Genomic DNA, 56,753 nt, shown 5'->3' with positions numbered 1-56,753 from the left:
GACCGTTCGCGTCGTTGACCGGTCCCTCGACCACGCGACCGTCCCCGCGATTGAGCCGGCAGACGTAGTCGCAGCGGGCTTCGACCAGTTCGTTGAACACCACGGCCGAGCGATAGCCCCGGTCCAGAATATAAAGGTCTCCCGGCGCACCGGCGGGTTGCGGTTCGCGGGCCTGGATCTGCTGGAGCGTGACGGCGCGCTCGGAGTGCGGCCCTTTGGCCGGCTCCTCGGTGAGGGTCGAGGCCACGACCCTCTGGTCGTGAATGCGAAGCTGGGTGTGCAGCCGCCACTGGCCTTGAGAACCGCGTCCCAGCCGGGCGGCGATCTGCGGCAAGGCCGACAGCACGGTCCCGTCGACGGCGACGAGACGTTCGACGATCGGGTTGGGAAGGCGTCCCAGCCGACCGCTGCGGCTCACGCGGAACTGATGCCGGGCGAACTGGCGGCGGAGTTCGTGAACGAGTCCTTCCAGGAGCGAGGGATCGAAGACGGACGAGGCCTCGGAGAAGGCCCCGGCCGAGACCTTTTGCCCGCCGGCGAGCTGTTGGACCTTTTTCAGTCCCGAGGCTGCGACGAGCGCCCGGGCGGACTTGAGAACGGGGTTGAAGAAGCCGATCAGGAGGAGCGCGGCATACTGGCTGTAGAACAGCTGCCGGTTGCGAGCGGTGTCGCGTTCTGTCCCGCAGGGAGCCAATCGTTGCAGCAGCGGAAAGATGCGCCGCAGCAGGACGGTCCCGGCCAAAGGACCAATCAGCTCCCGCCGCTCCTCCTCCGTCAGCCCCTTCTCCGCCATCGCCACTCCCTCCGCAGGGAGAAAGACTACAATCTCAATCGGCCTGCGCAAAAAGCGTGCCGAACGAGAGTGGGCCCTGCCACTCGTTCTACGCCAACAGCCGCAGCACGCGTTGCCGGCCCGTCTGCAGCACCTGGCAGGGGATTCGCACCGGCCGGTTCACGAACGTGCGGAACTCGCATGTCTGCAGCGTCCGCCGCTCAGCCTGGCCGGCTCTGGCGCCAACCACGAATTTCGGCACCAACGGTGATCCACGGATGCAGGGACTGATTCCCGCCGACTACGAGGCTTTCGCCCAGTCCTTTTTCGCCAAGATGGCGAACTATCCGACCGCTTACTGCACCGAAGCGGAAGCGGCTGCGGCCACGTTCGCGGCGGCGACCGAAGAGGGCCGCAGGCTCCGTTGTCCCACCGGCGCAGACTCGCAGCTCACCTCGACGCTCCGTTGGACAACTTCGGAGGACTACTATCTGTCGAAGATGCGAGAACTGTTTGGGCCAGGACTTGTCCCGACAGCGCCTTGAAGCGGTGGGCGTTCTGGAAGGTGGATTGCTTTGCGCTGGTCTGTTGCGAGAAGATGTGAATCATTCCGTTGCTGCCGACGATTGCCGTTCCTGATACTGTTGAATGTGCCGACTGACCGTTTGGCCGGACAAGCCCACGGCCGCCGCGATCTGCCCCGTGAAGAACCCTTGTTCGTGAAGCGTGATGATCCGCTCGATGACGGATCGTTTTGTGTACGCCTGTGTCTGTGGTGAAAAAGGGGATGTGCCCGCTTCTGCGAACACCGGGCCGAGATACGTCTCCACAGCGCGGATCGCGCGGAACACTTTGCCGAAGGGGCGGTTCGTGTAAGCATCTGACAGCGAGTCCGTCTTGACTGGCTCGCCGTGGCAATCAAACACGCCCGCGATTTCACCGTCCGAGTGCCGCTTGATCAGGTCGCTGGCGGTTTTACGAAGTTTTCCGAAGGACAGCATGCGAATCGTTTGTCCGTCATCGCGGATGCGTTTAATGAGCCTCGCGAAATGGTTTGGGATCGCCTGATTGGCGTTGCTACCCTTGGTTTGCTGGTCAAGCGGCGTTCCCTTTTCATTGAGGATGAGACGGGCCGTTTGATCGAAGTCGGGGAATTTCTTTCGCCGTTCGAGAGCCCATTCCAGCGCTCGGACCGTCAGGGGAAAGAGGATGTGTTCGCCATACACGCCACTCTTACGACGAATCCGCTTGATGAAACTGTCGTCGTTAGTGGTGGCGAATCCGAGGATCTCTTGCTCGCGGGGCGTGTGTCCTCTGCGGAGATGGACTTCACCGACCAACAGCGAAGCGATCTCAGCTCGTCCGAAGCCACAATTGAGCCCGAGCAGCAATAACAACCGGTCCAATGGTTGGCCGTACCGCATCAGCAGCCGTAACTCATCCAGTGAGAACGTGTCGACCTGTTCCAGACTTCGCTTGACGTGATCGCTCGGGAGTCGACGAATACGACGATCGAAATCGTTGAAGGCGTGGGGCTTCGTCCATTCAAACTCGCTGGTGCTGTGCAGCCACGTCAGAAACCGGATCAAAGTGCCGAGGTAATGGCTGGCGGCTTTGGCGCTGATCGGCGCGGTGCTTCCGAGTTTACAGGGACGCCGACGCCAGTACCCGATCAATTCCCCAACGGCCGTTGCATCAAGTTTGCTCAAGAGCATATCGGCATGGTGCCGTTGCAGATTCTTGATCTGACGAACCTGGATGCGGCCCCACGGGGAGATATGCCCCGTTTCTTGACGGAAGAATTCCGTGTTCAAGTAGACTTGATAGCGATTGAAGGCGTGGTGCAGAGTCGCTGAGGGCGACTTCACTGCGAGGGTTGCGGGGGTTGAGACACCGGTTTTTGGCGTCGTCTTCATGGAGAGCGGCTGCGCGTTGCCGGGGGAGCGGACCGCCGCCGGATCACCGGGCTTGAGAATCCCCAGATCGTGGAGGGGACTTCGAGAATCTTTCCGCAGGGCAGGGGCGATTTCGAGTGCCGGATCAACCGCGATGCCTGCCTCACGTGCCAGATGCTGAATTTGTTCCCGTGCCAGCACTTGGTCGTCCGTCAGCGGTTCGACCTTGAAGTCCGGAACGGTGATCGGGACGGCCTCAAACAGTTCGAGCGCGGCCTGTCCGATCTCGTAAGCGTGCTGGTCTTCGGGGATAAAACAAATCACCGGATACTTGGCCTGCATCCGCTGAAGCCGGGCGGCGTATTGGTGCTGCATTTCACGCGGCGCGCGGGGGACCGGAATATCGGGGATTCCTTTAGCGATCCTCGCGGCAATTTCCAGCAGCGCAACCGGCCAGAGTGGGCGGGGCTCTGCGCAGGACTTTTCAAACTGGTCCCAAAGCTCCCGGAGTTTTCGTTCCCGGATCTCGGCCTGCTTGCGGTCCGTCCCGAGGAGGAACTTGTGTTGCTGGAGCTTGCCCGACTTGCTGCGTTCCCAACCAATCTGGCGAGTGTAATATCCGCGTGAGTCCGGAGCCCAATTGAGGCGGCTGCGAGTGGCCATTGCACCTGAATCCTGACTCGCCTTATCGGAACATTGCGTCCGAAAACGAGCCCTTATCGGAACATTTATCGGAAATCCGGGAGGTCGACAGGAATGATGCTGCTGGCCGAAGCCCCAGAAAACACGATATTTCCAATAAAAATAGCCGCTTGCGAACAAAACGCAAGCGGCTTTCAGATGGAGGCGGCGGGAATTGAACCCGCGTCCTGTGATTACTCAGCCATAGCCTCTACGTGTGTAGTCCGCTGATTAATCTCGTCGCGGCAGGCTCAACGAACGAAGCCTGCCAACGACCAGAGCCCCACAAATCTTGTTGCCGGCGTAGGTCTCATTGACCGGCAACCAGTCGGAATTGGCGAGTGACTTTTGGACGCCTCCGACGGGGCTTCCGCAGTCACGGCTCCTTAACTAGGCAGCCAGAGCGAAGTTGCCAGTGTTGGCAGTTGTTTTTTGATCGGCTTTTTACGTGGCCTGCTGATCAACCACGACACGCCACCATGACCTGCGACAACCCAGTCGAATCCGGTCGCCCCCGGTCCCGCACGATTCCCTCCGCCCGACCTCGCCGTGCCGTGCTTCGAGAATCGACATTCATCATCTTAGCCGACCCTGTCGCCCGGTCAAGCCCCCCCTCGCGCCGCGACTGTCGACATTGGGGGGGGCGCCCGAGCAGGGGAGGGGGGCCGGTTGCGAACCGGACAGGTCAACGAAATCGGCCCGGCTGCTAGTCCGCAGCCGGGCCGGCTCGAATTCTGCCTCGACCGGAATCCGCTATTCGCCCCGCCCGCGTCGCGCATCCGGCTTTGTCTCGGGCTTATAAGGATGGCTCCGCTTGCGCGTCACCGTCGCCGATTCAATCGCGTCGCCCACCTGCATCGCCGCCACAACGTCCATTCCTTCGACCACTCGCCCAAAGACGGTATGGCCGCGCTCTTCTTCGGCGCTGGCGTTCAGGTGGGCCGTCGGCAGGTGCGTCAGGAAGAACTGCGAGCCCCCGGTGTCCTTGCCGGCGTGCGCCATGCTCAGGCTTCCGCGAAAGTGCTTTCGCGCGTCTTCACGGTAGCACTCGCAGGCAATCGTGTACCCGGGACCGCCTTGACCGTCGTTTTCGAGATTGGCGTCGAGCGTATTCGGATCGCCCCCCTGGGCCATGAAGCCAGGGATCACACGATGGAATTTGACGCCGTTGTACTTCTTCCCCTCCACCAGACTGATGAAGTTCGCCACCGTGTTCGGAGCTTCATTCTCGAACAGCTCCAGCACGATCAGCCCCCGGCTGGTCTTGAACTCGACGCGGGGAAGCTGTTCGTCCCCTTCGGCCTTGGTCTCCTGCTCTCGAATGATCAGCTCGGCCTTCCAGAGATCGGCGTAGTCGTCGCACTGCTCGAGGTAGCGGCCTCCCAGTTGCGGGATGAGCAGCCCTTCAGTCTCCGCCTGTTGCAGCAGGGCCTTGGACTTGCCGAAATCCTGCAGGCCGAAATACGCCACTCCCGTGATATTCAGCGTCAGCGCCGACTTGCGCCCTGCGGCAATGAGCTGCTCGCCCGTCTTGACCGCGTCCTCGTACCGATTGGCCTGGTAGGCCGCCTCCAGCACCAGTTCGCCGGCATCGAAATTCTGCGGATCGTCTGCGTAGACTTTCGGAGCGAGCGTCGTCAGCCGCGGGTAGATCGTCTTCTGAAATTCGTCGGCGAGCTTGAAGACCTCTTCGCGAATCTTGAGCTGCTCGGCCTCTTGCGCCCCGCGAAAACGGACTTTCAGGTCGTCGACTTTCTTGATCAGTTCGTCTCGCCGTGCGGTGAGCGTTTTCCATTCCGTCGCGGCGTCCTTGGCCGCGGGAGGGGCCGCGGCGGCAATGGTGACGACGCCGGGCCACGGCAACGCAAGCAGCGCACCGGCAAGACTCAGACGGGCCATGAGAAAGCGCATCGGCGGAAAACTCCGGGGCAGGGGGGGCTCGGATCGTTCCGGAAGCAACGTCTCCCCCGATACGATCCCAGCGCTGCTGGCAGGTCGTTCAATATAATCGCTTGACACTGCCACGGAAAGACGCGGCCCCCGGCAATCCGGTCTCTGCGGCAGGAACCAGGTTTGCGGCGGCGGCAGAGTCTGAATTTCCGCGATCACCGGAGCCTGGCGGTCCGCCGCGTTTCAGTTTTGCAACACGCGCCGGATGCAGATGCCGCCGGCAGTCAGCAGCAGCGCATTCGCCGACCACACTGCCCAGGTGGGATCGACCATCCCGGTCTTCGACAGATTCTGGCTCATCATGGCAACGGGGTAGTAGATCACCAGAATCGGCAGGAAGCAGAACAGGAAGCTGGTCAAAAACTGCTTGCGGGCCATCAATATGGCGAACGGACTGCCGACCAGCACAAAGAAAAAGCAGCTCGTCGCCATCGCAAATCGAGTGTTGACCTCGGTTCTCATCCGGCGGATCTGTCCGGCGCCTTCTTGGTGTTCGTAGGACCGCATCACAAACGAATTGCCGCCGAGCCGCTCGAAATCCCCGGTCGCCAGAGCAAACGCGGCTTCAATCGCGTCCGCATCCCGCAGTCGTTCGCTCGAAAGCTCCGACGTTCGCAGCTTTCCCTGAATGTCCAGGATTCTCATGGTCTGGACCTGCAGCCCGGCCCGGTCGATCGGCAACGGGAATCGGTCTTCGTGGTTCTCGAACCAGCCCGAGATCCGCCCCGGAGCATTGATGCGCGCATTCTTCATCTGCACGACCACTTCCTGCCGGTTCAGGTCAAAACTCAACCGGGCCTCTTCCGCCTGGGCGGTGAAGGTCTCCTTGCCGCTGGGCGAGTAGCGGAAGGTCGGCATGATCAGCACGCGATTTCGCACGTCGAGCACGGTGATTGCAATTCCGAGCTTGCGATTATTGACCTGCGACTGGGTCCTCAGCTTGTCGAGGAAAAGGTTCTCCATCGCCAGCCGGACGACCCGCCCGATGTTCCCCATCGACCACGGAATGATCTGGTCGGTCATAAACAGGGTGCCGACGCTCAGAACGGCGCCCAGAAAATAGGATGGCCAGATCAGCGAAATGACGTGCACGCCGGCCGACTTCGCGGCGATGATTTCCCGGTCGGCCGACATTCGACCGTAGACCACGCAGACCGTCAGCAGCATCGTCGCGGGAATGGTGTAGGGCAGCAGGCTCGGCGGAATGTACGGCAGGATCTGGATGATCTCACCCAGTCCCAGGCCGTGCTGCCGCGCCTGCGCGACCACGCCGACGAAGACGAGCAGCACCGTGAAAATCGTGACCAGCACGCTGAAAACGCGTACCAGCTCCCACAGGATATACCGCTCAAGCAGCCGCATTGCGTGACGCACCGTCCCTGGTGACCGGACCGTTTCCCCGGCGTGAAACCGGTTGATTTACGCCAACCGGCCCGCCGGGTCAATCCCGTCCCGCAGCCGGCATGCATCGGTTCAGTGGTCTGAGGCCAGGCATCCGCCGGGGCAGGGGACGGGGCCGCGCTGCGGCCCGACGACCGAGTCTCGCTGCTTTCATCCGGCAGCGCCCGTTGACAATCTCGGGAAACAGGTCGTACCGTACACGCTGGTTTTAGGGAATAGGCCATGACGGCGGTCGCCGTTCGACTCTCCAATTCGAAAATCACCAGTCGAGGCTCGACATGATTGGCATGCGGTGGTGCAAACCGGCTTTGGCGGCGGGATTCTTAGGATCGGTGGTGGCCGGGAGCCCGGTGCTGGCTCAAGCCCCCCAGACTCCCGCTGCACCGGGCACAAAGGCGGCTGCGCCTGTGGCCGTGGCCGGCGATCAGGTCGTCGTCAAACGGGAGACGCCCAGAATCCTCCCGCCGCAGGACTATCGGGTTCCTCTGATTCTCGAACCCTACACGTTATTCACGCTCACAGCGCCCCATGACGGCCTGGTCCGCCAGGTGAGCGCCAAGGCTGGACAGAAGCTGATTTCCCAGGCCGACCTGGTCCGTTTCGACAATACGGAAGCGCGCCTTCGCCACCAGCGGGCCGCCGCGTTGCACAAAGCCGCGACCCTGGAACAGAAGCTCGCCCCCAAGGATGAAACTCAGGCCGAACTGGCCAAGGCCCGCGTCGAAGCGGCCAAGGCCGATCTCGATCTGGCGCAGTACCATCTGGACCAGACCGCGATTCGCGCTCCGCAGGCCGGTGAGGTGCTGCGAGTTCTGGTGGCGGAAGGTCAATTTGTCCGGGCGGGAGACCCTCTCGTTCAGTTTGGCGACCTGGCTCGCATGAAAGTCGAAGTTCCCGCCAGCCGGAGCGAGGTGCAAGTCGATCAGCCGCTGAAAATCAACATCGACTCCGCCGAAGTCGATGCCAAAGTCGAGTCGATTCTCCCGCTGGCGGAACGGTTTAATCCGCTCCGCGACCTGTTCGACTCCATCGCTTCGGCGGTCCTGGTCGTCGAGAATCCGGGCGGAAAGCTGCAGCCGGGGCAATCCGTCTTCGTGCCGATGATCCCTCGCCAGCCGGTCATTCAGGTGGCCTCAACCGCGATCGGAAATCTGCCGGATGGTCAGCGAAAAGTGCAAATCGTCCGTGCTTCGACCGTCCGCGACATTCCGGTCCAGTTGCTGGGAGGGCAGGGGCCGACACGGACGTTCGTCAGCGGCCCGTTCCTCGAAGGCGACGAAATCATCTACGAATCATCGCATCTCCTGGCAGACGGCTTCCAACTGAAGCCGGCTGGCGTCGCCGCGACGGCAGGCGCTGCGGGAGGTACTGCGCCGGGGACCACACCTCAACCGTCGAATCCCGCCCGAAATACCAGCGGTTTTTGACGCCGTCCCGCGCAGTCGGAATCTGACGTTTCGGCAGGCGGCGGCTGCGGACCGCTCGTCGGCGAGATGGCGAGAGCCTGCAGACTCAAAGCCCTCCCCCCCCCCGACCCACGATCTCTCCGCCCTGCGTTCCTTCCGATTCAGCGGCGCGACCCCGGTTCGCGATCACCAGCGCATGCCGCGTCGAGATCGGCCGGCCGGTGACTCGCGGCCGCGTTGACGATCCCTCTCATCCGGCAAATTCCGGAAATCAACGTTCCGGGAGCCGGCCTCTGCAGGACCGGTCTGACCGCTGAAATCCTCTGAGTTTTCCTGACGACATCCAGGCCGTTTCTCCGCTATACTCGGTAAGGTCGGTCTCCGGTTCCGGGAGGCCCGAAGCTCTGTGGAGAGAATCCGGTGTCGGAAGACGATCTGACAATTGATGGCTTTCAATTGACGACCTGCGTCGGCAGCGGCGGCACCAGTCAGGTCTGGGAAGTGGCGGAGCAGGGGACCAATCGCCACCTGGCCATGAAGATCGTCTACTCCAAAGTCCCCGATTACAAAGAGTGCAAGGCGATTCTCAAGCACGAGGCCGCCGTCTTCAAGACGCTCGATCACCCGAATATCGTCAAGTTCGACCGCTACCAGTCCTCGCGCGACTGGACCTATCTGCTGATGGAGTATTTCCGCGCTCCGAACATCAAGCAGCAGATCAAAGTCGACATCATTCCGGTCCACGCCCGCGTCAAGCCGCTGATGGAGCAGGTCTGTCTCGCGCTGGCTCACATTCATCAGAAGGGCTGGATTCACCGCGATCTGAAACCGGACAACATTCTGATGAACCGCGCGGCAGAAGTTCGCCTGGTGGATTTCTCGCTGACGGTCCGCCAGATGAGCGGTCTCGGCAAGCTGATCGGTTCGAAGCAGTTCAGCACCATTCAGGGCACGCGCACCTACATCGCTCCGGAGACGATCCGCCGCAAGGCCCCGACTCCCGCGACGGACCTTTACAGCCTGGGAATTACGTTCTTCGAGATTCTCGTCGGCAAGACCCCCTTTCAGGGATCCACGCCGCAGGACGTGCTGCAGAAGCATCTGACGGCGCAGGCCCCTGCTCCCTCCGAGTTCAATCCCAATGTCACGGCGGAGATGGATCGCGTCGTGCTGAAGCTTCTCAGCAAGAAGCCCGACGCCCGTTACAAGGATGTGGGCGAACTGCTCGGCGAACTGCGCCGAATCCGCATTTTCAAAGAGGATGTCGAAGAGAAACGCGTCGTCGTGGAAGACAAGCCCGAGGACCTGATGGAACAGATGAAATCGGGGGGCGTCAACAGCCGTCTCGATGCCCAGCGCGAACGCCTGGTCCGGGAGAACCCCGAGTTCGCGGTCGAGCTTCAGGAGCAGAAAGCCGCACGGGAAAAACGTCGCGCCGCCGATCGGGCCAAGATCCTGAAGGCCAAGGAGCCTGCGCCGGCGGCCCCCGCACCCCAGCAGCAGTTTCCGCCGCAGCAATACCCGCAGCAGCCGATGCCGATGATGCCGCAGATGTATCCCGGCATGCCGCCGCAGGGTTACCCGCAACAGTATCCACCACAGCAGTATCCCCCGCAGGGTTTTCCGCAGCCAGGCTATCCGGGCGCTCCGGGAATGCCGCAGCCGGGAATGATGCCCCCCGGCTACCCTCCTGGCCCCCAGTTTGCGCCCCCTCCCGGACAAGCCCCGCAGGTTCCGCAGCCGCCAGCCGCTGCACGTCCCGCAGCGCCGCAGCAACCGCCACGACCGACGCCTCAACCGCAGCCTGCCCGCCCGGCCGCACCGGCGCCGCAGCGACAGGCCGCTCCACCGGCGCCTCCGCCCCGACCCGCAGCCCCCCCGAAACCGGCGCAACCGGCTGCCGCCCGGGAAACCCGCAAGCAGCCGCTCCCGGAGGACGAGGATCTGCCGTTTATGACCGAATTGCCGGATGTGCTGTGATCTGCGATAGTATCGCGAACCGCCGTTCGCCGTGGAGCCGCTCCGCGGAATCGGCTGACGGTTCGCATGCCACTCCAGGATTGCACTCGTCCGATGAAATCGCAGTACGTGTTGCCGTTTGAACGCCCCATTTACGAGCTCGAAGAGCAGCTCGCGAAGTTAGAGGCGCAGCCCAATCCCACTTCCAACACGCTGGACGCAATCCGCAACATGCGGACCGAAATCCAGCGGATGAAGCGGGAGATCTTCGACAATCTCGACGCCTGGCAGACGGTCCAGGTCGCCCGTCATCAGGAACGCCCGCAAACCTGCGACTACATCGACCTGATGTGCGACGAATTCGTCGAACTTCACGGCGACCGCGCGTTCGGCGACGACCGGGCGCTGATCACCGGGTTCGCCCGGCTCGACGATCGTAAAGTGCTTCTCGTCGGCCAGCAGAAAGGGCGGACGCTCAAAGAGCGGAGCGAGTGCTATTACGGCTGCGCTCATCCGGAGGGCTACCGCAAAGCGCTGCTGAAAATGGAGATGGCCGCCAAATACGGCGTCCCCATCGTCTGTCTGATCGACACGCCCGGCGCCTATCCCGGCATCGGGGCCGAAGAGCGCGGCCAGGCTTACACGATCGCGGTGAATCTCCGCGAGATGATGCTGCTGCCGACTCCCATCGTCTGCGTCGTCATCGGAGAAGGGGGGTCGGGAGGGGCGCTCGGCATCGGCATGGGCGATTCGGTCTCGATGCTTCAGTTCGCCTACTACTCGGTCATCAGCCCCGAAGGCTGCGCCGGCATTTTGTGGAAGAGCAGCAAGTTCGCCGACCAGGCCGCCAAGGCGCTGAAGTTCACCGGCAAAGATCTGCTGAAGTTCGGCGTTGTGGACGAAGTGATTCCGGAGCCGCTCGGGGGCGCCCATCGGGCTCCGCGCGTGATGGCCTCAACGCTCAAGTCGACGATCGTCCGCAACCTGCGCTCGCTGGCGTCGCTGCCGGAGCGGGAGCTGCTCGATCGCCGCTACCAGAAGTTCCGCCAGATCGGCGTCTTCGAAGAGCTCGGCGCCAGCGAAGTCGCGCCCGCATAGCTTTGCGAATGCGTTTCGAGCGTGTTTGCGAGAATGGAATCCAGGCAAGGCTCGGGGCCGAAGGGCGGCCCCGAGCCTTGCGGCATTTCCGCGATTCGATGCCGGTCGCCCCGTTTTGCCGCCGCTACGCAACGTCCGATAATGTCCGTTATGTTGTTTTCCGCATGCAGAATCCAACGGGAAAACCCGGTTTTTCGATTCTGAGGAGGGGTTGCGGCAACACAACAGACCGGGGCCTCCTTCCCCGGCTCGGAGTCGCGGTTCGCACCGCCAACGGCAGTTGCCCGCCGAAGTCGCACGCGGTTGAAACGGCTCGCGTAGGACACCACGAGCACACGCGACAAACGGATTGTCGCCGCGTGCCTGGGGCCTGTCCAGACGAAGGGATCGCGTTTTTCCCGGCTCAGTCGCCGTGGCCGGCGGCTGCCGGTTCGGAGCGGCCAGGCTGGTCCGCAGTGCGGTCGTGACTGCGGCCGCGGATCTCGCGCCGGAGCTCAGCGATTCGGCGCTGCATCTCGGCCCGCTGTTCGGCCGTCGTCGGGCCGCCGGCGGCGGTAGCCGGTTCGACGGCCAGCGGAGGGAGGTCGAGTTCCTCCGCCCGTCTGGCGATCTCCTGGTAGGCCGATTCGTCGATCACGAACCGGCGTTGGCTGACCTCCGTGCGATCGAGGCCCCAGATGTGGGCCAGGATGCGGCAGACGTCGGGCTCGCGCGGGAGCTGGTTCATGGCGAGTTCGCCGCGGGCGATTTCGGCGACGATGCGGCCGTTGGGTTTGTTGCCGGCGCGGGTGGCGACCAGGACGGCGCCGCGGAGCGTGCCGTGCAGTTCGAGGTACGCGGCGAACTGCGGGACGGCTCCGGGCGGGATGGCGAGGACGCCGATCGAGCCTTTGCCCTGGCTCCACAGGGCCAGGTAGCCTTCCCACCGCCTGGGCTGGCCGCGCTGGCAGCCGTCGCAGAGGTCGGAGGGGTCGGTGTGGGGGACCGAGCGGCCGCCGAAGTGGAGTTCGGCCCCCTGGATGTCGTGACTGAGGATCGTGCCGCGGATGGGGAAGCCTGGCTTCACCCGGAGGATGGGGATGTTGGAGTGCGGCAGCTCCGATGGTCGGTTCGACCACGTGAATTCTGGCATCGTCATGTCCTTGACGAGGGTTCGAGGCGGGGACCGCCGGACCGTCCGGGGTCCAGGTATGCCTGGTTGGACGGCGGGCGGGGGTGCGAACCCGCGCCTTCAGTCTTCCCAGACACCAGTCGGAAGATACAAGGCGGAAGGCGTAAGATGCAAGATGCCGATGTCTAGATGTCTGATGCCTTAAGGCACTAGGTGCCGCAGGCATCAGGAACCCAGGCGCCAAGGCACGGAGGGGCGGGCGGGGGAGGGATTCGGCGGGGCTGAACGCCTGGGAGACGCTCTGCCGCGTTGGTCCGGGAGGACGGGGGTTGGGTCGTGCGGAGCCCTTCCCGGCCGTCTGGCGCAATTCTGGGCGGCCGGCTTTCGGCCAGGGGCGGTTGCCATGGATCCGCGAGCGGCGGCCGGCGGGGAGCGGTCGGAGTTGCAGACGGGCCGGCTGGAGTGGCGATCGTGGTCGCCCTGGGCGGGCGTCGATCGCCGGCCGATCGGCCAGAGCGGGGCGTGCCTGGGCGGTTGGGCGCGCGGGATCCGGCGCGGGAGAGCGAGCCGGCGGAGCCGGCTGCGGGCCGTTCGCCGGCTGAGCCGGCGGCCGGCGGGAGCGTGGCGAACGAGGAGAACAGCCTGGCCGCCGGAGCGGCCAGGCTGCGGACGGCCGAGACGTCAATCGGCGTCGAACGGCGGTTCGATGCGAGCGCGGATCTCTTCCTCCGCTTCGCCGATGCGGTGCTCGATGCTCGTGACGATGTGCGACACCTCCTGCTTGCGTTCCCAGCCGACGATGAGTTCGCGAATCCGCTGCAGTTGCGTAAACGCGACGTCGAGCCGTTCGAGTGCCTTTTCCAACGAACCGATGTGCGTGCCGGCCATGAGAAAACCCTTTCGAACCGAGTGAAACCGCCCGCCGCCCTGTGCTGCGGACAGCGGCCGACGAGCGGAGCAACAAGGGGGAGCCTTTGGGCGCCCGCATCCGAATTCCGCGGCACGACGCCGCGGAATTCGGACGGCCGTCCGCGGCCGCCCGAAGGGTGCAAGCCCGAAGCAGCAGCGGGATGCGGCCCTTGTTGCGGAGCCTCCACAATGGAGGGCCCGCAGCAGTATTTTAGGTCACAATTCGCCAGTGGGTGGCCGGAAGCCGCCCGCTCAGTCGGCAGGAGGCCGCGAAGGGCAGGAGGCCCGTCCTTACGAAGCGGGCACGATGCCCGCCCCGCCCGTCAGGCGGGGTCTTGCGGGCCGGCTTTGCGGCCACGATGTACGGAGCCGGCTTTGCCGGCGTAGTGAGCCGCGCAGCGGAGCGGCCGCGGCAGTGCGGAGTTGATAACGGCCGCCAGGCCGGCCGGCAGGGAGGCCGGCCGGCGAGAAGACGCGAACCGCCCGGCGGCGTGGCCGCACGAAGCGGCCGCGACGCAGCGGCGGCCGGCGGACCGGCAGGAAGCCGGGCCGGTGGACGACGCCCGCCGCGCAGAGCGGCGCGGGGCGGGAGCCCTGGCGGCAGGAGGCCGCCCATACCGGCGAAGCAAGGATGCGCAGCTCCGTATGAGTGCAATGTGCGTGGCGGTCGTTGCAGCGTCGATCGTGGGATCGACCAGGGGAAGCGGCGGTTGTGCGGCGTCGCGGGCCCGGGCGGCGTCCCCTGCTCTGCGGCGTGGCGAGTGGGCGGCCAGTCTGTCGGGCGGGCGACGTGGGGCGGCGGGATCTCGAGTCGACGGCGAACGCGGAGCCTGGCTCGTGTGGATCGACGTCGGCGAGGGGCGAAGAGGCCTGCAGGTGGAAGCGGTCGGGGAGGAGGTGCAGAGGAGTTGCTTCGACGCCTGCAGGCGCGTCCGGGACGCGCATTGAGGAAGGCACTGGTGCGAGGGGATGTCAAGGTCGATCAGCGGTCGGCGTCGTGTGGGTGGTCGAGGCGTTCGATGGCGTCGCGGTCGGTGCGGGCGGCGGCCAGGGCGTCGAGGAGCTGGCGGTCGTCGATGGTGGCAAGTTGTCCGAGCGGTGGCGGTGCGAAGTGATCGAGCCAGGTCTTGATGGCGGGGACGCTGCCGCCTGCAGCGGTTTTGAAGAGGACTGCGACGATGTGGCGGGTAGCGGTGCGGTACTGCGCGGTCGTCAGCGGGTCTTCGGTGTGGAGCGTCCAGGCCTGGGCGGCCGCGGCGACGTGTTCGCGGGCGGGGTGTCCGGGTTCGAGGAGTTGGAGTGCCGCGTCGAGGTGCTTTTCGAGTGGGTTGAGGGGGTTGGTTTCGGACATGGCGAGGTCGCTTCAGAAGGGCGTTTCTTCGGGGCGACCTTCTTCCTGCTCGCCGCGGAACGTGGCGAGCTGGGCGGGTTTGATGAGTTCGCTTTGTCCGTCGTGGTACCAGATGCGGAGGGGGAGGCCTGCGGCGAGGAAGCAGGCGCCTTCGCTGGCGATGATGTGGTTGTCGGAACGCTGGTCGCCTGGGCGGTCGGTGCGGTAGCGGTCGAGGTCGAGTTCGACGACGGGATAGAAGCGGAGGTTACACCAGCGGTTGAGCATGGCAGGAGCTCCTGGAGCTCGTCGTCGGAATGGAGGTAAAGCTCCGTCGTTTCGGCCCGACGATGACCGAGGACGCGTTGCGCGGTGAGTGCTGAGGCTCCGGGCTGCGCGGCAACGAAGCGGGCACACGTGTGCCGGAGGTCATGGTAGCGGACTCGTTCGCCGGCGGCAGCGGGAGACCACTTCGCCCAGCGTCGGCGGAGGTTGCGTTGATCGAGCGGTTTGCCGGTCCGCGTGGTGAGGAGGGTGTCCCCTCCCCTGCTCTGCGACAGTTGGGCGGCCTGGTCGACCAGGCTCCAGGTGCGGGGATCGAGCTGCAGGACGCGGGGGCGTCCGCCTTTGAGGGTGCGGATGCGGATCCGGTGTCGGTTGCGGTCGATGTCGTCCAGGCGAATGGCGCAGGCCTCGGCGATGCGGAGACCGTTGAGGCCGAGGAGACAGGCGAGCGCGTCGCGTTGCGGGGCGTGCCGAGCCTGGGCGGCGGTGTTGTGGAGCCATGCGACGGCGAGTGGGACGCGAGAGTTGGGGATCGGTTTTGCCAATTGGGTGGGTCCTCCACCCTAATACGGCCAGGTTGCGCGGGGAAAAATAAACCCGGGTTTGGCGAAACTCGGGTCATTTGCGTGCAGGTAGTCGGGAGCTATGTTCAGGGTTGGAGGTGAGGCGGGTTGTTGCCGGCGAGGAGGTGGTTGATGGCTCAGCGGTATCGGCCAGGCTGCGTGACGGTGCGGTGGGGAGAGGCGAAGCTGGCGAGGGCGGCGGCGTGGCGGGAGCGACTGACGTTCCTGGAGTGTCGGAATCCGGGTTGCATGCGGCCGGTGAACCGGCGGGGACGGAGCGACCTGCGGTACTGCTCGGAGCGTTGCCGAAAGGCAGCATGGAGGTCCAGAAAAACGAGTGCGGCCGCTCCTGCGGAAGATGCGGGAGCGGCCGCGGAAAGTGGTCATTCCATGACCGACGAGGCGTGAGACGCCTGATCCACTTGGGCTGTCCGTTATGTTGTTTTTCTTCCTCAAAACCGGGCTGGAAACTGCGGTTTCTGCGTTTCGGGGTCCGGCGACCCTCCGCCTCTGCCCCTGACGAACACGCCGGAATTCCGACCGGGCCAGGCCGTTCCTGGCGGACTTTCAGAACGCCTTCCGGCTGTCGAGCAGCAGCGTCACCGGGCCGTCGTTGACCAGCTCGACGTCCATATGCGCTTGAAACTTTCCGGTCTCCACCGGGATGCCATGCTGCCGCACTTCGGCGACGAAGTGCTCGTAAAGTTGATTGGCAACTTCCGGTCGGGCCGCGGCGATGAAACTTGGCCGCCGGCCCTTCCGGCAATCGCCCAGCAGCGTGAACTGGCTGACGACGAGCATCGCGCCGCCGGTCTCGCCGAGCGACAGATTCATCTTGCCGTCGGGATCCTCGAAGACCCGCAGGCCGACGATTTTTTCCGCCAGCGTCTTCGCATCGGCCGCGCTGTCTCCCTCGGCCACGCCGAGCAGGATCAGAAATCCCGGACCGATCTCGCCAGTCACTTCTCCGGCGACCGTCACTTTCGCGTGGGAGACTCGTTGAACGACTGCACGCATCCCGACGTTCCTTCAAAGCGAGGCGATGGGCGAGGCGTCCGCGAGGCCCTTGCATTCGTCGGGCAGCGTCAACGGCTCGCCGAGCAGAAGCTGCCGCATCAGCACCGCGGTGATCGGAGACATCTCCAGCCCGTTCCGGTAGTGGCCGGCGGCGATGGACAGGTTCTGCCAGCCAGCGACGCGGCCGAGAAACGGCAGCCCGTCGGGAGCGTGCGGCCGAAGCCCTGCCCAGCTTTGCTCGACGCTGGCCGACGCCAGATCGGGAACCACGTCGCAGGCGAACTGAATCAGGCCAGCCACCGCCGAGGCGGTTGTCTGGCGGTTGAAGCCGACATCTTCTTCGGTGGCTCCGATCAGGACCCGCCCGTCCGGTCGCGGCACCAGGTAGCGATGCCCTTCCTGAATCACGCAGCGGAACGTCAGCGGCCGCTGTTGCAGCAGCACGATCTGGCCGCGGATCGGTTTGACCGGGACCGACAATCCGAGCGTCGCGAGCAGATTGCCGGTCCAGGCGCCGCCTGTCACGAGGTATTCCGCGGCAGAGAGCGGGCCGGCGATCGTACGAACTGCGGTGATCTTCCCGCCCTGATGCTCAAAACCGGAGACCGGGCAACCGGGCCGCAGTTCCACGCCGCGCTGTTCGCAGGCGATGAGGAGTGCTTTCATATGGCGCGGATTCCGGATCTGCCCCAGCTCCGGCTGAAAATAGGCCGACGTGACTCGCGGTCCCACTGCGGGAAAGCGACGTCGCAGATCGTCGGCATTGACCGGCTCCACTGCGACGCCTTCGTTGCGCCAGGCGGAGATTTCGGCCTCAAGAGAGTCGGGATTCCCGTCGCTCCGAACTTCGAGCGCGCCGCAGCGGACGTAGCCGTTATCGATGCCGGTTGTCTCACGAAGGCGAGCCGACCATTCCGGCCAGAGGCGGTGGCTGTGGGCCCGCAGCCGGGCCTCACGCGTGCGGGCCAGCTCGCAGTGGCCGGGGCGGAGCATGCCGGCTCCGGCCCAGGAGGCCTCCATGCCGAAGGCCCCCTGCTCCACGACGCAGACTTTGCGCCCGGCTCCGGCCAGCTCCCACGCGGTCGACAATCCGATCGCACCGCCGCCGATGATCAGCACATCCACCATGACTGCCCCGTGCGGCTCCCCCCGTCCGGGGGCCGCTCTGTTTCAGGATCGATCCGTTTCCTGGGTATTCTGACGGTTCGGGGCCGGGCTGTCAGCCGACGCGAGAACTACGGCGCGATCGCGAGCTCCGTTCGCGGTTCAAGCGCGAAGACGCGGAGCGGGCCGGCTGGCCCGCTCCGCGTCTCGATGGCTCGCACAATCCCTGTAGCAGCGTTATTTCTTGCCGCTTTTGCGCGAGCCTGAACCCAGCGTGCTGGCGTAGGCGGCGGCCAGTACGCGACTGTCACTCTTGTAGACGGTTTGAATTGCCGTCTCAACTTTGTCGCCGGCCTGCAGCCGGGCCACCAGCCGGCCGAAGTTTGCCGGGCCGCCCTGTTTGAGCAGGAAATCGACCAGCGTGAAGCCGATGGCGCCGACCTCGCCCGGAGCGAAGGTGCCGTTCTGGAACAGGTCTTCGGGCTTCGAGAGCATCGCTGTTCGCAGGATCGCTCCCGCTTCTCCCTGCAGGCCGCTGACATAGGCGCCTGCCGGACCGCTCTTGCCGCCCGACAGGGCCAGGCCCGCGCCGCGGATAATCCAGTCGGGAAGCGTTCCGCCCGATCGCTTGAGGAAAGCGCCGGTCACATGTTCGAGTACCGCTCCGTGCAGGCCGGGCGACTCGGCCGAGACTTCGTCGCCCACGTCCTGAACGGCGATGAAGGCCTCTTCGAGCCCCGGCGTGACCTCGGAATGCCCCGTCACTTCGCGCGGCACTTCCCGGCGATGAATCGTGTTATTGAACTCTTCGTAACCGAAGCGTTCTTTCAGCACGAAGATCGCCAGCTTGCCTTTGAAGAGGGGCTCGTCCTTGACGCCGAACATCTCGCGGAGCTTGCCGGCGTATTGCGTCGCCCAGCTTTCGACGTCCTTCAGCCGGGCTTCGGAGACATCGCCCAGGACGATGAACTCGGGCCCCTGCACCATGGTCGGCTCGGCGTTCTTGGAGAAGACCCGGCCCCATTGGTCCTTCGAGTCTTTTTCTCGCTTGGCGACCCACTCGGCGGGAGTCAACTTCGCCAGCAACTCAGCTTTAATCTGTTCTTCGCTGGGGATCATTTCCCGCAACGGCTTTTTGGCGTCTCCGCCATCAAATTTCGCACCTTCGGTGATCCACGTCCGCAGGTCGGCGTGCCACTTGCGGGTGATGCGGGCCTGCCCCTGCGGCATGACCGGCTCTTCGTCGGCGTTGACCATGCGCCACAGGCGGCTTCCTTCCAGGCTGCCGCCGACGATCACGCGTCCGCTGTCGCCCCCCTGCATGACTCTTTCGAATGTGGCCAGCGACAATCCGCCCGACTGCCGGCCTGCGCCGTGGCAGCCGCCGCAGGTATTCACGAGCGTGGGGGCGATGTCGCGAATGAAAGAAACCTTTTCGTCGCCGGTCGCCTTCATGATCTCCGGCGGCGGTCCCGCCGGCTTCTTCTTCCCCAGGTTGGCCAGCTCGGTCGCCTTGTCTTCGCCGTCAAACTTGGCTCCGGCCGCGACCCAGGCCGCAACTTTTTGAATCTCTTCGGGGGTCAGCGCTGCGGCGTTCTTCGGCATGCGCAGTTGCGGATTCGGCGTCATCACGCGGAATACGAGCTGACTGTTCTGCGGACGACCGGGAATGGCGAGCGGGCCGTTTTTCCCCCCCTTCTCCATGCCGGCGAACGTGTCCAGCCGCAGACCGCCGGAGGCGTCGTCGTCGTGGCAGGAGACGCACTTCGCAGCCAGAATCGGGGCGACGTCTTTGGCGAAGCTGATTTCGTCCGCCCCCCCTGCTCCGGACTTCTTCGCCAGGTTGGCTCGCTGGAGTTCGATGACTTTCCGGACCGGCGTCAGAGCCGGGTCAGTTTCCTCGAGCTGCGCCTCTTTGATGAGGGCGGCGAGGCGATCTTCGGCGTCTTTGAGGGCCTGCTCGGCCTCTTCGAATTTCTTCTTCGAGATCAGCGACGCGGCCTTGCCGGCATCGTTGCGGATGTCGGCAAGCTCTTTGCGCTGGGCCGGGGTGATGGCCGCAACGGCCACGCTCGATGCCACGACGATGGCCAGCATCAGAAATCCGGCCAGCCCGTTCTGGACCCGCGTCATGGGAAAATGCCCTTTCTGCAGCACGGAGATCGCCCTGCCCCGCCGCGAATTGCGACCGTCCTCCGGACGGACCTCCGGCGCGGGTTGGCGAAAAGCTCCTGGAATGTACCTCCTGTCAGTCTGGCAAATTCGTGCCAAAATGCCAGAGGAATCGGATTTTGCAGAGATCGACGGTTTGACCGGTGTTTTCGCCTGCGAAAGACTTTCCGGGTGGCCGCCTCGGCGGGGATCGGTCAGACTGGTAAAAAAATTCAAAGACTGGAGGGAACCACGAATGACACGAATGCCCACGAATTGAAGCCGAAGGGCAAAGGCCGGAGTCAAGATTGGCGCAAATAGCCACTCTGCATTTTGGCCGCAACGTAACTCTTTTCTGTGGTGTTATTTGTGGATATTCGTGTCATTCGTGGTTCCCGTCCGGATGCCCTTGTTTTCGTCCCCTGCTCCGAGCCTCTGTGATGACCGATTTGTCCCCGGAACTGACTGAGAAACGTGAACGTCTGCTTGCACTGCTGGCCGCGTGTCCGCGGGTGGTGGTCGCGTATTCGGGGGGCGTCGACAGCGCGGTGGTGACGATGGCGGCCCACCTGGCCTGCGGCGACCGGGCGGTGGCGGCGACCGCGGTCAGCTCCAGCCTGGCGGCGGGGGAGGCGGAGGGGGCTGCGGAGGTGGCCCGGCAAATCGGGATTGTCCACCAGACCGTGGCGACGGCGGAGTTCGAGAATCCGCAGTACCTGGCCAATCCGACGAACCGCTGCTTCTACTGCAAGACCGAGCTGTACCAGCGGCTGGAAACGTATCTGGCCGCCGATCCGGACGTGGTGATCGTCAACGGGGCGAACGTGGACGACCTGGGGGACCATCGGCCGGGGATGGTCGCGGCGAAAGAGCACCGGGTGCGGAGCCCGCTGGTCGAGGCGGGGATTTCGAAAGCGGAGGTCCGCGAACTGGCCCGGCACTGGAACCTGCAGGTGTGGGACAAGCCGGCGGCCCCGTGTCTGTCGAGCCGGATCGCGTATGGGGTGGCGGTGACGCCGGAACGGGTGCAGCGGATCGACGCGGCGGAGCAGTTCCTGCGGGAACGCTTCGGGCTGCGGGAGCTGCGAGTGCGGCTGGAGGCGAACGAGCTGGCGCGGATCGAGATCCCGCTGTCCGCCCTGCCCCGCCTGTGCGAGCCTGGCCTGCGGGACGAGCTGGTGGCCCGGTTCCGGGAGCTGGGGTTCCAGTATGTGACGCTGGATCTGGAAGGGTTCCGGTCGGGGAGTTTGAATGCGGTGCTGGTGGAGCTTCGGAGGTAGACGAAGAGGATTTACCGCGGAGACTCGGAGGACGCGGAGAAAATGAGGAGAAGACTCCGGAGAGTGAAAAGTGAGTATTGAGTAGTGATGAGTGCAAAGTGATCCTGGGGTGGTCGGTTGGCTGAGATCCTTCTGCTCTTCGCAGTCCGTTGAATGGATCCGGCTTGTGTCGATCTCGCCGGATGGCGGCTGCTGCGAGGAGAGATGCATTGCAAAATGAAAAATGGAAGAGAGGGCGCGCGGAGGTGCTTGGCGCGCAGCGCGAGCGCGGCCTGCGGGGAGGCTTTCTCAATAAGCGACCGGCTCGGACGCGGCGGAGCGGGTTGTTGAGATCCGCTCCACCGCATCCTTTGAGCTGGCGTTGATCAGGTGGCGGGTTTTGAGGCCCGCGTCGTCCGGGAAGGACTCTCGACGTCGAGCGCGCACGGGGTGCGCTCCCTCGGCCGGGCCTTGCGGCTCGACCGTGGTGGGCCCTGACCAGGCCCGCTGGCCGGCGGGGATTCGCTCGAGCGCTCCGGGTGGCCCCGTTGCGTGCATGCATGTCGTTTCCCACGCCGACGATTCGCACGTTCACTCTGGTACGGCGGGTTTGCAAGAGCAGATTGGCAGTTTTTTGCAAAAATGTGGAAATTTGTCCCCTGCGACTATGACGAGTGAGACGGAACCACGAATTTCACGAATCAACACGGGTGAGAAGACGAGGCGGAGCCTCGGAAGAAGCATTCCCAGGCGGAGCCTGGGAACGAGGCCAACTTGTGCACTGCGTTGAGGATGAGCGAGGCAGGACCACGGGTTTCACGAATCAACATGGGTGAGAAGACGAGGCGGAGCCTCGGAAGAGGGCGTTCCCAGGCGGAGCCCTGGGGACGAGGGTGAAAGTCAGAGCGCGGAAAAATGCTCGCTCGCAGAGGCTCGGAGGGAAGAGGAGGACGCGGAGAAGAAGGCGGGAGAGAGCGTCCCCTTGAGATGAGCTTCCCGCGAGGAGCAGGCCGAGCGGCGCAAGTTCTGGCGGGGTTGTTCCCGGTCGAGCACGATCGCGTCCTGCTCCCAGGAGATCTGCGTGACGCGGTCGCCCGCGATCCCGCAGGCGCGGTCCGACGGATCGGCGGACAGGCGGACTTCTGTCGCTGGAGGCTGCTTGACGTCATCTCCAATGACTGCCGCATGTCCGCTTCTTCGCCGCTCTCAGCACGCGTTTTCCGGATGAGCCGAAACAACCGCCGATGTGCAAATCTGTCGAACATGTTCCTGGAGAGACAGGAGCGTCTGCGCCGTCCCAACTTCATCGCGCTGCGCGGCGAGTTCTTCAAGGCGCCCCGCGGCCACGGAGAGGCGCGCGAATCCCGTCATGGCAGAGGTGCCCTTCAGCGTATGCGAACGCCGTTCCAGGGCGTCCCAGTCCCGCTCTTTCCAGACCGTCCTGAGCCGATCGAGATCGCATCCCAGGCGATCGACGAACTTATCGATGATCGCTCGTAACTCCGGATCGGCCAAATCCAACTCCGATGCCGGATGCATCGTCTCGGCGCCGTTGGAAATGCAGACAGTGGCGTTCATGGGACTCTCGGCACGCGAAGAGCCGGCGCGACACTTCGCATCGCGCCACCGCGCCAGCATCGCGATCAAGTCGTGCCGGTCAACGGGCTTCGTGAGGTACGCATCACAACCGACGGCGAGGCATTTCTGTTTCTCGCCCGACATTGCGTGGGCTGTCAGCGCAACAATTGGCGTCGTGATCCCGCGTTCGCGGAGTTTTCGAGTTGCGGAGTAGCCGTCCAGGACCGGCATCTGCATATCCATCAGAATTGCGTCGAAAGAGCCCGGTTCCGCCGCCTCGATAGCTGCCAGCCCGTGTTCCGCGGATTCGACGATTGCTCCCGCTCGCGTCAGAAACAGTTGCAGCAACTGCCGGTTGACCTCGCCGTCGTCGACGATCAGAACTTTGAGACCGTCGAGTCGCGCCAGCAATTCACCGCCTGTGGACCGGACCGTCGACAGCGCCTCCTGCGGAGGCGTGTCGAGCAGCGCGACGCCCGCCAGCGGACCGGTCGAGATCGTCGCTGTGAACGTACTGCCCTGCCCTTCTTCGCTTTGAACCGAAATGTCACCTCCCAGGGCGCGGGCGATATGACGGGAGATTGACAATCCCAGTCCGGTCCCGCCGAAACGTCGCGTCACCGACACGTCGGCCTGGGTGAAGGGGACGAACAGCGAATCGAGTTGCTTCTGAGAGATTCCGATTCCCGTATCGATGATTTCAATCTGCAATTGCTCTTTGGCGGAATTCAATCTCGCCAGAACCTGAACGCCGCCGTGTTCCGTGAACTTCAGCGCATTGCCGACGAGGTTCAGGAGCAGTTGGCGAAGACGGGCGGGATCGGTCACGATCGTTTCGGGAACACGTCCAAGCCATTTGGCGTCGAGGGTAACGCCCTTCTCGAGGGCGCGGACGCGCATGAAAGAAACCGTTTCAACGATGACCTGGTGAGGAGAACAGCGGATGCATTCATACTGCATCTGACCGGCCTCGATCTTCGAGAGGTCGAGGATGTCGTTGATGATCGTGAGGAGGTGCGTTCCGCCGTGGCGGACGGCGGTGAGATGCGAGCCGCGTTCCGAAGGGGGCAGTTCGGCGTCGCAGTCGAGCAGCAGATCGGTGAATCCCAGAATCGCGTTGAGCGGCGTGCGAATCTCGTGGCTCATATTCGCCAGGAACTGGCTCTTGGCCTGGTTGGCGGCTTCCGCAATTTCCTTGGCTTCCTTGAGGCTTTCTTCGGCCTTTCGACGATCGGAGATGTCTTGCGCGAACCCGCAGTACCTGGTGCGTCCGCTGCTGCCGGTCGAGGTGATCGCGAGCTCCATTGGAAACGTCGTGCCGTCCCGGCGGATGCCGCCGATCTGAATTCGCTGGTTGAGAATGGTCGACAGATTTCCGAGCAGATTCGAACTGGATCCGTCGCCATCCCGAAACGGATGATCGCAGTGGACGATCATTTCCGCGAAGTCTCGACCGAGAGCCTCCGCCTGCGTCCATCCGAAAATTCGGGACGCCTGCGAGTTCCAGCCGACGATCTGGCCGGAGCGGTCCATCTGGACAACGGCATCCAGCGCGCCTTCGACAATCGCCTCTCGCTCTCGAAGAGACTCTTCGAGAGCCTGAGTCTGACCTTCGAGGATCAGTTGGCTCTGTTCAAGCTCGGAACGATGGCGCGCGATTTCCTGGACCTCGTGGATGCCTTGACGGCAGCAGATCACGAGCCACAAGTCCTCGAACAACACCCAGCCGGCGTGCTCAAGCCAGCGCCAGTTGCTGGAGGTCAGTACGCCGAAGACGGACTCGGGCCAGAACAGACCGCGCAGCAGGTGATCCAGGGCCACGAACACCGTCGCCGGCACGAGCACGGTCCAATCGCGATAGGCGGCCAGAAACGCGAGCGAGCCGAAGACGTGAAAATGAGTTTCGAGGCGTCCGCCGGTCAGGTGGATCAGCAACGCCGAGAACCCGACCTGGCAGATTGCGATCAGATGGCGCGTGGTCCATCGACCGGGATAACGCAGCCCGACGATCATTGCGGGAACCGCCAGAAATCCGCCCAGCAGGACCGCCAGCAGGACATGCGGATGGGCAATTCGCCGAGTGCCCTCCCAGGTATATGGCGAAAGCCAGACCGCGATCAGCACCGAGAATGCCCATTGCACCGCCATCAACACGACGAACATGCGATCGATGCGCGTGTGCAATTTCAAGAAGTGATCATCGAACAGTTCTTGCGCACGGCTGAGACAGCGAGCATTGGATTCGAGCGGCGCGGTGGCTGCAGTAGCCATAACATCTCTTTTCGAGGAGTTCCGACGTCAGTTGCGATGCGTCAGCGTCGGCGATGATTGACTCACCGCAGCTCGGGCGTCGAGCATGCCCGGCGTCAGCGCACCGCCGGGGAGCGAACATCCAAAGACGGGGGCTTTGAATGGTTTGCGAGCAGCGCCGCGGAGCAGACTTTCGAGTTGCTGCTGCCCGACCGAATCGCCGAGGTGCCCGCGCCCCGCGGTCAGGCCGCCGTGGAACATCAGACGGCCAGTCCGGTCAAACGCGAAGACCTCGCCGGAGACCGTTGCACGAAACCGTCGCGAGATTTCGCCCGTCTGATCGAACTGCAACTCGACTCCCGGAAGTCGGCGTGCAAAGGCGACTCCGGGGCTGCCGCTGACGTCCGCCGGATTCAGTCCCGACGTCACAAACACGACGCGAATCGACGTGTCACCGGGCAGCCGTGTCAGAGATTCGTCGAGTTTGTGCAGAGTGGCGTGCGTGCACGGACAGCACGGATGGGCAAACACGACGATTCGAAAGTTCGCCGACGACGGCGCGGGGACTGCGCCAGTGGGCCAGTGTGGGGGAACGTCGGCGGTTGGGGCAGGCTGAAATGTGTGCTGAAGCAGAGCGCCCCACCCAAGCATTCCTGCTGCGAGCCAGATCGCGGCGAGCGCCGGCATGCAAAGCCAGCGCCAGATCGACCGCCGGTATTCCCAGACGCCTGCCCTGGGATTCTGGGTTAGTGTTGTCATATCCCGATCCCTGTATCGTCCGATGAGTGGCACTCCGTCGTTTTCCGCTACAACGGCACCCGCCTCGGATTGCCCGATGTTCCGGATCTGCTGTTCCTGCGAGGATGCCGTATTTTCCCCCCAACTATGGGTTGATTTCCGATCACCTGCAGTTTGAACAACGCTCTGAAACGAGATCCGCCAAGTCGATAACACAGTTGTGCCGGATTTGCCGGATTGCGGGGGATGCCGCCGTCACTGTCTGAGGCCGAATGCGAAATCGCGAACGAGCTGAGGTTCTGACGAATCGCTGGAGAAGACCAAGCTTCATGGCGTCCGCGGATTGATGGAAGTCGTCTGTGGCAACTGGCTACCGAGTTGTGCTCTGGTGGCCGCTGTCAATCCCCTCCGCGGCCCTGGTCTCGGCAGAGATTGTGAAGTCGCCGGGAGCGCGACTAAACTGCCATCGTCCCCTGAGTCATCCATGACTTGACCGATGAAGCGATGGATGTGAACTGCGATGCCTCTGGAACCATCCGGGATCGAATCGACGAACTTTACCGTTCCGAGTCCCGGCGGGTCTTCGCGTCCCTGGTCCGCCTGCTGAACGACTTCGATCTGGCGGACGACGCGATGCACGAAGCCTTCGCGGCGGCGGTTGAGACTTGGCCGCAACAGGGGACGCCGGACAATCCGCGGGCGTGGCTGATCTCCGCCGGAAGATTCAAAGCGATCGATGGGCTCCGTCGACAGGGACGATTCCAGGCGCACCGGATCGAGGTCATGTCGCGACTGGACGAGATCGCTGATGAGAATGCGGCCATGGCCGCCACGGAGATCGAAGACGATCGGCTCCGTCTGATTTTCACCTGTTGTCATCCGGCGATCGACCCGAAGCTGCAGATTCCGTTGACGCTTCGCGAAGTCTGCGGGCTGACCACCGAAGAGATCGCCCGCGCCTTCTTGATTTCGAAGTCGACGCTGGCGCAGCGGATTGTGCGCGGGAAAGCGAAGATCCGCGACGCGGGGGTTCCCTATGTCGTGCCGTCGCTGGCGGACCTGCCCGAGCGACTCGACGCCGTTCTCGCCGTCATCTATCTCGTGTTCAACGAAGGGTACTCGGCGTCGCAGGGGGCATCTCTGCTCCGGGTCGATCTCACCGCCGAGGCCATTCGACTGGGCCGGTTGCTCCTCGACCTGCTGCCCGATCCGGAGGTCAAAGGGCTGCTGGCGTTGATGCTGCTGCACGAATCCCGACGGGATTCGCGCGCTTCTCGCGATGGGGAAATTATTCTGCTGGAGGACCAGGACCGCTCCCGCTGGAACCGGTCGATGATTTCGGAGGGGACGAATCTCCTGGAGCAGGCACTCCGGTCGCGGAGGTTCGGGGCTTACACCCTCCAGGCCGCGATATCCGCCATCCATGCCGAGGCCGCCACTGCCGGGCAGACGGACTGGAATCAGATTGTCGTGCTGTATTCGATCCTGTTGCGAATCGAGCCATCGCCGATTGTCGAACTCAATCGAGCCGTCGCCGTCGCGATGCGGGACGGCCCGGCGGCGGGCTTGGAAATGCTGGACGGCATCCTCCGCGGAGGGGAGCTCGACAAATACCAGTTCGCCCACTCGGCGCGCGGCGAACTGCTGCGACGGGCGGGCAGAAGTTCAGAGGCTCTGGCGGCGTTTCAGCGGGCGCTGGAACTGGCCCGTCAGGAACCCGAGAAGCGGTTTTTACTGGCACGAATCCGGGATCTGACCGGCTCCGGCGAGACTTCGTAAAAAAAAATAGCCGGCGGCGTCGATTGCGGCCTGCCCCAACCGACTATTGGACGAGAACCCGGCGGTCGTCAGCGCCGGGCCAGTCCCGCCAGGCAGCCCTTCACGAGGTGTCGCATGAAATACGTCTGCTTAGGATTCATCGATGAGGCCAGGTTCGCGCAGCTTCCGCAGGAGGACGTGCTGAGAATGATGGACGAGTGCTTTGCCTACGATGACGAACTTCGGCGCGGTGGGCACTTTCTGGGGGGAGAGGCGCTCGATTCGATTCGCAACGCCGTCACGTTGAGGATGAAGAACGGCGAGGTCGAAGTCACCGACGGGCCGTTCGCGGAGACCAAGGAAACGCTCGGCGGAATCCTGCTGCTGGAGGCCCGCGACCTGAACCACGCGATTTCGCTGATGTCAAAGCATCCCGGCGTGAAGATGGGACCCTTCGAGATCCGACCTGCCGACGAATCGATCAACCAACTGATCGCCGAGCGAAATGCGTCGTTCTCCAGAAATGCCTGAACGAACGACGGCCCACCAGGCCCCCCGCCGAGCGGCGATGGCAGTCTCTGCGGGGGCTGGTGCGTCTTCTGTCACGGACGGGCGAAGGACGATTATTCACTTCCCATCGGCCACGATCCGGCATCGCCGGGCCGCCGGCTATTTCACCCGCACGAGCTTCATGATCCGTCCCGAGACGTTCCAGTCCTGCACATACAGGTTGCCGTCTTTGTCCCAGTAGGAGCCGTGCGTGCCGCTGAAGATGCCTTCTTTCCATTGATCCTGCGGGACGTTGTAGTTCACTCGCGTGGCGGGGTCGGCGTTGTACCCCAGGACGGCGACGATGACGTTGTCCTTGTTCAAAATCACCAGCCGTCCGTGAAGGTCCGGCACGGAGACGTAGTCCCCCTGAACGGCGGCCGAAGTCGGCATCCCCAGCCCGGTCACGACTTCCTCGATGTAATTCCCGTCGAGATCGTAGTGGACCAGCCGACCGTGCGGCGTGTGGTTGCGGTCGCAGACCAGCAGCCGCGGCGGATCGTAGCGCGTATCCAGCGTCATGCCGTGGGCGGTGTTGAACTCCTTCAGGCCGTTCCCTTTGACGCCGAAATGCTTCAGGTATTTGCCCGTCTTGTCGAACTTGAAGATGTGGTTGCTTGCATAGCCGTCCGACAGAAAAATGTCGCCGTTCGGGGCCACGGTGATCGCCGTCGGGCTCCACTTCTTCAGGTTCAGGCCGGACTCCTCGGGAATGCCCAGCTTCAGCACGATGTCGCCGGTCTCGGCGTGAAACTTGACCCCTTCGCCGGCGACGTTCCGGGCGCCGTAGATGAACTCGGCGTCCCCCTCGTCACGAATCTCCAGATCGTGCATGTTCGAATACGCGTCGCCGAGAAACCTCCGGACAACCTTGCCTTCGGGCGAGAAGACAAACACCCCCAGCGACGAGCTCGTGTAGATGTTGCCGGCCTTGTCGACCACCACGCCGCCGTGAGTCCCGCCCAGGACCGACTTGCCGTCTTCGCCCAGCCCCCAGCCGGGGACGGTGTCGAAGGTCATGATTCCGCTTCCCATCCGCACGGGCTGGGTCTTTTCGGCGGCGAAGCCGGGCAGCGCCAGGCCGAACGCAACGGCAAATACAACGGAGAGCAGACGACGCTTCATGATTGGAGTTCCCGGTGGTTCGTCGGCCGTTCAGGGATCATTGGACTTGCAGTGAGATCCGCAGAACGCAGTCCGGCCAGAAAGTTGCACGGTGAGAGGTTTCGCGAGTGACGGCAGTATCGGGAGAACAGTTCCGCAATTCAACCGGAGCGAGTCATCGGGCGCGCTCTGCAGGCGCCTCCCCTGCCCTCCTCCCCGCCGGCGGCAGGGGGAAACAGGGACCGAAAATTCTTACGACTGCGCCGCCTCGGCAGATCGCAGACGACCGGCCCGCCGGATCAGGCGCTCTTCGTCCGTCGATAGTCGTCGAGAACCATGTCGCACAATTCGTTGTCGCTGTCTTCGGTCGGAAAGCGGTGAGCGGCGCCCGGGCGGTTCTGGGCGAGGAACATTTGACGGATTTCTTCGAACTGCTCCGGCGTCATGCCCACAGCCAGCGCACATTAAATCCCCTCGATTTTATGGGGTTTCTGATATCGGGCTGGAGCAACAAGGCTCTCTTCTCCGTCGGAAAACCGCAAAGACCACCCAGAAAACAAGCAATTTAATGTGCGCTGGCCAGGGCTTGATGGGTTCCATGGCTCCACCTTGAATGAATCATCGACAACGAGCTGCGTGAACTGCCAGCTTCCGTTGCCGCCATACTTGTCGGGATCGGGTGTCGTGACGGCGGCAGTGAACGTGATACCCTGGCCGTAGACAGGTCCAGGCGGAATCAGAAGCCTAATGTCGTCGCCTCTCGCAATTACTTCGCCGATGCTGGTTGGTGCGGTGGTGGTCACGGCGGGCGCGTAGCAAGTAAAAGTACGTTTCACACTGCAAGAAGTGGTGATGTCGTCAATTGTGTGCTTAAAGCTGACGGAGACTGCCTTTGTTCCCGCCGTCACCCAGTAAAATACAAGTGCGGCTTGATTGAGGTCGGTCGCGGTCAGTTGAGTAACGGTTGCCGAATCGGTTGTCGGGCCGTCTACGACTGCGTAATTGGCAGCGGTCTTGATTGGTGTCGACCACTGGAGTTCCGTGAGAGTGGCCGATCGATCGCAGGTTAAAAGGAGCGACATCTGCTGGCCAATGAGCACGTCGCTTTCCGCGGCGGCCAAGTGCTTCGTGGGAGAGGCTCCCCGCCGTTCGGGATGGCGGACGACGCGAATCTGCGGAAACCGGCGTCGGGCTTCTTTCAGAGACCCGTCGCTCGACGCATCGTCCGCGACGAGGATTTCGTATTCCAGGTCCGAAATCGACGCCAGGCAGGCCCGAATCGTCTTCCAGAGGAGTTCCCCCTCGTTGTGGGCGGCGATCAGGAGACTGGCGCGCATCGCTGGAGTCTTTCGAATCGAGGTCTGCAATCGGGGAATCCAGAGCGTGCCTGTTCTGGCAGCCTACCTGAACACCGGCTGTTCGTCGAGAGGGGCGTGGACGGAAGATCCGGTTTGGGAAGCGGGTATCGGGTCTCGGGATTCGGGTATCGCAGAGGATTGCGGAAACGTTTTGAGTTCTTGATGCGGGGATTGTGGGGCGATTTCGTTTTTTTGCTTGACACTTCCTGTGTCGTTTCTATATTTAACCGCATGGTTATTTAACCGAGAGGTGAAATGGTCGCCGCCACCGATTCTTTGAGCGCTGTATTCGCTGCACTGGCCGATCCGACCCGTCGGGCCATCCTGGCCCGGGTGGCGGAAGGCGAGGCGTCGGTCACCGAGCTCGCCAAGCCCTTCAAGATGTCCCTCCCCGCCGTCTCCAAGCACCTCAAGGTGCTGGAGCGGGCGGGGCTCATCGCTCGCGGTCGCGAGGCTCAGTGGCGGCCGTGCCGGTTGGAAGCGAAGCCGCTGCAGGAAGTTGCAGACTGGGTCGGCCAGTACCGCCAGTTCTGGGAAGAACGCCTTGACCGGCTGGAGGACTATCTCCGCGAACTGCAGGCCAAAGATCCGCCCCAGGCTCCTTAACTCGTTCACTCTCACATAAGGACTCTCCTGTGCTCGAGAATCCCCACGTCACTCAGGCGACTCCACAGCCGGCGGCTGTGATCCGATTGACAATTCCCCGGGCAGAAATCCGCGAGGTCATGGGGCCGGGGCATGCCGAGCTGATGGCCGCAGTCACCGCGCAGGGCGTCGGTCCCGCCGGCCCGTGGTATTCGCACCATTTCCGGATGGACCCCGAGGTTTTTGATTTTGAGATCGGCATGCCCGTCACTGCGCCGGTTGCGCCGACCGGCCGGGTCACGGCTGGAGAGTTGCCGGCCGTTCGAGTCGCGCGGACCGTCTACTGCGGGTCCTACGAAAGGCTTGGGGAAGCCTGGGGAGAATTCGAGGCGTGGATCAAAGGGGCGGGCCATGCGACGGCGCCGAACCTGTGGGAGATCTACGCGAAGGGTCCCGAGTCGACGGATGACCCCGCCGAGTTTCGAACGGAGCTGAACTGGCCGCTCATTGGTTGACCGGAACGGCGTCTCCGCGATTCGGAAATCTCGTCCGTCCCGCTCGGGCTCTGAAGGATCTCTCTGCCGTGAACGACGATACTCAAATCGACTCAAGCACTTCGGATCGCGAGATTGTTCTCACCCGATTGTTTGATGCTCCGCGCGAACTTGTGTTTCGTGCCTGGTCGAGTCCGGAACACCTCGCCCGCTGGTGGGGGCCGGACGGCTTCACCACGACGACGCACGAGATGCAGTTTCAGCCGGGCGGCGTCTGGCGCTACATGATGCACGGACCCGACGGAACGGACTATCCCAACAAAATCGCGTATCGCGACATCGTGGAACCCGAAACAATCGTCTACGACCACAGCGATGACGGAAATGGTCCAATTCACTTTCAGGTGACGGCCACGTTCGCGTCCGAAGGGGTGCAGACCCGCCTGACGATGCGGTTGGTTTTCCCGACCGCCGAAGCCCGCGATTACGTGGTCCGGGAGCACGGCGCGATCGAAGGGGGCCGGCAGACACTGGCGCGACTGGCCGCCTATCTGGAGCAGAAGTAATTATGGAAACCACCGGCCCCGTTCCGGTCCGAAGGCGATCTCGCATGCTCTATGTCCTGCTGGGCTTCGCGGCCGTCGTCGCCGTGTTGGCCGTCGTCATCTCGTTGCGGCCGAGCGATTTCCATGTGGAGCGTTCGTTGGCGATGTCGGCGCCGCCGGCCAGGGTGTTTGAGGAAGTCAATAATCTCCATCAATGGGAAGCCTGGTCCCCCTGGGCCAAGCGCGATCCCAACATGAAGAAGAGTTACGAAGGCCCGGAGGCCGGCGCGGGTGCGGTCTATCGCTGGGATGGCAATGCCGAAGTCGGCGCCGGGAACGTGACCATCGCCGAGAGTCAGCCGGATGAACGCATCGGAATCCGCCTCGTGATGGTCCGGCCGTTCGCCTGCGACAACGCGGTCGAGTTCACGTTCAAGCCGCAGGGAGACCAGACGGTGGTCACCTGGGGGATGGACGGGAAATACAATTTCATCACCAAGGCGATGGGCCTGTTCATGAGCATGGACCACATGATTGGCGGCGACTTCGAACAGGGGCTGACCAGTTTGAAGACGATCGTGGAATCACCGGGCGCCAGGTAAAAATTCATCCGCGGGACGGATTGTTCCTGCGGAAACTCGTCCCGCGCAGCGGGCGCGCGGAGCTGGATCGTCGGATGGCGGCCGCCGAGTCGTCGGAATCACGTCACGTTCTGTTCCATTGAAAGGATCGCAAATGCTCGTGCAACCCTATCTTTCCTTCGGCGGCCGTTGCGAGGAAGCCCTCGAATTCTACAAGCAGGCGCTCGGCGCTGAGATCGAGGTGGTGCTGCGATTTAAGGAGAGTCCCGATCCGGCCCCGCCCGGAATGATTCCTCCCGGATTTGACAACAAGGTCATGCACAGCAGCTTTCGCATCGGCTCGTCCGTGATCATGGCCACCGACGGCTGCGATCCGGGGCCGGCTGAGTTCAAAGGAATTTCGCTCTCGATCAGCGTGGCGAACGAAGCCGAAGCCGACCGGGTGTTTGCCGCCCTCGCGGACGGCGGCCAGGTGCAGATGCCGCTGACAAAGACGTTCTTCTCGCCGCGTTTCGGGATGGTCGGCGACCGTTTCGGCGTGACGTGGTTGGTCATCGTCCCGCAGTGACCGGTCGCTGCCGGAGCACTCCTTCGAGTCCCCAGAGGGGGCGCGTGTATGACTGGAATGTCAATGACTGAGACAGACGCGGCTGCCGATCGTGAAATCGTCACGACGCGGGTGTTTCCGTTCTCACGCGAGGTCGTCTTCAGCGCATGGTCCGACCCCGGGCAGCTCGCCTTGTGGTGGGGGCCGCAGGGCTTCACGAATACCTTTCAGGTATTCGAGTTCCGGAGCGACGGCGACTGGCGTTTCATCATGCACGGCCCGGATGGAGCCGAATACCCGAACCACAGCGTGTTTCGCGTGATCAGAGCGCCGGAGCGGATTGTCTTCGACCATCTCTCCACGCATTGGTTTCGCGTCATCGCCGACTTCGAAGCGGTCGGCCCCGATCAGACCCGGCTCACGTTTCGAATGCAGTTTGAAACAGTCGCGGAGTGCGAACGCGTGAAAGTCTTCGCGGTCGAATGCAACGAACAGAATTTCGACCGGCTGGCGGCGCTGCTCGCTGCGAACTCGATCGGGTCGTCGGCACAATGAACCGGCCCCACAACAACTCGCGAGGTCGGTACTGCGCGAGATGACATGCTGCCGCGTCGACTGGTGTTTGTCGCGGCGTCCCGACCAGAATACGGACAGCACTTCACTTTTCCTGTGACGGACATAGCGATGTCTGATCCCTGCAAGACGCACGCGGCCTACCCTTCGGACCGCGAGCTGATTCTCACACGCGTCTACGACGCGCCGCGCTCTCTCGTCTTCAGCGTCTGGACGGATCCGAAGCACCTCGTGCGCTGGTGGGGGCCGAACGACTTTACGTTGCCTCATTGCGAACAGGACTTTCGCGTGGGGGGCATCTACCGCTTCTGCATGCGTTCGCCCGGTGGGGAAGACTACTGGGTTTCAGGCGTCTATCGCGAGATCGTTGAGCCGGAGCGGATCGTCTTCACCTGGGGACGTCCCGTGCAGGAAGATCGGTTCCACGGCGAGTCGGTCGTGACCGTGACTTTTGACGACCTGGGCGGCAAGACGAAACTGACGCTGCACCATGCCGGCTTCGAGCGCGTCCCCGATCGGGACGAGCACCGGGGCGGCTGGACGGAATGCCTCGAACGGCTGGCTGGCTTTGTGGCGGCGATCGACGAGAACTCTTCGACGGGAACAGGCTCATGATTCGGAAATCGACTTTTGCGCGATCGGGAGACCGCGAGATCGTCATCACCCGCCGTTTCGATGCACCGCGCGAGCTCGTGTTCCGGGCCTGGACCGATCCCCGTCACATCAGGCAGTGGTGGGGGCCGCAGGGGTTTTCCAGTGATGGGTGCGAGATTGACCTCCGGCCGGGGGGAACGTTCCGCCTGGAGATGCTCGGTCCCGACGGCGTGCTGTATCCGTGCGAAGGCCAGTTCCGCGAAGTGGTCGTTCCCGAGCGGCTCGTCTACGAGGGACCGGCCGCCTGCATCTCGGCCTGTGGAGCCGGTATCCCGCCGCGGTCCGTGATGACGGTCACGTTTGCGACGGTCGCGCAGGGGACCGAGTTGACGATTCACACCGTATTCCTGTCCGAGACCGATCGCGAAGCCGCAGCGGCGGCCGGCGTCATTCCGGGCTGGGAATCGACGTTCGAACGTCTCGACGAGTTGCTGGCCGCAGCGACGTCCGACGCCGTTTCCCGTTAATGAAAGTGTGCCGCTGGCGACTCGTCCGCCAGTGTAAACAGGCCGCACGTAACCCCCCTGCCCCGGAAAGCATCCCGATGTCCGCCGAGATCGCCCCAAATCGCCCCTCCAAAGCCCTGATCTGGACGGGGCGAGTCCTCAGTACGCTCCCCGTGCTGATGCTCCTGATGAGCGCCGGCATGAAGTTCGCCAGGCCGCCCGAAGTTGTCGAAGGAATGAGTAAGCTGGGCTACTCCGTCGACCTCGCCGTGCCGCTGGGGATTGTCGAACTCGCCTGCACGATCATTTACGTCGTGCCGCAGACGGCCGTCCTGGGGGCGATTCTGCTGACCGGTTATCTGGGCGGTGCGACGGCGACGCATGTCCGCGTCGGCGATCCGTGGTTTGGCCCGGTCGTGTTTGGCGTCGTCCTCTGGCTCGGGCTTTATCTCCGCGACGCACGGCTGCGGGCGCTGTTGCCGCTCCGGGGAAAGCCATCGTGAAGCCGGATCAGAGCAAATACGGCGCCCCTGAGTGGCTCATGACCACAAAATGCAAAACTTCGAAGGCCGCGGCGTAACGCAGGCCGGGCTCTCGGTTCTGACGGCATTCATTTGGAAAGTGCTCGGCATGACGACACCGACATTTACGCTCTCTCACTCTTTCCACTTCTCGCGAGAGTCGCTCTGGCGGGCTTGGACCGACCCCGAGCAACTGGCGAAGTGGTTTGGCCCCAAAGGTTGCACACTTTCCGCCTGTTCCGGCGATTTTCGACCGGGCGGTGTGCTGCATTACTGCATGCGCGGGCCCGATGGCGGCGAGTTGTGGGGCAAGTGGGTCTTTCGCGAAGTCATTCCGCAGGAGCGACTCGTCTACGTCGCCTCGTTCTCCGATGCCGAGGCTGGCATCACGCGTCACCCCTTCGCCGCCGACTGGCCGCTGGAGGTCCTGTCGACGATGACCTTCACGGGGCAGGACGGCGTGTCGACGATCTCAATGGAAGCGACGCCGATCAACGCCAGCGCAGCGGAACACCAGATGTTCGCCGCCGGCGCCGCGGGGATGGAAAAAGGCTGGGCCGGCACGCTCGAGCAGCTCGAAGCGTTTCTGGATAGGACTTGAGGACCTGGAAGGCGAGTCATGCCGAGAGTCATCTTTACGCCGAATCTGAAACGCCATATCGAGTGCCCCGACGCCGAGGTCGCGGGGGACACCGTCCGGCAGGCGCTCGACGCGGTTTTCGCGGAGCACCCGCAGCTCCGCGGCTACATCGTTGACGAACACAATCGGCTGCGGCGTCACATGGCGGTCTTTGTCAACGGGCGGCCGCTCAAGGATCGCGACCAGCTCAGCGACGCAGTCGAACTGGCCGGTGAGATCTTCGTCATGCAGGCACTGTCCGGCGGCTGAAATTCAAAGAAGAGTTTTCACCGCGGAGGCGCGGAGGACGCGGAGAAGAAGGACGGAGAGTGAAAAGTGAGTATTGAGTAGTGATGAGTGTAAAGTGAAAGATGGCGCAATCCACGGCCGAGTGGCAACTCATTCAATTTGCACTTCTCATTCATCACTACTCACTTTTCACTTTCCGGTTCTTCTCAGACTTCGTCTTCTCCGGCGATTTCTCCGCGTCCTCCGCGTCTCCGCGGTAAAACTTGTCTTCTTCCAAAGCAGAGGAATCAGACCATGAGCGATCGTCTCCATGTTGCCACTCGCAAGGGGTTCTTTACCGTCGACCGCTCTGCCGGGAAGTGGCAGGTCGCGAAAGTCGACTTCCTGGGCCAGAACGCCACGATGTCGCTGCGCGATCCGCGCGACGGGACCTTGTACGTGGCGATCGATCACGGGCATTTCGGCACCAAGCTGCAGCGGTCGTCCGATGAGGGGCAGACGTGGGAGGAAGTCGGCGTGCCAGCCTTTCCCCCGCTGACCGACGAGGACCGGAAGAAGCAGGCGGACGCCGGCGAGATCGGGGCGCGACGCGACTTTTCGAGCCTCAAGGAGATCTGGGAGCTGACCCCGGGCGGCGCCGATCAGCCGGGGACGCTGTGGGCGGGGACAATCCCCGGCGGGCTGTTTCGTTCGACCGACCGCGGGGCGACGTGGGAGATGATCCGGTCGCTGTGGGATCGTGACGACCGCTGGCATTGGTTCGGCGGCGGCAAAGACAGCCCCGGCATTCACTCGGTCGCCGTCGATCCCCGGAACAGCCAGCACGTGACGGTCGGGATCTCGTGCGGCGGCGCATGGGTGACCGAAGACGGCGGCGAGACGTGGGAAGTCCGGGCCAAGGGAATGCGGGCCGCTTACATGCCGCCGGAACAGGCTTACGAACCCAACGCCCAGGATCCGCACAGGCTGGTGCAGTGCCCGGCGAGTCCCGACGCACTGTGGGTCCAGCACCACAACGGGATTTTTCGCTCGACAGACGCCGGGCGGTCGTGGACGGAGATCGAGAACGTCAAGCCCTCCGTCTTCGGCTTCGCTGTCGCGGTCCATCCGAAAGATCCGCAGTCGGCGTGGTTCGTTCCGGGGGTGAAAGATGAATGCCGAGTGCCGGTGGATGGGAAACTGGTCGTCACTCGGACCCGCGACGGCGGTCAGTCGTTCGATGCGCTCACTCGCGGCCTGCCGCAGTCACACTGTTACGACATCGTCTTCCGCCATGCGCTGGACATCGACGGGACCGGCGACCGGCTGGCGATGGGTTCGTCGACCGGCGGGTTGTGGGTGACGGAAGACGGCGGCGACCAGTGGGAATGCGTCAGCGCGCATCTGCCGCAGATCTATTGCGTGCGGTTCCAGTAGGGCCGGGCGCGCCCGGCCGATTTTTTTCCAACGCACGCCCTCTACTTCAGCTCCTCGGCGGTCAAGACGCGCGGCCTCACCAGAAACATCATCAACTGCCCCTGCTTGTTGCGGCGCAGAGGTGCGATCAGCAGCGAGTGTCCGTCCGGAATCGTCGCCGCAACGCTGTCCGCGGTCTGACTGACATGCGGAATCTGAATGGTCGTCTCCTGGCCGGAACCGTGCATTTCGAGAACTTCGACATCAGTCACTTCCGAATGCTGCCACTGAAATCGAAGTTGCGTCGACCGACCATCTGCGGCGATCAACGACTTCATCTGCAGACTCAGTCCGTCCATGACTTTTGAGATCTGTGGTTCCAGGCTTCCATCGCTTCGCGTGCGATGGCCAGTGACGTAAGAGCGTTCTACCGCATCAGACATGAACGATTTTGTCCCTTCGAATGCAGTGATTTTCGGACCGTAGGTCACCGTACCCGGACCCGTGGGCGAGACTCGCGCAACTCCGGCTTCGAACGCCCACGCCTCATGTGGCGCCAGAATCCGCGTGAATACGGGAACGCGATGCAGCGACTGGGGCAGCGGGGATGCCAAGCGTTCAAGCGGCGTCCGGTCCAGCGGATTTTCCGCCGAGGCTCCGAAATTCAAGACTTGCCCGCCATCACCGACGATGAGATCCTTCAAAGAATCCGACGCGACGAGAAATCGAACCTCATGGCAGATTTGTCGTTGTCCATGCTCCGCCCATCGGCGGATCAATTGCTCGACTTCAACATGCTGCGCGGCAGTTGCAGATACGATCAGCCGCACGCCATCCAGTTCCAAGTGGGATCTCTCCTGACGCGTCTCGTCGGACTGACTCTCGGACTCCGTGAACGGCAATCCAAGGAGGGGGCGGAGAAATTGCCGGATCTCCGCGGCAACCGCAGTCTCCGCAAGCTGCGGAACGTCCTGACGGATCCGGGCGATCGTGGCAGTCAGGTCATAGACGACCACCCTTCGGACTTCTTCGGCAGACGGCTGATTTGGTGTGACCACTTTCCAGGAGGTCCCGGCGGGAAGATCGACCTTCCACCGGGTTTCAATCGGCGATGTGTCTGGAGTCGGCAGCCGTGCAGGCGTGGTCGGCACAGCCGCGTCGGTCAGTCCCGCCAGTCCCAGGGCCGCAATCAGGCCCCCGGTCAACAGCCGCCGCCAGACGGGGGCGCGGCGTGACTGTTCTGCGAGTTGGGCGAGCCGTCTCCGGACCGCCTGCTTGCGACCGAGAAACAGCACGAACCCCGGCGCCGCAGACGTCGGCAATCCACGCCGGCCCGCACTCAGCCGCTCCAGAAACCGCAGGATCGTGCCCCCGTATTCGCCCGCCTGGTGGCCTTCCAGATGCCGCAGCACGAGTGCATCGCAGGCCATTTCCCGCTCGGCCAGCCAGGCCCGCTGCGCATACCAGAACAGCGGGTTCCACCAGTGCAGCACCCGCACGACGGCGAGCGCCCAGTTCGTGGCAACATCGAACCGGCGGATATGCGCCAGCTCGTGCCAGACGACGTGCCGCAGTTCCGTGGAGGACCACTGGTCCGCATCCTCCGGGAGTAGGATCGCCGGTCGCCAGACGCCGCAGGTTGCCGGACTCGTCAGCGCCGGGAGGGTCCGGAGTGTCACCGTTCGCCGGATGCGGAACTCCTCACGTCCTTCGGTGAGCAACGCCAGCCAGTCCTCCCGCAGGCAATCCGTCCCGGCGCGGACGAGGCGACGCAGGCGAACGGTCGTGATCACCGTCCAGACGGCGACCAGCAGCATGCCGGCGAGGAGAATGCAGGGCAGCACCACGGAGAGCGTGAACTCGAACCAGTCGAACTCGGGATTGAGTACAAACGCCGGAACCATCGGATAGGCCTCAACACGATTGACCCAGACGCGTTCGCGTCGAGCTTCAAGTTCGAACGGGGGAATGTAATAGGCATCTTGTATGGCAGGAGCCGGTTCCATCGAACTGCAGACGCTCTCGAACAGCCAGATCGCAGTCGGCTGCAGACTCGCCGGGCTGCCGAAGCTGACCGGCAGCAGCAGTCGGACGAGGACGAGCGACCAGAGAGCCTGCCGCGCCCAGGGGGCCAGCCAGCGCCGCCCCAGGCCGGTGATCGTCACGACGATCAGGAACAGGGGAACGGTAATGATGGTCGACAGCGCCGCGGCGACGAAGACCAGCTCCAGAAAGTTCAGATCTTCCATGATCAGCGTTCCTGTTGATCGAGCAGTTCCCGGAGCTGCGCCAGCTCCTCGGGGGTGAATTTGACCGTGCGGACGAAGTGGGCGAGGAGCGGGGCGGCTTCGCCGGCGAAGACGCGGTCGAGGAACGAACGGGCCGCCCGGCGGATGCAGTCGGCCCGCTGGATGGCGGCCCGGTACCAGTAGCGGTTCCCCTCGGCGGTGTAGAGCAGCGCCCCCTTCTTGACGAGGCGGTGCAGCATGGTCCGGACGGTCGCGGGGGACCATTCACACGGTTCGGCGAGCGTCCCGATGACGTCCTGAGCCATGATCGGCTGCCGGTCCCAGACCAGATTCATGATCTGCCACTCGGCGTCGGAGAGTTCAACCACGTCGGACATGCAGCGCCTTTCGTGCGTGTGGGCGGCAGAGTATTTACATTTGTAAACAACGTCAAGGGGAGATGGTCGCACGCTGCCTGGGATCCCAGCCGCTCTCGCCGGGACTGGAATCAGACCGGCGGCGAACTCGATGGAAAACAGCACCGCTGTCGCTGTAGCATGCTCCGATATCACTTCTCTCACAGTACCGGCAGCAGCCAGTCATTTCGACCGTCCCTTCGCCCGGGAAAGTCTTCCTCTCAAGGATCCTCCGCATGAGAACTCCGTCGGTTTCGCTGTTGCTGCTGACGCCGCTGCTCCTGTTGATCGGCATGGCCGGTCACGCGGCGGCGCAGATGGCGGACCAGGGGGATTACCCCGACCGCCGGGTCTTGCCGCTGACCGCGCCGTATCAGCAGCCGATCACCGCGCTCGATGCGCGGACGGTCAAGGCCCCTTCCGTATTCCAGGTGGAAGCGCCGAAGGGCGCGCCGCACGTGGTGGTGATCCTGATTGACGACCTCGGGTTTGGCGGCACCAGCACCTTTGGCGGCGTGATTCCGACGCCAACCTTCGACCGGCTGGCGAAGAACGGGCTGCGGTACAACCAGTTCCACTCGACGGCCCTCTGCTCGCCGACGCGGGCGTCGCTGCTGACCGGGCGGAACCATCACTCGTGCAACATGAGCAGCATCACCGAAATCGCCACGTCGTTCCCCGGGGCCACGGGGATGATCCCGCACGACTGCGCCATGCTGCCGGAAACGCTCCGGCTCAACGGCTACAGCACGGCCCACTTCGGCAAGGACCACCTGACCGCGACCTGGGAGACCAGCCCATCGGGACCGCTGGCCCGCTGGCCGACGATGCGCGGGTTCGACAAGTTCTACGGGTTCCTCGGCGGCGAGACGAACCAGTGGTCGCCGTCCATCTTCGACGGCGTGACGCCGGTCGACGATCCGACGAAGGGCGATCCGAACTATCACTTCATGAACGACATGACGACGAAATCGATCGAGTGGATCCGCACCCAGCAGTCGCTGACCCCGGACAAGCCGTTCTTCGTCTACTTTGCCCCCGGGGCCACGCATGCGCCGCACCACGTGCCGCAGAGTTACATCGACAAGTATCACGGGAAGTTCGACGACGGCTGGGACGTGATCCGGCAGCGGATCTTCGAGAACCAGAAAAAGCTGGGCGTGATCCCGCCGAATACGAAGCTGGCGAATAAGCCGACGGATATCCGGGACTGGGCCGCCCTGTCGGCTGACGAGAAGAAACTGTTCGCCCGGCAGGCCGAAGTCTTCGCGGCCTACGTCGATATGGCCGACGCCGAAATCGGACGGTTGATCGACGCGATCGATGAACTTGGGGAACTCGACAACACGCTGATCTTCTACATTGCCGGGGACAACGGCACGAGCGCCGAGGGTGGCATGAACGGCCTGTACAACGAGATGACCTACTTCAACGGAGTTGAAGAAAAGGTCGCGGACATGCTCAAGCATCTCGACGAATGGGGTGGTCCGAGCACCTATCCGCACATGGCCGCCGGCTGGGCAGTCTGCTTCGATTCGCCGTTCATGTGGACCAAGCAGGTCGCCTCGAACTACGGCGGCACCCGACAGGGGATGGTCACGCACTGGCCGTCGCGGATCAAGGCGAAGGGCGAAATTCGCTCGCAGTGGCACCATGTGAACGACATTGTGCCGACGGTTCTGGAAGCCGCCGGGCTGCCGCAGCCGCGGGTCGTCAACGGCGTGTCGCAGCGCCCCATCGAGGGGGTGAGCATGGTCTACTCGTGGGACGAACCCAAGGCCGCGGACCGGCACCTGGTGCAGTATTTCGAAATCCTGGGGAACCGGGGCGTGTACTACGACGGCTGGTTCGCCGGCACGGTTCACGTCTACCCCTGGGCGAACCCGCGGAACACGCTGCAGAACGACGACTGGGAACTCTACTACGTGCGGAATGACTTCAGCATGTCCGAGAACCTGGCGGCGAAGAATCCCGACAAGTTGAAGGAACTGCAGTCGCTCTTCCTCGCCGAGGCGGAAAAGTACAAGGTCCTCCCCATCGACGACCGGCGGCTGGAGCGGTTCAATGCGGAGCTCGTCGGCCGTCCGGACCTGATGGCGGGGCGCAAGTCCCTCACGGTCTACGAGGGACTCGGCTTCCTGATGGAGAACGACTTCATCAACACCAAGAACACATCGTTCGAGATCATCGCGGAGGTCGAAACGAAAGGGGCCGACACGAACGGAGTCATCCTCTCGCAGGCGGGCAGGTTCGGCGGGTGGAGCCTTTATGTCAAAGAGGGGAAGCCGAAATACATGTATAACTTTCTCGGCCTTGAACTCTTTTCCGTGACCTCGGATACACCCCTGCCCGCGGGGAAGTCGACGATCAAGCTGGATTTCGCCTACGACGGCCAGCCGAAGCTGGGCGGCGGCGGAACCGCGACGCTGCTGCTCGACGGCAAGCAGGTCGGTTCCGGCCGGATCGAGCGGACGCAGTTCGCCGCCTGGTCGGCGGATGAAACGGCGAACGTCGGCGTCGACCGGGAAACCCCGGTGTCGCCCGACTACACGGAGGAGACCAGCCGGTTCACGGGGAAGATCGGGAAGGTGACCATCACCTTGAAGTGATCGACCATTGATGCCGGGGGCCAGGATCGAGACCTGGCCCCCCGCTCTTCTGTACGTCACGGCTGGCGCGAGAACCCGCCGGCGTGGCGGACTGTACGGGTTGTCGCGATTCTACTGGCAATCCGCAGACCGGTTATCTTCGTCACAACCGTTCCATTCCGATCTCTGACTTCCCCGTCAGGAGCCGCAGTTGGCTTTCACTTCCGAAGTTCGGCGTCCTCCGTCGATACGATTGACGCGGAATTGTCTCAACGGATGAGAGAGTCTCGACGGCAGGGAAGCGGCGATGGACATTGGTGGCGTACGGCAGTTCGGACGGGTCTTTCGGCAGTCCTTTCGAGCCTTGATCGGCGTCGCGGCGGTCTCCGGATCGATTGCCATCGCGCAGGACGATGCCGTCGTCGCGACGACGGGGGCCGGGGATTACGCCAGCACGGCAGCGGCTCCGCAGCCTCAGTCCCCTCCCCTCCCGGCCGCCTACGTCTCGCCCTTCGCCGGCGATCTCTGGGAGCGGCCGGTGCTGCTGGGAGATCTCGGCGGCCGGCGGGATGAGCTGTTATCGAACGGCTATACGTTCAACGCCAGCGCGACTCAGTTCTATCAAGGAGTCGCCTCAGGCGGCGTGGAACAGCGCTTCCAGCACACGGGTCGACTCGACTACGTCCTGAACGTGGACGGCGCAAAGGCTGGACTCTGGCAGGGCCTGTTCGTCACGCTGCACGGGGAAACTCGCTACGGCGACTCGATCAATGCGGACGCCGGGGCGCTGATGCCGCCGAACGTCGCCGCTCTGTTCCCAGTACCCAACGGGACGGTGACCGCCTTGACGGCGGTGAAGTTCACCCAGGCCCTGTCGGAGAACTTCATCACGTTCGCCGGCAAGATCAACCTGCTGGACGAACTGGTTCAACCTTTCGCCGCAGGTCGCGGCGTGGATGCGTTCATGAATACGGGGCTGGCGTTTCCCGTCGCAGCCGCGCGAACCACGCCCTATTCGACGCTGGGGGCGGGATTTGCCGTTCTGAACGAAATGCACCCGGTCTTCTCGATGATGGTCCTCGATACGCATAATACGCCAACGACATCCGGCTTTGAGAACCTCTTCGACAACGGCGCAACGATCCTTGCAAAAGTCGAAGTTCCCGTTTCATTCCGCGATCTGCCGGGTCACCAGGGTGTCTTCGGAACCTACAGCAGCGGCAAGTACAACGACCTGCAGCCCACGGCGTATTTCGATCCCGGGAATGGTCTGATGATCTCGTCCGGACAGGATACGGGGTCGTGGTCGCTGTTTTACACCGCGGATCAGGCACTGTACGTCGATCCGTGCAACGCCAAGCGGTCCTGGGGTCTGTTTACGAATATCGGACTGGCCGACGACGGCCCAAGCCCCGTCCGCTGGTCCGCCAACGTGGGCCTGGGGGGGAGCAGTCCGATCGCATCCCGCGAGCTCGATACGTTCGGAATCGGGTATTCCTACGTCGGGTACTCGAGCCCCGTCCACAATCTGGCGCCGGTTCTTCTGCCGATCCGCGACGACCACGCGGTGGAACTGTTCTACAACTACGCCGTTACGTCGTGGTTCCGTCTGACGCCCGATCTGCAGATTCTGGTGCCGGCCCGCGAACGGACGCTGCCGCCGGGTGCGGAAGGGATCGACACGGCGGTTGTGGTCGGGCTGCGCGCGAAGATCAATTTCTGAGTTGCTTCTCGGGGACATCCCGCGCTGGCTCGTTGTGCGACTGCTGAATCACCGGCATCGATTCTGAATACAGTGCGTCCGTTCGACTTGTCCCCTCTCCCGACGTCCTCGTTGGGTGAGGGCCAGGGTGAGGGTCTTCGAAGATGTCGGAGTGTCGTCCACGGAGACAAGACGGCGCGCCTCACATTCGTGGCCGGTGATTAAAGATCGAACCTGCGGCCACTCAGACCGCCCCGCCACTTGATGTCGCATCTGCTCGATCATCGGCAGGTGCAGATTCTCGGACGGATGTATCAAGGCGACTTGGACGGCCGTTCCAGGAACGCCTTCAGGACGATCGCACTGTTGCGCTGCTCGTCGCTGGCCGCATAGACGAACGTAACTTTCCGCTCGTCCGTCAGGAACCGCAGCAGCACCAGCAGGTCGCCCAGTTTCTTCAGGTCCGCCCGGTAGCGCTTTTGAAACTCCGGCCAGCGGTCCGGATCGTGGCCGTACCACTTGCGCAGCTCGGTGCTGGGGGCGACGTCCTTCAGCCAGAGGTCAATCGCCGCCTGCTCTTTCGTCACGCCGCGCGGCCAGAGTCGCTCGACGAGAATCCGCAGGCCGTCGTCCTTTGAGGCGTCTTCGTAGGCTCGTTTGAGCTGGATCATGATCGTGACTCGACTCAAGTTTCGCACGTCGGGGGTGATTGCCCTGTCCCGGCATCAGTCTGGTCTCGATTCTCCGGAAATCCAAGCGTGATGAGTCAATAGCTCGCAGAGCGGTCCGGGTGCCAGGCCGCGTCGTTTCACGCCCTTTGCCCGTCGACCTTCCGTCCCAGCTCTGCCACCTGCTGCTGAAGCTGCGCAATGGTCGTCGCCAGCAGTTCCCCTTTGGCTCGTTCCAGAGCCGGCCGATAGCGATACGAATAAATCGCCGTCAGCACGCCCGTGATCAGCATTGCCGCCAGCCCGCAGCCGCTCCAGAGCATTCGCGCCCACTGCGATTCGAAGGCTCCGAGCGACTGCAACGGCATCGTCGCCAGCACGAATGCGATGAAGACGCCCAGCCCGCAGAGCGAGGCCCGGTTGACGGCCCGTCCCCGCTGCTCCAGACGTCGAATTGACGCTTCAATTTGCATCCGACTCTCCTCAAACGGAAACGATGTCAGAACGGCGTCTTGCGCCAGGAGTCTTTCGACTCCCGATGGCCGGACAGGCGTCTCAGTCATGGGCGTCTCCCTCCAGCAGCTTTCGCATTTCGGACTTCGCGTAGTGCAGGCGAGATTTGACAGTTCCGACGCTGCAGCCGATGACTTCGGCGATCTCAGACAACTCCAGCTCTTCAAGAAAGCGAAGCGTCAGCACCTCGCGGTGTGCGATGGACAAGTACGACAACGCGGCGTGGACCTGCTCCGCGTGTTCGAGCAGCTTCAGTTCGTTCCAGTCGCTCGATTCGGGAACTTCGACCGCGTCCTCGTTCCTCAGACTGACGGCCTCCCATCGGCGGACCTTCCGCAAATGACTCACCGCCACGTCGTGAGCAATTTTGTACAGCCAGACGCGAAAGGCCGAGGGGACTCGGACGGTATGGATCTTCAGAAAAACCCGAATCCAGATCTCCTGCAGGACATCCGAGCGATCGGCCCCGTTTCCCAGGATGCGATGAATGTAATACAGCAGCCGGCGTTCGTAGTGCGTCACCAGTTCCTGAAACGCCCCTTCGTCGCGAGTCTGGACACGCAGCAGCAGCAGCGTCTCGCGAATCGTTTCGATGTCACTGCTGCTCATGCCGGACATTCCCGCGGTCAGTCGCCAGTCTCCAGAGCATAGCCGCTCGCACGGTCCGAAAGGTTCAATTCCGCGATCTGAGTTTCTTCGATTCGGCCGATCGACCGACTCGCCGGGCCAGTGGCGGTCCCGCGCACGTTGCACGACGACGTGCCTATGACCATGCGAACTCCCTTCTCGCGTTTGCCACGCGGTCCATCTCCCGGAAAACTGGTCCCTCCAGGCGCTTTCTGCGCCCCTCGCCCCGGTAACCGCCATGCCGTTGGAGTGCATGGCGGCGTTCATTCGCATCGCATGCCACAGCAGCCACTCATGGAACGGCCGTGGCAAACGATGCGACGAACTCCGATCCGCCCCTCTTACCGATAGCCGCCGGAGATATAGAGCGTCTCGCCCGTCAGCCATCCGGAGTCCGCGGACGCCAGGAAGACGACCGCCGGGGCGATATCCTCCGGCTGCCCGATCCGGCCCAGCGGTGTCTGAGCTTCAATCTGTTTCCTGAAATCGCTCTCGGTGATGCCGGCGCCGTGGGTTCCCTCGGTCTCAATCATGCCGGGGTTGACGGCGTTCACGCGGATCTTGCGAGGTCCCAGTTCTTGCCCGAGCGACTTCGTGATGGCATTCACCGCGGCCTTGGTCGCGCTGTAGACGGCGGTGTTGGGCGGGGCGAGCGCCGCCGCCACGGAGCTGACATTGACGACGCTTCCCCCCTCCGCGCCGAAGTGCTTCACGGCTTCCTGAGTCGTCAGCAGCAGCCCCAGCACGTTCAGGTTGAACTGTTTGTGGAAATGCTCCGGCGTCACTTCCTCGATCGGGGCGAATTCGTAGATTCCGGCGTTGTTGACCAGGATGTCGACTTTTCCGAACGCTTGCTTCGACTCGGCGAAGAGACGTTCGATGTCGGCCGGCTGAGAAACGTCCGCCTGCACCGCGACCGCCCGCCCCCCCTGTTCGACGATTTTGCCGACGACTTTGTCGGCTCCCGTCTTGCTCGATGCATAGTTCACCACCACGGCCGCCCCTTCCGCCGCCAGGTGTTCGGCGATGGATGCGCCGATCCCCTTGGACGCCCCGGTCACCACCGCCACCCGCCCCGCCAGTTTCTGTGACATGATCGTTCCTTCCGAACCTGAGACTGTTTTATACCGACCGGTACATAATAGTTGCCGCCTCTGGACTGGCAAGGGGGAATTGTGTATTATTCGGTAAATAATTCGGAGGAACGGGAAATGGCCGCCGGACGCCCGCGGGAATTCGATCTCGACATCGCTCTCGACGCGGCGCTGAACGTCTTCTGGCGCAAGGGGTACGAAGGAGCCTCCCTTCCGGAGCTGACCGAGGCGATGGGGATCAACCGTCCCAGCCTCTACGCCGCCTTCGGCAACAAAGCCGCCCTGTTCCGCCGGGCCATCGACCGTTACGTTGAAGGTCCGGCGGCCCACGTCGCGACGGCTCTGGAGCAGCCGACGGCCCGCGAAGTCGTCCGACAGCTCTGGCTCGGGGGAATCGAACTGGTGACCAGCGCCGAAAATCCGCGCGGCTGTTTCCTGGTTCAAGCGGCTTTAGCGTGTGGCGCAGACTCGGAAGCGATCCGCAAGGAAGTCGCAAAGCGCCGGGGAACGCTGGTCACCGCGCTCCGCGAGCGATTTGAGCGGGCGGTCCAGGAGGGGGATCTGCCGTCGGACGCAGTCCCCGCCGACCTGGCGCTCTATGTGGCGACGGTCGCGCACGGCATGGCGGTGCAAGCGTCCGGTGGGGCGACGCGGGACGAGCTGATGCGCGTGGCGGAGATTGCGCTGCGGGCCTGGCCGGTCTGACAACCCGGATCAATCCCCGCCGTCACCGTCGCACCTGCCCGCTGTAGTTTCGGTCTTGCGACCCCCCCACAAACTGAAACGCGCAGAGCTTCGCCCGCTTGAGTACGAAGCGCGTCCGTCGAGCTTCGTCCCGAGAAAGTTCGCGCTCTGTCTTGACTCTACAGACATACCGCCTACAGTGGATTCGCCAATCTCTGAGCCGCCAGGATCGCTGGCCCGTCTGATCGAATCCTGACGAACCACTCCCTGAACGGGATCGTTGCCATGCTCGCGCGGTTTGCATTTTCCCTGTCGCTCGCAGTTCTGCTGCTCACCGGTCCGGAGGCCCGCTCCGCCGAGCCCCCCGCAACCGCGGCTCAATCGCGCGAAGCAGACGATTCCGCGCCAAAAGACGAGCAGGCCAAAGCCCGGCAGCAGTACATCCTGAAGGCTATGGAGAAATACTCCGTCGTCCTGGACGGCGATCCGTCCAGAACGGCGAAGCTGGATGCCAGCGCCATGCTGCGCTGGTCGAATCCGCTGGGGGACGTCGCCGACGGCCTGATGTCGGTCTACACGACCGGGCCGGACGAACGCCCCGCCGTGCTCTCCCACATTTACGTTCACGGCCCTGCCCTGAATGGGCTGGAGATGCAGGAGTTCGCCGATGTGCACCCCGGCAAGGTCGAGTTGTTTCGGGGGCAGCGCAAGGTCTGGTCTCCCGCCGAGCGCTACAGCCGATTTGAAACATTGAGCAACGCGCCTGTGCCGTCCGACAATCCGGCGCTTCGCTTCGCGCAGATCAAGAAGATGGCGGCGCGGTTCGAGATCATCGATGGATTTCGCGGGACGAACAACAAGGTCGAGCCGCAGCGATTGCGCATGCTGGCTCGGCCGACCTATCGTTACGGAAAGCCGGAAGGGCCGATCGTCGACGGGGCGCTCTTCACGTTCGTCGTGGCGACGGACCCCGAGGCCTGTCTGCTCGTCGAGATTCACCGGAGCGGCGACGCGACGAAGTGGCAGTACGCGGTCATCCCGATGACGATCTATTCGCTGGACGCCCAGCTCGACGGCCAGACCGTCTGGAAGAAGCCCGAAGCCTCAGTCTTCGGAAATCCGACGGCCCCGCACTACATCTCGTCCTACCGCGGCGATCCTGGCGAATCGTCGATCCGGGCATTGGTTCCGAGCCTGAATCCCTAGAAGGCGTCCGGAATCGGCCGGTATCGCCCGCGCGTCGAACTTCCGCTCAAACTCGATTCCACAACTCGTTCGGATTCAGGAGCCGCTCATGCGCCGCGCACTCGCACTGTGCTGTCAGTCCGGACTGCTGCTGACGTGCCTCTCGGCAACCGCCTTCCTGGCGGCAGACGAAGATCCGGCCGAGGAAAAAAGGGCCGCCGACAAGTCCAGCGCGTCGCGCTTGCGGGCGATTCGCGAGATCATGGGGCAGATCTCGATGAATTCGACGGACGGTGATGCGCCGAAGCTGGAGCTGAAGCCGGAACCTCTGCTCCGTTACAACGACGTGACCCGCGGGATTCTCGATTCCGTGGTGTTCCGCGTCGGGACGAAGGGGCGGCCGGTTGCGCTGATCAGCGCGGAACTTTACGGGAGGGAAGGCAGACACTTTCTCCTGAATCATGAGTTCGTGGCGCTCGACCAGCCGAAGCTGAAAATGAAGCGGGACGTCTTCATCTGGGAACCTCCCACCGGCCTGCTGACTCTGCAGGAGGTTCCTGCCGCCGAGCCGCCCGTTGTAAATCCGCGGCTGCGGCTGACTCAGATGCGCCGGATTGCGGAGCAATTCTCGGCCTCGCAGATGGTCGGGGCTTCGCGCATCGAGCTGCAGCGGATGGCGACGCCGCTGGATCGCTACACGCCGTCCGACCGACCCCAGGCCGACGGCTCTCTGTTTGCATTCGCCTGGGGCCTGAATCCCGAAGCCGTGCTGTTCGTGGAAACGGACGGCAAGAAGTGGTTCTATGGCTGGGCGCCTCTCACGTCGGCTCCGCTCGAAGCGAAACTCGGCGAGGCCGTCGTCTGGAGATGCCCGCGTCCGACGTCGCACGAAGACCGCCGAGCCGCATACACGTCGATTCACCGCCAACTCATCGTCCCCGACTATTTCGACGATGCTGCCGAAAAAGAGACTCGCGATTCCAGGAACCCCTGAACCGCGTCATCGACTTTCGAACGAAAACGATCGGCTGGCAGTTGGGGAGCATGAGAAACCACTTCCCAAACGGATCGACCGCGGATTCAATGGTCTCGTAAGGTCCCGATCCGGACGCCATCTCCCGGTGACTCCTGAGCAATTGCCCCCAAACGGCCGGCGGCAACGGGGGCGGGGCCAGAATTCGTTTCGGCGAGTTGCACGGTCAGTTATGATCGCCGCTCCGGAAATCGAATCATCGCAAGGCCGAAGTTCCGTGGTCCGCGGCCGGTTCGCAGAAACCCCAGTCCTCACGGGTCCAGGAGTCGCGTCATGCAGAAGTTCATTTCGCTCGGAGTTGCCGGCCTCTTCGCAATCTGTCTGAGTTGCGCGGCAACGCTGGCCGAAGATCGCGGCAAAGTCGAAGGAGCCGTCTGGCAATACGAGATGAGCCCCGTGAAGCGCGGCGCAGAGTCCCGCAAGGGACGCTTCCGTATCAACGGTACAGAGATCTTTCAGCCGCGCGACATGAAGCCCGTCAAGGTCGGCGCGATCCTCGACAAACCGAAGGACAAACCGGAGAAGGGCGACAAGGTCAGAGTGCAGTTTGACGCGCTCCGCGGCAGCGATCGGAAAGCGCTGAGCTGCAAAGGGCAGATCACCTTTAACTCGTTCGGCGAAGTCGAAGGCCGCCTGATCGATGCCGACGGCGTCCATTGGAATTTCAAAGCATCGCGAGTTCAGGAATAAGGCCGCCATTGCATCTGCGTCGCCCTGTAAGGCCGCCGGCACTTCAGATCGACGCCGTTGCGCCGATCAAGGGTCCTCGCCCCGTTCAGTTCGGAGTCACCGCATGCCGTTCCATACCGCACCACAGTCGCGACGCCGGTTCCTGGCACAGGGAGCCGCTGCCGTCGCCGGCTTGACCGTGCTTCGCAGCGGTTGGGGGGCCGAACCGGGCGCAAATCCCCATCTCGTCGCGCTGTTGTCCGATACGCATATCCCCGGTTCGCCGGAGGTGACCGCCCGCGACACGAATATGACGGCGAATCTACGGCAGGTCGTGCGCGAAGTGACGTCGCTGAAGATCAAGCCGTCGGCGGTCTTCATCAACGGCGACTGCGCCTACCTCAAGGGCCTGCCGACGGATTACGCGAACCTGGCGCAATGCATCGCACCGCTCGACGATGCCGGATTGCCGCTGCACGTGACGATGGGGAATCACGACGACCGCGGCCCGCTGTTTGCGGCGCTGCAGGCCGCGAAGCCCGAACGGCCGCTGCTGGAGTCAAAGCACGTCACGATTCTCGAGACGCCTCACGCCAACTGGTTCCTGCTGGATTCGCTGACGCAGGTCGACGTTGTGACGGGCGAAATCGGCGCGGAGCAGCGAAGCTGGCTCGCGAAGGCGCTGGCCGCGCGCCCCGACAAACCCACCCTGGTGATGGCCCATCATACGCCTCAATTCGAGGCCCCGCCGGAAGGCAAAGCCTGGGGCGGCATCAAGGACACGGCCGAGTTCATGGAACTTCTGGCCAGTCACAAGCAGGTCAAAGCGTTCCTGTTCGGACATTCGCACAACTGGTCGATAACCCGTCGGGGGGACCTGCAATTGATCAACTTGCCGCCGGTCGCCTACGTGTTCGAAGCGGGGAAGCCGAACGGCTGGGTTCTGGCGGAAGTCCGCGAAAACGGCCTGACCCTGGAGCTGCGGACGATCGATCCCGCCCACAAGCAGAACGGCGAACGGATTGAACTGGTATGGAGCTGATTGGAGCCGGCTGATCGGGGCGGCTTGCTCGCGACGGCTTCCGGAATCATCCTGCGAACATGAGACAGACCGGAGACGGACAAGCCTGCCTGTCCGTCTCCGGCATACTCAATCCATTCAGCCGCCGGCCTTGGCGGAGCCGACTACGCCAATATTGATGTAGGCGTGGACGTGTGGGGCGCCGCGGAAGTGCCAGACGAACGCCGGGCCTTCCACGCGCCAAATGTCCCACACCTTGTCGTTCTGCAGATCTCCCTGCTGGTAGAAGGCCATGTGCAGCTTGTCCAGGCCGCCGGTTGCCTTCAGGATCGCCATCGCTTCGTCAGCGTCTTCCTGGCGATACGGGGCCAGCAGCACCTTGAGAGTCTGCGTGACCAGCGCCTGCTGGTCGGCCGACAGTTCGCTGACGGCGATTCCCGGGAACTTTCCGGATTCCCCCTGCAGCGCGACGGCCGCTTCATTCGGCGCCTTGTCGACCAGGGCCTTCCCGGCTTGCTTCGCGTCCAGCGCGCGAAAGACCTCGTTGACCTGCGTGGTCTGATAGTGGAAGAGGTTGGCCTTCGGGTCTTCTTCGCCGTGCCCATAGACGATCGGACCGCCGAACGCCGCCTGGTCGACGCTGTTGCCGTCGGCCCGCAGCGTCAAATGCCGACCGGTCAGCTCCCACTCGAACGCCGACTTGCCCGGCTCGCCGAACACGGCCACGCTGTAGTCCTGAATGCCGCCGCTGTCATCGTCCATCTGCTTCGTCAGCAGCTCGTAGCCCTCGGCCGAGGTGACGTTGCGGACGATCTCGTCGATCAGTTTACGCTGGTCGGCGCTGTAGAAATCGTTGCCGATCGTCGGCTTCGTGATGTGCCAGTTGGCGTTGATCCGCTGACGGAGCGGGTCGCCGAACGGGAAGCAGATGGTCTTCTTCTGCGCGTCAGACAGCGACGCGTAAAACCGCCCGACGGTCGTCTCCGCAGCGCTCGAAGCCGTAGGAGCGGCATAGGCGCCGGGCATCAGCCAGGAACTGGCGGCCCCCGCCAGCGCGACTCCGCCGACCGACTTCAGAAAATCCCGACGATCGACGGGACCACAATCGGGACACGCGGGGGAATGGCGCTTCATGACAGTCTCCTGAGCTGAATCAACGTGAGGTCGCGGTCACAGTCGACGAGCGGTCTGACGAAAACGCTCCTCCACCCCGCCAGTCGACAATTGGCAAATATCGATCTTGTCGATTGCAGCTCAACCTGTCCAGACCCTCTCGTGCAAAACGCCGGGATCTGCGACGCCTGCGGTCGTTGTGAATTTACCCACGCAGGTGTCGGGGAGTCGTCTGATCTTTCCCTGAAACGGCTCAATGAGTACGTTACGTTGACTTCCGCAGCTTATCTCATCGTCCCCCCCTTCTCTTCCATGACCGGGACGTACAAGTCCCGCGGCCGAGGCGCAGTTCGTGTCAAACCTTCAAACGCACCACAGCGGGTTCGTCTCTCTCAATGCGACGCAATTCTGCGGTGCTGCGAACGATAACATCCTCAAACAGGTGGTCATCTTCGGAGTCGCAGCCGGAGGAATCTGGGCCGACGTGCTGGGAGAAGGGGGGCAGGCGATCGGGTCCCTCTGCCTGGCGGTCCCCTTCGTGCTGTTTTCCGGGTTCGCCGGGCAGTTCTCCGACCGCTTCAGCAAACGCGACGTCTGCGTCGCGGTGAAGGTCTGGGAAATTGCAATCGCCCTGGTCGCAATGGCCGGGTTGTGGCTGGTCAATCTCTGGCTGGTGCTCGGCAGCCTGTTTCTGATCGCCACGCAAAGCGCGTTCTTCGGCCCGGCGAAGTATGGAATTCTTCCGGAGATTCTCGACGAACGGAAACTGAGCCGTGCCAATGGCACGATCAACATGTTTACGTACATTGCGGTCATCCTTGGCTGCGCGGTTGGCGGACCGCTGTACGACGCCTATGCCCCGGATCCGGTTCAGTTTCCCGACGCCAAGCCCCTGCTCTGGCTCCCGGGGCTGGTGGTGCTGATCGTCGGCATCGTTGGGACCGCGACGTCCTTTGGAATTCCAAAACTCAAGGCCCAGAATCCCGGCTTGAAGATCCAGATGCGGCTGTTTCAGCCGTACATCGAAACATGGCGGGAGATCGCCGGCACGCCGCTCGCCCAGGTCATGGCGGCCTGGTCGTTCTTCTATTTCATCGTCGGGGGGGTCGCGATGCTGATCCTGCCGGACTACAAAGCCCTGCTGCAGATCAGCGCGACGCAGACCGCCGGCCTGATGGCCGTGCTGGGCGTCGCCATCGGCATCGGCGACTTTGTGGCCGGCCGGGTTTCCGGGCACGCCGTCCGACCTGGCCTGATCGCTCTCGGGTCCGTCGGTACCACGCTGATGTACTTCGTCCTCGGCATTCTTCCTCTGAACTTTCCCCTGGTGGCCATCGGACTGGCTGTCACCGGCTTTCTGGCGGGCTTCTACATGGTGCCGCTGCAGACGATGACGCAGGTTCTCTCCACCGAAGAGCAGCGAGGAAGAGTCCTGGGGCTCTGGAGCTGCCTCTCGTTCGTGGCGATCATTCTGGGGAATGTGCTGTTTCTGGCTGTGAAGCGAACCGGGATGCCCTCCAATCGCGTCTTTCTCGTCTGCGGCCTGCTCGGCCTGATCTGCACAGCGCTGTACTACATGAAGTGGCAGCGGACGTTCGAGTCGGCGTTGCGGTTGCACTCCAGCGCTCCGCCTGATTCCGAACTGGAGATGGAACCGGAGCTCCCCCCCACGGCGGCGCTGTAAATGAGTCGACATTGCTTTCCGACTTCAGGGGTGCACAAAACGTCAACGCATCGGCAACGGGTATTGCGAGGCGATGATCGAACCGCTATGAACAGGGTTTCGATCAGGGTTTTTCCGGTCCAGCCGGGAGTTAAGGGATGCCGGATCCAGTGCCTGTAAAGATCCCGCAGCCCATCAGCCGCCGGGTTGCGCTCCAGACGGGGGCCGGCAGCCTGCTGGCTGTCGGAGCAAATCGCTTTGCGACGCTCCAGGCCGGGGAACGATCTCAATCCCTGCGACGGTCGCCGGCAAAATCGGTGATTTACCTCTTCTTGTCGGGCGGCCTGTCCCAGCACGACAGCTTCGACATGAAGCCCGACGCCCCGGACAATATCCGGGGAGAATTCCGTCCGATCGCCACACGGACTCCCGGCCTGCAGATCTGCGAGCATCTCCCGCTGCTGGCGCAACGCAGCCACCTCTGGTCGCTCTGCCGGTCGCTGTCGCATCCGACCAACGATCACTCGGCCGGGCATATGATCATGCTGACCGGCCGGACGCTGCTCCCCCCCGGATTTGATCCGACGTCGCCAAAATCCTCCGATTGGCCCTCAATCGCGGCCGTGGCAGGTGCGACGACCGCCCCCCGGAATCAATTGCCGCCGGCGGTCGTGCTGCCCGAGCGGCTGATTCACTACTCGCGCCGCGTGCTGCCGGGGCAGTTCGGCGGAGAGATGGGGCCGCATCGGGATCCCTGGTTCATCGAAGCCGCTCCCTACGATCCGTACTGTTACGGAGCCTATCCCGACTACGCCTTCGACCATCAGGATCGACCGGGGGTTTTCGGCGGCCAGCGTGCATTTCAGATTCCAGACCTGACGCTGCGCGAAGGCGTGTCGACAGATCGCTTCGACCGACGGCTGGCGCTCCTCAGGGATGTCGAACAGCAGCGCGGCCGTCACGGCCTGACCGGCGCGTCGGATTCGTTTGACCGATCGCGGCGGAGCGCCGTTTCGCTCCTCGCGGACCCGAGCGTCAAGAAGATCCTTGATGTCCGAAACGAGCGCCCCGAGACGCTCGAACGTTATGGCCGGAATTCGTTCGGCTGGTCCATGCTGATGGCCCGCAACCTGGTGGCGGCAGGCGTCAATTTCGTTCAGGTCAATCTGGGGAACAACGAAACCTGGGATACGCACGGAGAAGCATTCCCGCATCTCAAGGACAAGCTGTTCCCCCCCACCGACCGGGCGCTCGCGGCCTTGCTGGACGACCTGCAGGAAACCGGTCTGCTCGACAGCACTTTGATCGTCATGGCCGGAGAATTCGGCAGGACCCCGAAGGTGACGCACCTGCCGCAGCACTACAAGCTGCCGGGCCGCGACCACTGGGGCGCCGTGCAGACGGTCTTCTTCGCCGGCGGCGGCACGCAGGGAGGTCGCATCGTCGGGGCCTCCGATGCCATCGGCGCGTTCCCCGCCAGCGACCTGCAGAAGCCCGAAAACATGGCCGCAACGATGTACGCGGCCCTCGGCCTCCCCGACACTACCGTCTGGTACGACGATCTCAATCGTCCGCATCACATTTACGATGCGGCCCCGATCGCAGGGCTGTTCTGACGTTTCCGAGCTTGTTTCGGGCCGTCGACCGGAGTTTCCGGCGTGTCCGCCGGGTGCTGCCGGCCGCCGCGGACGGATCGGATCTCGGCTGGCGAATGGCAAGCAACTTGGCCGAAGTCGGAGGCGTCCTTTCATTCGCGTCGCCGGGAGAGTAGAACGGTTGCCTCAAGTTCGGCAGCATTTCTGCAACGGTCAGGTTTCGTGGGACGACCAGCCGGCGTCGCTGAATTTCGAGGAGTCTGCAGCCATGATCGTCTCCGAGAGTGCGTCGCTGACGACTCTGATTGCCGGCGTCGGCGGCCAGGGAGTGGTTCTGGCCGGCGGGGTTCTGGCCCAGGCGGCGCTGCTGTCCGGGTACGACGTCCGCCAGAGCGAAATGCACGGTCTGAGTCAGCGGTTTGGCAGCGTATCGAGCCAGATCCGCATCGGGAAAGGGCTGTACTCCCCGCATCGCGGCCACGGAGCCGTCGACCTGCTGGTGTCGCTGGAGGGTTACGA

At 63.3% G+C, this 56,753-nt stretch carries 52 protein-coding genes, 1 other RNA gene and 1 pseudogene (2 of these 54 running past the window's edge); 29 read left to right on the top strand and 25 right to left on the bottom strand.

Annotated elements, in window-relative coordinates; all coding sequences use genetic code 11:
- On the bottom strand, positions 1 to 793 hold the 5' portion of the coding sequence (locus SH412_RS14030) for an IS4 family transposase (RefSeq protein WP_419555790.1). 509 nt of this gene lie to the left of the window's left edge; 793 of the gene's 1,302 nt are visible here — the first part of the coding sequence; the start codon lies at positions 791 to 793; the stop codon falls past the left edge of the window.
- Positions 794 to 849: 56 nt separating this feature from the next.
- Between SH412_RS14030 and SH412_RS14025 the strand changes: the two genes are divergently transcribed.
- Positions 850 to 1,317, top strand: coding sequence for a hypothetical protein (locus SH412_RS14025; RefSeq protein ID WP_336524142.1), 468 nt, complete (start codon positions 850 to 852; stop codon positions 1,315 to 1,317).
- 60 nt (positions 1,318 to 1,377) lie between these two features.
- Here SH412_RS14025 and SH412_RS14020 read toward each other — a convergent pair whose 3' ends face one another.
- The 4 genes from SH412_RS14020 to SH412_RS14005 all read right to left on the bottom strand — a co-directional run bounded on the left by SH412_RS14020 (position 1,378) and on the right by SH412_RS14005 (position 6,660).
- On the bottom strand, positions 1,378 to 3,330 hold the full coding sequence (locus SH412_RS14020) for a hypothetical protein (RefSeq protein ID WP_336524141.1): 1,953 nt from the start codon (positions 3,328 to 3,330) through the stop codon (positions 1,378 to 1,380).
- Positions 3,331 to 3,505: 175 nt separating this feature from the next.
- Positions 3,506 to 3,864, bottom strand: a transfer-messenger RNA (tmRNA) gene (gene ssrA / locus SH412_RS14015).
- A 237-nt stretch (positions 3,865 to 4,101) separates the two neighbouring features.
- A complete protein-coding gene (locus SH412_RS14010) occupies positions 4,102 to 5,259 on the bottom strand; it encodes a peptidylprolyl isomerase (protein WP_336524140.1) in 1,158 nt (385 codons plus the stop codon).
- Positions 5,260 to 5,481: 222 nt separating this feature from the next.
- Positions 5,482 to 6,660, bottom strand: a complete 1,179-nt coding sequence (locus tag SH412_RS14005; protein WP_336524139.1) for an LptF/LptG family permease — start codon at positions 6,658 to 6,660, stop codon at positions 5,482 to 5,484.
- Positions 6,661 to 6,977: 317 nt separating this feature from the next.
- On the opposite strand from SH412_RS14005, the gene SH412_RS14000 reads away from it, so the two are divergent.
- From SH412_RS14000 to SH412_RS13990, 3 genes are all read left to right on the top strand, one after another.
- Complete coding sequence (locus tag SH412_RS14000) at positions 6,978 to 8,126, top strand: efflux RND transporter periplasmic adaptor subunit (RefSeq protein ID WP_336524138.1); 1,149 nt, start codon at positions 6,978 to 6,980, stop codon at positions 8,124 to 8,126.
- Positions 8,127 to 8,525: 399 nt separating this feature from the next.
- Positions 8,526 to 10,085: a serine/threonine protein kinase gene (locus SH412_RS13995; protein WP_336524137.1), complete on the top strand. Its 1,560-nt coding sequence runs from the start codon at positions 8,526 to 8,528 to the stop codon at positions 10,083 to 10,085.
- A 93-nt stretch (positions 10,086 to 10,178) separates the two neighbouring features.
- Positions 10,179 to 11,162, top strand: a complete 984-nt coding sequence (locus SH412_RS13990) for an acetyl-CoA carboxylase carboxyltransferase subunit alpha (protein WP_336524136.1) — start codon at positions 10,179 to 10,181, stop codon at positions 11,160 to 11,162.
- 403 nt (positions 11,163 to 11,565) lie between these two features.
- Here the strand turns inward: SH412_RS13990 and SH412_RS13985 are convergent, their stop codons facing one another.
- From SH412_RS13985 to SH412_RS13955, 8 genes and pseudogenes are all read right to left on the bottom strand, one after another.
- Complete coding sequence (locus SH412_RS13985; RefSeq protein ID WP_336524135.1) at positions 11,566 to 12,294, bottom strand: hypothetical protein; 729 nt, start codon at positions 12,292 to 12,294, stop codon at positions 11,566 to 11,568.
- Between the two features lie 660 nt (positions 12,295 to 12,954).
- Positions 12,955 to 13,161, bottom strand: a complete 207-nt coding sequence (locus SH412_RS13980; protein ID WP_336524134.1) for a hypothetical protein — start codon at positions 13,159 to 13,161, stop codon at positions 12,955 to 12,957.
- A gap of 1,003 nt (positions 13,162 to 14,164) precedes the next feature.
- A complete protein-coding gene (locus SH412_RS13975; RefSeq protein ID WP_336524133.1) occupies positions 14,165 to 14,533 on the bottom strand; it encodes a hypothetical protein in 369 nt (122 codons plus the stop codon).
- Between the two features lie 12 nt (positions 14,534 to 14,545).
- Positions 14,546 to 14,800, bottom strand: a complete 255-nt coding sequence (locus tag SH412_RS13970) for a hypothetical protein (protein ID WP_336524132.1) — start codon at positions 14,798 to 14,800, stop codon at positions 14,546 to 14,548.
- 32 nt (positions 14,801 to 14,832) lie between these two features.
- Positions 14,833 to 15,342: pseudogene (locus SH412_RS28620) on the bottom strand (tyrosine-type recombinase/integrase); the annotation flags it as partial.
- A 585-nt stretch (positions 15,343 to 15,927) separates the two neighbouring features.
- Positions 15,928 to 16,377 (bottom strand): D-aminoacyl-tRNA deacylase, encoded by a 450-nt coding sequence (gene dtd / locus SH412_RS13965; protein ID WP_336524131.1) that lies wholly within the window; start codon positions 16,375 to 16,377, stop codon positions 15,928 to 15,930.
- Between the two features lie 12 nt (positions 16,378 to 16,389).
- Positions 16,390 to 17,505, bottom strand: a complete 1,116-nt coding sequence (gene thiO / locus SH412_RS13960; protein WP_336524130.1) for a glycine oxidase ThiO — start codon at positions 17,503 to 17,505, stop codon at positions 16,390 to 16,392.
- A gap of 213 nt (positions 17,506 to 17,718) precedes the next feature.
- The gene (locus tag SH412_RS13955; RefSeq protein WP_336524129.1) at positions 17,719 to 19,614 is read right to left on the bottom strand and encodes a c-type cytochrome domain-containing protein; all 1,896 of its coding nucleotides are present in this window, start codon (positions 19,612 to 19,614) and stop codon (positions 17,719 to 17,721) included.
- A gap of 458 nt (positions 19,615 to 20,072) precedes the next feature.
- On the opposite strand from SH412_RS13955, the gene larE reads away from it, so the two are divergent.
- Entirely contained in the window at positions 20,073 to 20,912 is an 840-nt protein-coding gene (larE, locus tag SH412_RS13950) for an ATP-dependent sacrificial sulfur transferase LarE (protein ID WP_336524128.1), read from the top strand.
- Positions 20,913 to 21,200: 288 nt separating this feature from the next.
- Here the strand turns inward: larE and SH412_RS13945 are convergent, their stop codons facing one another.
- The 3 genes from SH412_RS13945 to SH412_RS13935 form a co-directional block, all read right to left on the bottom strand.
- Positions 21,201 to 21,338, bottom strand: a complete 138-nt coding sequence (locus SH412_RS13945; protein ID WP_336524127.1) for a hypothetical protein — start codon at positions 21,336 to 21,338, stop codon at positions 21,201 to 21,203.
- A 759-nt stretch (positions 21,339 to 22,097) separates the two neighbouring features.
- On the bottom strand, positions 22,098 to 24,659 hold the full coding sequence (locus SH412_RS13940) for a hybrid sensor histidine kinase/response regulator (RefSeq protein ID WP_336524126.1): 2,562 nt from the start codon (positions 24,657 to 24,659) through the stop codon (positions 22,098 to 22,100).
- A 108-nt stretch (positions 24,660 to 24,767) separates the two neighbouring features.
- Positions 24,768 to 25,478, bottom strand: a complete 711-nt coding sequence (locus tag SH412_RS13935; RefSeq protein ID WP_336524125.1) for a thioredoxin domain-containing protein — start codon at positions 25,476 to 25,478, stop codon at positions 24,768 to 24,770.
- A 489-nt stretch (positions 25,479 to 25,967) separates the two neighbouring features.
- Between SH412_RS13935 and SH412_RS13930 the strand changes: the two genes are divergently transcribed.
- Together SH412_RS13930 and SH412_RS13925 are read left to right on the top strand one after the other, a co-directional pair.
- Positions 25,968 to 27,236 carry an RNA polymerase sigma factor gene (locus SH412_RS13930; RefSeq protein ID WP_336524124.1) on the top strand — a complete coding sequence of 423 codons (1,269 nt, stop codon included), beginning with the start codon at positions 25,968 to 25,970 and terminating at the stop codon, positions 27,234 to 27,236.
- 114 nt (positions 27,237 to 27,350) lie between these two features.
- On the top strand, positions 27,351 to 27,746 hold the full coding sequence (locus tag SH412_RS13925; protein WP_336524123.1) for a YciI family protein: 396 nt from the start codon (positions 27,351 to 27,353) through the stop codon (positions 27,744 to 27,746).
- Positions 27,747 to 27,884: 138 nt separating this feature from the next.
- Here the strand turns inward: SH412_RS13925 and SH412_RS13920 are convergent, their stop codons facing one another.
- The gene (locus tag SH412_RS13920; RefSeq protein ID WP_336524122.1) at positions 27,885 to 28,889 is read right to left on the bottom strand and encodes a 6-bladed beta-propeller; all 1,005 of its coding nucleotides are present in this window, start codon (positions 28,887 to 28,889) and stop codon (positions 27,885 to 27,887) included.
- A gap of 443 nt (positions 28,890 to 29,332) precedes the next feature.
- A complete protein-coding gene (locus SH412_RS13915; protein ID WP_336524121.1) occupies positions 29,333 to 30,205 on the bottom strand; it encodes a glycosyltransferase family 2 protein in 873 nt (290 codons plus the stop codon).
- A 276-nt stretch (positions 30,206 to 30,481) separates the two neighbouring features.
- Here SH412_RS13915 and SH412_RS13910 point away from each other — a divergent pair, with 276 nt between their 5' ends.
- The 12 genes from SH412_RS13910 to SH412_RS13855 all read left to right on the top strand — a co-directional run bounded on the left by SH412_RS13910 (position 30,482) and on the right by SH412_RS13855 (position 37,456).
- Positions 30,482 to 30,832 (top strand): ArsR/SmtB family transcription factor, encoded by a 351-nt coding sequence (locus SH412_RS13910; protein ID WP_336524120.1) that lies wholly within the window; start codon positions 30,482 to 30,484, stop codon positions 30,830 to 30,832.
- A gap of 29 nt (positions 30,833 to 30,861) precedes the next feature.
- A complete protein-coding gene (locus SH412_RS13905; protein ID WP_336524119.1) occupies positions 30,862 to 31,326 on the top strand; it encodes a GyrI-like domain-containing protein in 465 nt (154 codons plus the stop codon).
- Between the two features lie 68 nt (positions 31,327 to 31,394).
- Complete coding sequence (locus tag SH412_RS13900; protein ID WP_336524118.1) at positions 31,395 to 31,871, top strand: SRPBCC family protein; 477 nt, start codon at positions 31,395 to 31,397, stop codon at positions 31,869 to 31,871.
- A gap of 44 nt (positions 31,872 to 31,915) precedes the next feature.
- Entirely contained in the window at positions 31,916 to 32,452 is a 537-nt protein-coding gene (locus tag SH412_RS13895; protein WP_336524117.1) for an SRPBCC family protein, read from the top strand.
- A gap of 133 nt (positions 32,453 to 32,585) precedes the next feature.
- Entirely contained in the window at positions 32,586 to 32,999 is a 414-nt protein-coding gene (locus tag SH412_RS13890; protein ID WP_336524116.1) for a VOC family protein, read from the top strand.
- 57 nt (positions 33,000 to 33,056) lie between these two features.
- On the top strand, positions 33,057 to 33,533 hold the full coding sequence (locus SH412_RS13885; RefSeq protein ID WP_419555806.1) for an SRPBCC family protein: 477 nt from the start codon (positions 33,057 to 33,059) through the stop codon (positions 33,531 to 33,533).
- Between the two features lie 129 nt (positions 33,534 to 33,662).
- Positions 33,663 to 34,166: an SRPBCC family protein gene (locus SH412_RS13880; RefSeq protein WP_336524114.1), complete on the top strand. Its 504-nt coding sequence runs from the start codon at positions 33,663 to 33,665 to the stop codon at positions 34,164 to 34,166.
- Positions 34,163 to 34,672 (top strand): SRPBCC domain-containing protein, encoded by a 510-nt coding sequence (locus tag SH412_RS13875; RefSeq protein WP_336524113.1) that lies wholly within the window; start codon positions 34,163 to 34,165, stop codon positions 34,670 to 34,672. Before SH412_RS13880 ends, SH412_RS13875 begins: the two co-directional genes overlap by 4 nt.
- 77 nt (positions 34,673 to 34,749) lie before the next feature.
- The gene (locus tag SH412_RS13870) at positions 34,750 to 35,154 is read left to right on the top strand and encodes a DoxX family protein (protein ID WP_336524112.1); all 405 of its coding nucleotides are present in this window, start codon (positions 34,750 to 34,752) and stop codon (positions 35,152 to 35,154) included.
- Positions 35,155 to 35,281: 127 nt separating this feature from the next.
- On the top strand, positions 35,282 to 35,773 hold the full coding sequence (locus SH412_RS13865) for an SRPBCC family protein (RefSeq protein WP_336524111.1): 492 nt from the start codon (positions 35,282 to 35,284) through the stop codon (positions 35,771 to 35,773).
- A gap of 18 nt (positions 35,774 to 35,791) precedes the next feature.
- Positions 35,792 to 36,061, top strand: a complete 270-nt coding sequence (locus SH412_RS13860) for a MoaD/ThiS family protein (protein WP_336524110.1) — start codon at positions 35,792 to 35,794, stop codon at positions 36,059 to 36,061.
- 273 nt (positions 36,062 to 36,334) lie between these two features.
- On the top strand, positions 36,335 to 37,456 hold the full coding sequence (locus SH412_RS13855; RefSeq protein WP_336524109.1) for a WD40/YVTN/BNR-like repeat-containing protein: 1,122 nt from the start codon (positions 36,335 to 36,337) through the stop codon (positions 37,454 to 37,456).
- A 41-nt stretch (positions 37,457 to 37,497) separates the two neighbouring features.
- Here SH412_RS13855 and SH412_RS13850 read toward each other — a convergent pair whose 3' ends face one another.
- Together SH412_RS13850 and SH412_RS13845 are read right to left on the bottom strand one after the other, a co-directional pair.
- Positions 37,498 to 39,684: a M56 family metallopeptidase gene (locus SH412_RS13850; RefSeq protein ID WP_336524108.1), complete on the bottom strand. Its 2,187-nt coding sequence runs from the start codon at positions 39,682 to 39,684 to the stop codon at positions 37,498 to 37,500.
- Positions 39,685 to 39,686: 2 nt separating this feature from the next.
- Positions 39,687 to 40,061 (bottom strand): BlaI/MecI/CopY family transcriptional regulator, encoded by a 375-nt coding sequence (locus SH412_RS13845; protein ID WP_336524107.1) that lies wholly within the window; start codon positions 40,059 to 40,061, stop codon positions 39,687 to 39,689.
- A 254-nt stretch (positions 40,062 to 40,315) separates the two neighbouring features.
- Here SH412_RS13845 and SH412_RS13840 point away from each other — a divergent pair, with 254 nt between their 5' ends.
- Positions 40,316 to 42,688, top strand: a complete 2,373-nt coding sequence (locus SH412_RS13840; RefSeq protein WP_336524106.1) for an arylsulfatase — start codon at positions 40,316 to 40,318, stop codon at positions 42,686 to 42,688.
- A 286-nt stretch (positions 42,689 to 42,974) separates the two neighbouring features.
- Entirely contained in the window at positions 42,975 to 44,390 is a 1,416-nt protein-coding gene (locus SH412_RS13835) for a carbohydrate porin (RefSeq protein WP_336524105.1), read from the top strand.
- 293 nt (positions 44,391 to 44,683) lie between these two features.
- On the opposite strand, the gene SH412_RS13830 is transcribed toward SH412_RS13835, so the two are convergent.
- From SH412_RS13830 to SH412_RS13815, 4 genes are all read right to left on the bottom strand, one after another.
- Positions 44,684 to 45,040: a DUF488 domain-containing protein gene (locus SH412_RS13830; protein WP_336524104.1), complete on the bottom strand. Its 357-nt coding sequence runs from the start codon at positions 45,038 to 45,040 to the stop codon at positions 44,684 to 44,686.
- A 137-nt stretch (positions 45,041 to 45,177) separates the two neighbouring features.
- Entirely contained in the window at positions 45,178 to 45,510 is a 333-nt protein-coding gene (locus tag SH412_RS13825; RefSeq protein WP_336524103.1) for a hypothetical protein, read from the bottom strand.
- Between the two features lie 82 nt (positions 45,511 to 45,592).
- Positions 45,593 to 46,159: an RNA polymerase sigma factor gene (locus tag SH412_RS13820; protein ID WP_336524102.1), complete on the bottom strand. Its 567-nt coding sequence runs from the start codon at positions 46,157 to 46,159 to the stop codon at positions 45,593 to 45,595.
- Positions 46,160 to 46,518: 359 nt separating this feature from the next.
- Complete coding sequence (locus tag SH412_RS13815) at positions 46,519 to 47,271, bottom strand: SDR family NAD(P)-dependent oxidoreductase (protein WP_336524101.1); 753 nt, start codon at positions 47,269 to 47,271, stop codon at positions 46,519 to 46,521.
- Positions 47,272 to 47,388: 117 nt separating this feature from the next.
- On the opposite strand from SH412_RS13815, the gene SH412_RS13810 reads away from it, so the two are divergent.
- The 5 genes from SH412_RS13810 (at position 47,389) to SH412_RS13790 (ending at position 51,884) form a co-directional block, all read left to right on the top strand.
- Entirely contained in the window at positions 47,389 to 47,976 is a 588-nt protein-coding gene (locus SH412_RS13810; RefSeq protein ID WP_336524100.1) for a TetR/AcrR family transcriptional regulator, read from the top strand.
- Between the two features lie 264 nt (positions 47,977 to 48,240).
- Positions 48,241 to 49,161 carry a hypothetical protein gene (locus SH412_RS13805; protein ID WP_336524099.1) on the top strand — a complete coding sequence of 307 codons (921 nt, stop codon included), beginning with the start codon at positions 48,241 to 48,243 and terminating at the stop codon, positions 49,159 to 49,161.
- Positions 49,162 to 49,249: 88 nt separating this feature from the next.
- Positions 49,250 to 50,134 (top strand): hypothetical protein, encoded by an 885-nt coding sequence (locus SH412_RS13800; RefSeq protein WP_336524098.1) that lies wholly within the window; start codon positions 49,250 to 49,252, stop codon positions 50,132 to 50,134.
- Between the two features lie 312 nt (positions 50,135 to 50,446).
- Positions 50,447 to 50,863, top strand: a complete 417-nt coding sequence (locus tag SH412_RS13795; RefSeq protein WP_336524097.1) for a hypothetical protein — start codon at positions 50,447 to 50,449, stop codon at positions 50,861 to 50,863.
- A gap of 103 nt (positions 50,864 to 50,966) precedes the next feature.
- Positions 50,967 to 51,884: a metallophosphoesterase family protein gene (locus tag SH412_RS13790; protein ID WP_336524096.1), complete on the top strand. Its 918-nt coding sequence runs from the start codon at positions 50,967 to 50,969 to the stop codon at positions 51,882 to 51,884.
- Between the two features lie 117 nt (positions 51,885 to 52,001).
- Here the strand turns inward: SH412_RS13790 and SH412_RS13785 are convergent, their stop codons facing one another.
- Complete coding sequence (locus SH412_RS13785) at positions 52,002 to 52,997, bottom strand: DUF3500 domain-containing protein (protein ID WP_336524095.1); 996 nt, start codon at positions 52,995 to 52,997, stop codon at positions 52,002 to 52,004.
- A 331-nt stretch (positions 52,998 to 53,328) separates the two neighbouring features.
- Here SH412_RS13785 and SH412_RS13780 point away from each other — a divergent pair, with 331 nt between their 5' ends.
- From SH412_RS13780 to SH412_RS13770, 3 genes are all read left to right on the top strand, one after another.
- The gene (locus tag SH412_RS13780) at positions 53,329 to 54,660 is read left to right on the top strand and encodes an MFS transporter (RefSeq protein ID WP_336524094.1); all 1,332 of its coding nucleotides are present in this window, start codon (positions 53,329 to 53,331) and stop codon (positions 54,658 to 54,660) included.
- 137 nt (positions 54,661 to 54,797) lie between these two features.
- Positions 54,798 to 56,255 (top strand): DUF1501 domain-containing protein, encoded by a 1,458-nt coding sequence (locus SH412_RS13775; RefSeq protein WP_336524093.1) that lies wholly within the window; start codon positions 54,798 to 54,800, stop codon positions 56,253 to 56,255.
- 247 nt (positions 56,256 to 56,502) lie between these two features.
- Positions 56,503 to 56,753, top strand: partial view of an indolepyruvate oxidoreductase subunit beta gene (locus SH412_RS13770; RefSeq protein WP_336524092.1) — the 5' portion only. Its footprint extends 325 nt past the window's final position; the window shows 251 of its 576 coding nt (coding positions 1–251); its start codon is at positions 56,503 to 56,505; its stop codon lies off the right edge, out of view.

The sequence above is a fragment of the Planctellipticum variicoloris genome, assembly GCF_030622045.1.
In the GTDB taxonomy this organism is placed as follows: Bacteria; Planctomycetota; Planctomycetia; order Planctomycetales; family Planctomycetaceae; genus Planctellipticum; species Planctellipticum variicoloris.
The sequence above is the reverse complement of the archived record's forward strand: the minus strand, read 5'-3'. Positions and strand labels throughout refer to the sequence as shown.

Coding starts and splice junctions, on each gene's coding strand:
- SH412_RS14010 (WP_336524140.1), bottom strand. CDS start 5,259: ATGCGCTTTCTCATGGCCCGTCTGAGTCTTGCCGGTGCGCTGCTTGCG.
- SH412_RS13915 (WP_336524121.1), bottom strand. CDS start 30,205: ATGCGCGCCAGTCTCCTGATCGCCGCCCACAACGAGGGGGAACTCCTC.
- SH412_RS13855 (WP_336524109.1), top strand. CDS start 36,335: ATGAGCGATCGTCTCCATGTTGCCACTCGCAAGGGGTTCTTTACCGTC.
- SH412_RS13845 (WP_336524107.1), bottom strand. CDS start 40,061: ATGTCCGACGTGGTTGAACTCTCCGACGCCGAGTGGCAGATCATGAAT.
- SH412_RS13920 (WP_336524122.1), bottom strand. CDS start 28,889: ATGAAGCGTCGTCTGCTCTCCGTTGTATTTGCCGTTGCGTTCGGCCTG.
- larE (WP_336524128.1), top strand. CDS start 20,073: ATGACCGATTTGTCCCCGGAACTGACTGAGAAACGTGAACGTCTGCTT.
- SH412_RS13800 (WP_336524098.1), top strand. CDS start 49,250: ATGCGCCGCGCACTCGCACTGTGCTGTCAGTCCGGACTGCTGCTGACG.
- SH412_RS13980 (WP_336524134.1), bottom strand. CDS start 13,161: ATGGCCGGCACGCACATCGGTTCGTTGGAAAAGGCACTCGAACGGCTC.
- SH412_RS13955 (WP_336524129.1), bottom strand. CDS start 19,614: ATGACGCGGGTCCAGAACGGGCTGGCCGGATTTCTGATGCTGGCCATC.
- SH412_RS13880 (WP_336524114.1), top strand. CDS start 33,663: ATGTCTGATCCCTGCAAGACGCACGCGGCCTACCCTTCGGACCGCGAG.
- SH412_RS14000 (WP_336524138.1), top strand. CDS start 6,978: ATGATTGGCATGCGGTGGTGCAAACCGGCTTTGGCGGCGGGATTCTTA.
- SH412_RS13970 (WP_336524132.1), bottom strand. CDS start 14,800: ATGCTCAACCGCTGGTGTAACCTCCGCTTCTATCCCGTCGTCGAACTC.
- SH412_RS13790 (WP_336524096.1), top strand. CDS start 50,967: ATGCCGTTCCATACCGCACCACAGTCGCGACGCCGGTTCCTGGCACAG.
- SH412_RS13910 (WP_336524120.1), top strand. CDS start 30,482: ATGGTCGCCGCCACCGATTCTTTGAGCGCTGTATTCGCTGCACTGGCC.
- SH412_RS13785 (WP_336524095.1), bottom strand. CDS start 52,997: ATGAAGCGCCATTCCCCCGCGTGTCCCGATTGTGGTCCCGTCGATCGT.
- SH412_RS13835 (WP_336524105.1), top strand. CDS start 42,975: ATGGACATTGGTGGCGTACGGCAGTTCGGACGGGTCTTTCGGCAGTCC.
- SH412_RS14005 (WP_336524139.1), bottom strand. CDS start 6,660: ATGCGGCTGCTTGAGCGGTATATCCTGTGGGAGCTGGTACGCGTTTTC.
- SH412_RS13805 (WP_336524099.1), top strand. CDS start 48,241: ATGCTCGCGCGGTTTGCATTTTCCCTGTCGCTCGCAGTTCTGCTGCTC.
- SH412_RS13925 (WP_336524123.1), top strand. CDS start 27,351: ATGAAATACGTCTGCTTAGGATTCATCGATGAGGCCAGGTTCGCGCAG.
- dtd (WP_336524131.1), bottom strand. CDS start 16,377: ATGCGTGCAGTCGTTCAACGAGTCTCCCACGCGAAAGTGACGGTCGCC.
- SH412_RS13820 (WP_336524102.1), bottom strand. CDS start 46,159: ATGAGCAGCAGTGACATCGAAACGATTCGCGAGACGCTGCTGCTGCTG.
- SH412_RS13830 (WP_336524104.1), bottom strand. CDS start 45,040: ATGATCCAGCTCAAACGAGCCTACGAAGACGCCTCAAAGGACGACGGC.
- thiO (WP_336524130.1), bottom strand. CDS start 17,505: ATGGTGGATGTGCTGATCATCGGCGGCGGTGCGATCGGATTGTCGACC.
- SH412_RS13895 (WP_336524117.1), top strand. CDS start 31,916: ATGCTCTATGTCCTGCTGGGCTTCGCGGCCGTCGTCGCCGTGTTGGCC.
- SH412_RS13990 (WP_336524136.1), top strand. CDS start 10,179: ATGAAATCGCAGTACGTGTTGCCGTTTGAACGCCCCATTTACGAGCTC.
- SH412_RS13885 (WP_419555806.1), top strand. CDS start 33,057: ATGTCAATGACTGAGACAGACGCGGCTGCCGATCGTGAAATCGTCACG.
- SH412_RS13935 (WP_336524125.1), bottom strand. CDS start 25,478: ATGACAACACTAACCCAGAATCCCAGGGCAGGCGTCTGGGAATACCGG.
- SH412_RS13865 (WP_336524111.1), top strand. CDS start 35,282: ATGACGACACCGACATTTACGCTCTCTCACTCTTTCCACTTCTCGCGA.
- SH412_RS13815 (WP_336524101.1), bottom strand. CDS start 47,271: ATGTCACAGAAACTGGCGGGGCGGGTGGCGGTGGTGACCGGGGCGTCC.
- SH412_RS13795 (WP_336524097.1), top strand. CDS start 50,447: ATGCAGAAGTTCATTTCGCTCGGAGTTGCCGGCCTCTTCGCAATCTGT.
- SH412_RS14020 (WP_336524141.1), bottom strand. CDS start 3,330: ATGGCCACTCGCAGCCGCCTCAATTGGGCTCCGGACTCACGCGGATAT.
- SH412_RS13860 (WP_336524110.1), top strand. CDS start 35,792: ATGCCGAGAGTCATCTTTACGCCGAATCTGAAACGCCATATCGAGTGC.
- SH412_RS13985 (WP_336524135.1), bottom strand. CDS start 12,294: ATGCCAGAATTCACGTGGTCGAACCGACCATCGGAGCTGCCGCACTCC.
- SH412_RS13875 (WP_336524113.1), top strand. CDS start 34,163: ATGATTCGGAAATCGACTTTTGCGCGATCGGGAGACCGCGAGATCGTC.
- SH412_RS13775 (WP_336524093.1), top strand. CDS start 54,798: ATGCCGGATCCAGTGCCTGTAAAGATCCCGCAGCCCATCAGCCGCCGG.
- SH412_RS13850 (WP_336524108.1), bottom strand. CDS start 39,684: ATGGAAGATCTGAACTTTCTGGAGCTGGTCTTCGTCGCCGCGGCGCTG.
- SH412_RS13810 (WP_336524100.1), top strand. CDS start 47,389: ATGGCCGCCGGACGCCCGCGGGAATTCGATCTCGACATCGCTCTCGAC.
- SH412_RS13870 (WP_336524112.1), top strand. CDS start 34,750: ATGTCCGCCGAGATCGCCCCAAATCGCCCCTCCAAAGCCCTGATCTGG.
- SH412_RS13825 (WP_336524103.1), bottom strand. CDS start 45,510: ATGCAAATTGAAGCGTCAATTCGACGTCTGGAGCAGCGGGGACGGGCC.
- SH412_RS13890 (WP_336524116.1), top strand. CDS start 32,586: ATGCTCGTGCAACCCTATCTTTCCTTCGGCGGCCGTTGCGAGGAAGCC.
- SH412_RS13975 (WP_336524133.1), bottom strand. CDS start 14,533: ATGTCCGAAACCAACCCCCTCAACCCACTCGAAAAGCACCTCGACGCG.
- SH412_RS13840 (WP_336524106.1), top strand. CDS start 40,316: ATGAGAACTCCGTCGGTTTCGCTGTTGCTGCTGACGCCGCTGCTCCTG.